The 57,671-nt window shown below is 65.2% G+C and carries 43 protein-coding genes, 3 other RNA genes and 1 riboswitch (1 of these 47 running past the window's edge); of the genes, 30 read left to right on the forward strand and 16 right to left on the reverse strand.

Annotated features, from left to right (window positions below):
• Positions 1-640: 640 nt before the first annotated feature.
• From ABQZ00_RS03430 to ABQZ00_RS03450, 5 genes are all read right to left on the reverse strand, one after another.
• Positions 641-3,079 carry a membrane-bound PQQ-dependent dehydrogenase, glucose/quinate/shikimate family gene (locus tag ABQZ00_RS03430; protein ID WP_323515654.1) on the reverse strand — a complete coding sequence of 813 codons (2,439 nt, stop codon included), beginning with the start codon at positions 3,077-3,079 and terminating at the stop codon, positions 641-643.
• A 975-nt stretch (positions 3,080-4,054) separates the two neighbouring features.
• Positions 4,055-5,422 (reverse strand): alpha,alpha-trehalose-phosphate synthase (UDP-forming), encoded by a 1,368-nt coding sequence (otsA, locus tag ABQZ00_RS03435; RefSeq protein WP_055848926.1) that lies wholly within the window; start codon positions 5,420-5,422, stop codon positions 4,055-4,057.
• Positions 5,419-7,197 (reverse strand): glycoside hydrolase family 15 protein, encoded by a 1,779-nt coding sequence (locus tag ABQZ00_RS03440; protein ID WP_323537593.1) that lies wholly within the window; start codon positions 7,195-7,197, stop codon positions 5,419-5,421. The genes otsA and ABQZ00_RS03440 overlap by 4 nt, the downstream gene beginning before the upstream one ends.
• A 40-nt stretch (positions 7,198-7,237) precedes the next feature.
• Positions 7,238-8,002 (reverse strand): trehalose-phosphatase, encoded by a 765-nt coding sequence (gene otsB / locus ABQZ00_RS03445; RefSeq protein ID WP_323537592.1) that lies wholly within the window; start codon positions 8,000-8,002, stop codon positions 7,238-7,240.
• Positions 8,003-8,561: 559 nt separating this feature from the next.
• Positions 8,562-10,997 (reverse strand): TonB-dependent receptor plug domain-containing protein, encoded by a 2,436-nt coding sequence (locus ABQZ00_RS03450; RefSeq protein WP_115554418.1) that lies wholly within the window; start codon positions 10,995-10,997, stop codon positions 8,562-8,564.
• Between the two features lie 317 nt (positions 10,998-11,314).
• On the opposite strand from ABQZ00_RS03450, the gene ABQZ00_RS03455 reads away from it, so the two are divergent.
• From ABQZ00_RS03455 to ABQZ00_RS03480, 6 genes are all read left to right on the forward strand, one after another.
• On the forward strand, positions 11,315-11,794 hold the full coding sequence (locus ABQZ00_RS03455; protein WP_323537591.1) for a DUF3574 domain-containing protein: 480 nt from the start codon (positions 11,315-11,317) through the stop codon (positions 11,792-11,794).
• Positions 11,761-12,702: an XAC2610-related protein gene (locus tag ABQZ00_RS03460; protein ID WP_503064235.1), complete on the forward strand. Its 942-nt coding sequence runs from the start codon at positions 11,761-11,763 to the stop codon at positions 12,700-12,702. The genes ABQZ00_RS03455 and ABQZ00_RS03460 overlap by 34 nt, the downstream gene beginning before the upstream one ends.
• 152 nt (positions 12,703-12,854) lie before the next feature.
• Positions 12,855-12,933: non-coding RNA, sX9 sRNA (locus tag ABQZ00_RS03465), on the forward strand.
• Between the two features lie 247 nt (positions 12,934-13,180).
• A complete protein-coding gene (locus ABQZ00_RS03470) occupies positions 13,181-14,782 on the forward strand; it encodes a SulP family inorganic anion transporter (RefSeq protein WP_323537589.1) in 1,602 nt (533 codons plus the stop codon).
• Positions 14,779-15,948 carry a lysozyme inhibitor LprI family protein gene (locus ABQZ00_RS03475; protein ID WP_323537588.1) on the forward strand — a complete coding sequence of 390 codons (1,170 nt, stop codon included), beginning with the start codon at positions 14,779-14,781 and terminating at the stop codon, positions 15,946-15,948. Before ABQZ00_RS03470 ends, ABQZ00_RS03475 begins: the two co-directional genes overlap by 4 nt.
• 256 nt (positions 15,949-16,204) lie before the next feature.
• Positions 16,205-17,020 carry a DUF3014 domain-containing protein gene (locus tag ABQZ00_RS03480; RefSeq protein ID WP_323537587.1) on the forward strand — a complete coding sequence of 272 codons (816 nt, stop codon included), beginning with the start codon at positions 16,205-16,207 and terminating at the stop codon, positions 17,018-17,020.
• Positions 17,021-17,229: 209 nt separating this feature from the next.
• Here the strand turns inward: ABQZ00_RS03480 and ABQZ00_RS03485 are convergent, their stop codons facing one another.
• Both ABQZ00_RS03485 and ABQZ00_RS03490 read right to left on the reverse strand, forming a co-directional pair.
• On the reverse strand, positions 17,230-17,937 hold the full coding sequence (locus ABQZ00_RS03485) for a glutathione S-transferase (RefSeq protein ID WP_323537586.1): 708 nt from the start codon (positions 17,935-17,937) through the stop codon (positions 17,230-17,232).
• A gap of 47 nt (positions 17,938-17,984) precedes the next feature.
• The gene (locus tag ABQZ00_RS03490) at positions 17,985-18,293 is read right to left on the reverse strand and encodes a GIY-YIG nuclease family protein (protein WP_323537906.1); all 309 of its coding nucleotides are present in this window, start codon (positions 18,291-18,293) and stop codon (positions 17,985-17,987) included.
• A 270-nt stretch (positions 18,294-18,563) separates the two neighbouring features.
• Here ABQZ00_RS03490 and ABQZ00_RS03495 point away from each other — a divergent pair, with 270 nt between their 5' ends.
• The 21 genes from ABQZ00_RS03495 (at position 18,564) to ABQZ00_RS03595 (ending at position 43,358) form a co-directional block, all read left to right on the forward strand.
• Positions 18,564-20,819, forward strand: coding sequence for a TonB-dependent receptor (locus ABQZ00_RS03495; protein ID WP_323537585.1), 2,256 nt, complete (start codon positions 18,564-18,566; stop codon positions 20,817-20,819).
• 67 nt (positions 20,820-20,886) lie between these two features.
• Positions 20,887-22,215 carry an LLM class flavin-dependent oxidoreductase gene (locus ABQZ00_RS03500; protein WP_323537584.1) on the forward strand — a complete coding sequence of 443 codons (1,329 nt, stop codon included), beginning with the start codon at positions 20,887-20,889 and terminating at the stop codon, positions 22,213-22,215.
• 16 nt (positions 22,216-22,231) lie between these two features.
• The gene (mgrA, locus tag ABQZ00_RS03505; RefSeq protein WP_323537583.1) at positions 22,232-23,272 is read left to right on the forward strand and encodes an L-glyceraldehyde 3-phosphate reductase; all 1,041 of its coding nucleotides are present in this window, start codon (positions 22,232-22,234) and stop codon (positions 23,270-23,272) included.
• Positions 23,273-23,283: 11 nt separating this feature from the next.
• Positions 23,284-24,252 (forward strand): aliphatic sulfonate ABC transporter substrate-binding protein, encoded by a 969-nt coding sequence (locus ABQZ00_RS03510; protein ID WP_503064236.1) that lies wholly within the window; start codon positions 23,284-23,286, stop codon positions 24,250-24,252.
• A gap of 46 nt (positions 24,253-24,298) precedes the next feature.
• Positions 24,299-25,093 carry an aliphatic sulfonate ABC transporter permease SsuC gene (gene ssuC / locus ABQZ00_RS03515; protein WP_323537582.1) on the forward strand — a complete coding sequence of 265 codons (795 nt, stop codon included), beginning with the start codon at positions 24,299-24,301 and terminating at the stop codon, positions 25,091-25,093.
• Positions 25,090-25,923 (forward strand): ATP-binding cassette domain-containing protein, encoded by an 834-nt coding sequence (locus ABQZ00_RS03520; RefSeq protein ID WP_323537581.1) that lies wholly within the window; start codon positions 25,090-25,092, stop codon positions 25,921-25,923. Before ssuC ends, ABQZ00_RS03520 begins: the two co-directional genes overlap by 4 nt.
• Before the next feature lie 201 nt (positions 25,924-26,124).
• Positions 26,125-28,710, forward strand: a complete 2,586-nt coding sequence (clpB, locus tag ABQZ00_RS03525) for an ATP-dependent chaperone ClpB (RefSeq protein WP_115528713.1) — start codon at positions 26,125-26,127, stop codon at positions 28,708-28,710.
• 823 nt (positions 28,711-29,533) lie between these two features.
• A complete protein-coding gene (locus ABQZ00_RS03530) occupies positions 29,534-30,820 on the forward strand; it encodes an O-acetylhomoserine aminocarboxypropyltransferase/cysteine synthase family protein (protein ID WP_323537580.1) in 1,287 nt (428 codons plus the stop codon).
• Positions 30,821-30,888: 68 nt separating this feature from the next.
• Positions 30,889-30,964: non-coding RNA, sX9 sRNA (locus tag ABQZ00_RS03535), on the forward strand.
• A 695-nt stretch (positions 30,965-31,659) separates the two neighbouring features.
• Positions 31,660-31,885, forward strand: a riboswitch (cobalamin riboswitch).
• Positions 31,886-32,000: 115 nt separating this feature from the next.
• Entirely contained in the window at positions 32,001-33,878 is a 1,878-nt protein-coding gene (gene btuB / locus ABQZ00_RS03540; RefSeq protein ID WP_323537579.1) for a TonB-dependent vitamin B12 receptor, read from the forward strand.
• Between the two features lie 247 nt (positions 33,879-34,125).
• Complete coding sequence (locus ABQZ00_RS03545) at positions 34,126-34,719, forward strand: hypothetical protein (protein ID WP_323537578.1); 594 nt, start codon at positions 34,126-34,128, stop codon at positions 34,717-34,719.
• The gene (locus tag ABQZ00_RS03550) at positions 34,716-35,327 is read left to right on the forward strand and encodes a hypothetical protein (protein WP_503064237.1); all 612 of its coding nucleotides are present in this window, start codon (positions 34,716-34,718) and stop codon (positions 35,325-35,327) included. Before ABQZ00_RS03545 ends, ABQZ00_RS03550 begins: the two co-directional genes overlap by 4 nt.
• A complete protein-coding gene (gene cobO / locus ABQZ00_RS03555; protein ID WP_055848972.1) occupies positions 35,324-35,935 on the forward strand; it encodes a cob(I)yrinic acid a,c-diamide adenosyltransferase in 612 nt (203 codons plus the stop codon). Before ABQZ00_RS03550 ends, cobO begins: the two co-directional genes overlap by 4 nt.
• A 72-nt stretch (positions 35,936-36,007) precedes the next feature.
• Positions 36,008-36,922 (forward strand): adenosylcobinamide-phosphate synthase CbiB, encoded by a 915-nt coding sequence (cbiB, locus tag ABQZ00_RS03560; protein ID WP_323537577.1) that lies wholly within the window; start codon positions 36,008-36,010, stop codon positions 36,920-36,922.
• An 84-nt stretch (positions 36,923-37,006) separates the two neighbouring features.
• On the forward strand, positions 37,007-37,990 hold the full coding sequence (gene cobD, locus ABQZ00_RS03565; protein WP_323537576.1) for a threonine-phosphate decarboxylase CobD: 984 nt from the start codon (positions 37,007-37,009) through the stop codon (positions 37,988-37,990).
• Positions 37,987-39,462 carry a cobyric acid synthase gene (locus ABQZ00_RS03570; protein ID WP_323537575.1) on the forward strand — a complete coding sequence of 492 codons (1,476 nt, stop codon included), beginning with the start codon at positions 37,987-37,989 and terminating at the stop codon, positions 39,460-39,462. Before cobD ends, ABQZ00_RS03570 begins: the two co-directional genes overlap by 4 nt.
• Complete coding sequence (cobU, locus tag ABQZ00_RS03575; protein ID WP_323537574.1) at positions 39,450-39,971, forward strand: bifunctional adenosylcobinamide kinase/adenosylcobinamide-phosphate guanylyltransferase; 522 nt, start codon at positions 39,450-39,452, stop codon at positions 39,969-39,971. Before ABQZ00_RS03570 ends, cobU begins: the two co-directional genes overlap by 13 nt.
• The gene (cobT, locus tag ABQZ00_RS03580) at positions 39,968-41,014 is read left to right on the forward strand and encodes a nicotinate-nucleotide--dimethylbenzimidazole phosphoribosyltransferase (protein ID WP_323537573.1); all 1,047 of its coding nucleotides are present in this window, start codon (positions 39,968-39,970) and stop codon (positions 41,012-41,014) included. Before cobU ends, cobT begins: the two co-directional genes overlap by 4 nt.
• Positions 41,011-41,625, forward strand: coding sequence for a histidine phosphatase family protein (locus tag ABQZ00_RS03585; RefSeq protein WP_323537572.1), 615 nt, complete (start codon positions 41,011-41,013; stop codon positions 41,623-41,625). Before cobT ends, ABQZ00_RS03585 begins: the two co-directional genes overlap by 4 nt.
• Positions 41,622-42,356 (forward strand): adenosylcobinamide-GDP ribazoletransferase, encoded by a 735-nt coding sequence (locus ABQZ00_RS03590; RefSeq protein WP_323537571.1) that lies wholly within the window; start codon positions 41,622-41,624, stop codon positions 42,354-42,356. The genes ABQZ00_RS03585 and ABQZ00_RS03590 overlap by 4 nt, the downstream gene beginning before the upstream one ends.
• Positions 42,357-42,455: 99 nt before the next feature.
• On the forward strand, positions 42,456-43,358 hold the full coding sequence (locus ABQZ00_RS03595) for an AraC family transcriptional regulator (RefSeq protein ID WP_323537570.1): 903 nt from the start codon (positions 42,456-42,458) through the stop codon (positions 43,356-43,358).
• A 119-nt stretch (positions 43,359-43,477) separates the two neighbouring features.
• On the opposite strand, the gene ABQZ00_RS03600 is transcribed toward ABQZ00_RS03595, so the two are convergent.
• The 8 genes from ABQZ00_RS03600 to ABQZ00_RS03635 all read right to left on the reverse strand — a co-directional run bounded on the left by ABQZ00_RS03600 (position 43,478) and on the right by ABQZ00_RS03635 (position 54,007).
• Positions 43,478-43,553: non-coding RNA, sX9 sRNA (locus tag ABQZ00_RS03600), on the reverse strand.
• A gap of 61 nt (positions 43,554-43,614) precedes the next feature.
• On the reverse strand, positions 43,615-44,811 hold the full coding sequence (locus ABQZ00_RS03605; RefSeq protein WP_323537569.1) for a type III PLP-dependent enzyme: 1,197 nt from the start codon (positions 44,809-44,811) through the stop codon (positions 43,615-43,617).
• Entirely contained in the window at positions 44,808-46,577 is a 1,770-nt protein-coding gene (locus ABQZ00_RS03610; RefSeq protein ID WP_323537568.1) for an IucA/IucC family protein, read from the reverse strand. Before ABQZ00_RS03610 ends, ABQZ00_RS03605 begins: the two co-directional genes overlap by 4 nt.
• Entirely contained in the window at positions 46,555-47,739 is a 1,185-nt protein-coding gene (locus tag ABQZ00_RS03615; protein WP_323537567.1) for an MFS transporter, read from the reverse strand. The genes ABQZ00_RS03610 and ABQZ00_RS03615 overlap by 23 nt, the downstream gene beginning before the upstream one ends.
• Complete coding sequence (locus tag ABQZ00_RS03620) at positions 47,736-49,538, reverse strand: IucA/IucC family protein (protein ID WP_323537566.1); 1,803 nt, start codon at positions 49,536-49,538, stop codon at positions 47,736-47,738. Before ABQZ00_RS03620 ends, ABQZ00_RS03615 begins: the two co-directional genes overlap by 4 nt.
• Positions 49,535-50,761, reverse strand: a complete 1,227-nt coding sequence (locus ABQZ00_RS03625; RefSeq protein WP_323537565.1) for an ATP-grasp domain-containing protein — start codon at positions 50,759-50,761, stop codon at positions 49,535-49,537. The genes ABQZ00_RS03620 and ABQZ00_RS03625 overlap by 4 nt, the downstream gene beginning before the upstream one ends.
• 342 nt (positions 50,762-51,103) lie before the next feature.
• Positions 51,104-53,245, reverse strand: coding sequence for a TonB-dependent receptor family protein (locus ABQZ00_RS03630; protein ID WP_323537564.1), 2,142 nt, complete (start codon positions 53,243-53,245; stop codon positions 51,104-51,106).
• A complete protein-coding gene (locus tag ABQZ00_RS03635) occupies positions 53,246-54,007 on the reverse strand; it encodes an HpcH/HpaI aldolase family protein (protein WP_323537563.1) in 762 nt (253 codons plus the stop codon). It abuts the gene before it with no gap.
• A 540-nt stretch (positions 54,008-54,547) separates the two neighbouring features.
• Here ABQZ00_RS03635 and ABQZ00_RS03640 point away from each other — a divergent pair.
• The 3 genes from ABQZ00_RS03640 to ABQZ00_RS03650 are packed head-to-tail and all read left to right on the forward strand — an operon-like array spanning position 54,548 to position 57,035.
• On the forward strand, positions 54,548-55,126 hold the full coding sequence (locus ABQZ00_RS03640) for a hypothetical protein (RefSeq protein WP_323515579.1): 579 nt from the start codon (positions 54,548-54,550) through the stop codon (positions 55,124-55,126).
• Positions 55,123-56,436 carry a DUF6792 domain-containing protein gene (locus ABQZ00_RS03645; protein ID WP_323537562.1) on the forward strand — a complete coding sequence of 438 codons (1,314 nt, stop codon included), beginning with the start codon at positions 55,123-55,125 and terminating at the stop codon, positions 56,434-56,436. Before ABQZ00_RS03640 ends, ABQZ00_RS03645 begins: the two co-directional genes overlap by 4 nt.
• A 29-nt stretch (positions 56,437-56,465) precedes the next feature.
• Positions 56,466-57,035 carry a relaxation protein gene (locus tag ABQZ00_RS03650; RefSeq protein ID WP_323537561.1) on the forward strand — a complete coding sequence of 190 codons (570 nt, stop codon included), beginning with the start codon at positions 56,466-56,468 and terminating at the stop codon, positions 57,033-57,035.
• Positions 57,036-57,283: 248 nt separating this feature from the next.
• Here ABQZ00_RS03650 and ybaL read toward each other — a convergent pair whose 3' ends face one another.
• Positions 57,284-57,671: the 3' end of a YbaL family putative K(+) efflux transporter gene (gene ybaL / locus ABQZ00_RS03655; RefSeq protein WP_055849022.1), read on the reverse strand. Its footprint extends 1,307 nt past the window's final position; only the last 388 of its 1,695 coding nucleotides appear in the window; the start codon falls outside the window, past its right edge; it ends in the stop codon at positions 57,284-57,286.

A 57,671-nucleotide genomic window follows, 5' to 3' on the forward strand; every position in this document is an offset into this window, starting at 1 on the left:
CGAATCATGATGGTGTGAAAGGACCGTTTGTCGGAATGCGTGCTGCGGACCACGTAAAAAGCTGATGTGGTTGATTTGGAAGCGTTTTCAGTTGCGGTGCGTATGTTTTTGAGCAGCTCGCAGCTGCCCCGAAGCGGTGTTCCTGATTGTAAATTTCACGTGAATTTGAGTTGTTGTGAGGTCGCGCAGTTCCGCGCTCCGATGGAATGCAGATGGGCGATTTGCTTCCCTCTGATCTGGCAGCGCGACTAGCGCGCGTTGCACTGTTGCCGGTGTCGGGTTTGCGCTGAAAGCGGAGCGGGCACAAACCACAGCCATGGCAGTGCACCGGTGTCGGGAAATCGCAGCAGGAGAACTTGAAAGGCAGCGACCCGAAGAACTTCGGAAAGACCTCCATCCGACACGGCTCGGTGCGATGCAGATGGCCCGTCGGTCAAACCGCAGTTTTGGCACACCTGTCATCGGCGGACGCAACACCGTGCAATTCAGGCGTGCTGCCGGAACCACATGTTCGGACCGCACACACATGCTCCGCCGCATCCGGACAACGACGATCCGCCCAATCGACAGGCCGCCCATAAAAAAACCGGCCGTCTCGCGACGGCCGGTCTGTTGTGTCACTGCCCAAAAGGGCTGGCGATTACTTCGCCGGCGCCGCTGGTGCAGCGTCCGGCAAGGCCCAGGCGATGACGCTGTCGCCGGACTTGGTTTCCATGCGGTCGTGTCCACCCACCGCGGCCACGATGTACTGCTTGCCGTCGATGGTGTAGCTCAACGGGGCAGCCTGCGGGCCGGCCGGCACGCGCGTCTCCCAGACCTGCTTGCCGGTGCGGGTGTCGAAGCCGCGCATGAAGTCGTCCAGGGTTGCGCCGATGAAAGTTACGCCACCGGCGGTAGCCAGTGAGCCGCTGTTGTTGGGCGTGCCGATCTCGAACTTGGTCTTGGACGGGATGCCCATCGGGCCCTGGTCGTAGCCGGTGCCGAGCGGACGGCGCCACAGCACCTGCTGCGTGCGCAGATCCACACCGGAGATGTAGCCCCACGGCGGGGCGACGCACGGGGTGTTGAGTGGCGACATCCACGGCTCCTTGCGGGCGCCATAGGCCAGGCCCTTCTGCGCCATGTAGCCGGGGGTCTTGCTCTTGCCGTCGAACACCGACACGACGCCGAGTTCGTTCATTTTCTCGCGGGTATAGACCTGCAAGGTGTAGGGCAGGCGATTGCTGTTCATCACCATGATGCCGCGCTGCAGATCGACCGAAACGCCGCCCCAGTTGATGCCGCCGTGGTTGCCGGTGAACGCCAGCGAGCCTTGCAGCGTCGGCGGGGTGAACATGCCTTCGTAACGTAGCTGCTTGAACTGGATACGGCAGGCCAGCTGATCGAACGGCGTCATGCCCCAGGCATCGGATTCGATGATGGTTTCGACTTCGCGGCTGGGCGCGCCCACGGTGTTGGGCATGCCCGGCGAGATCGGCTGGGTGGCAGCGGTCCAGTCGCCATGGTCGGTGCCCTGCGGCACGGCCATCTGCTTGACCGGCATCAAAGGCGCGCCGGTGGCACGATCCAGCACGAACACCTGGCCGGACTTGGTGGCCTGGATCACTGCAGGACGGGTGCCGCCGCCGGCGACCGGCCAATCGACCAGGTTCGGCTGCGGGCCGATGTCGTAATCCCACAGGTCGTGGTTGACGGTACGGAAATGCCAGCGCTCCTTGCCGGTGGCCGCGTCCACGGCGACCAACGAGGCGGTGTATTCCTCATCCTGCGGGGTACGGCCCTTGCCGAAGAAGTCGCCGGACGCATTGCCGGTGGGCAGATACACCAGGCCCAGCTCATCGTCGGCTGCCATCAGCGACCACACGTTCGGGGTCGAACGCGTGTAGGTCTGGCCAGCGGGCGGTTCGGCGGTGATCGCCGGGTTGCCCAGATCCCAGGCCCAGCGCAGCTGGCCGGTGAGGGCATCGAAGCCACGCACCACGCCCGACGGCGCATCGCCTTCCTGACCATCACGCACCTGGCCGGTCGGCTGGATCACCACGCCGCGCATCACCACCGGCGGCGAGGTCGGGCCGACGAAGCCCGGCTTGGTGTTGCCGGTGCCGGCATTGAGGTCCACATAGCCGTTGTTGCCGAAGCTGGTGCACAACTTGCCGGTCTGCGCGTCCAGCGCGCCGAGGCGACCATCGACCATCGGCCAGAAGATTCGCGTCGGGCAGTCGGCAGTGCCTTCCGGCGCCTGGTAGTACGACACGCCACGGCAGGTGGTGGCGGCCACACCGGCCATCGCCTTGGGGTTGGTCTGCGGGTCGAAGCGCCAGCGCTCCTTGCCGTTGGCCGCTTCCACCGCGATCACCTTCTGGGTCGGGGTGCAGATGTACAGCAGGTCGCCGATCTTGAGCGGGGTGTTCTGGAAGGCGTAGCCCAGCTTGGAGCCGGCCGGCTTCAGATCGCCGGTATGGAATTCCCAGGCCACCTTGAGGTTCTTCACGTTGTCCGGGGTGATCTGCGCGCCGGGGGTGTAGTGATTGGACAGGTTGGAACCGGCATACGCGGTCCAGTTGCTGGCGTCGTGATTGGCAGCGACATTGCCGTCCGGGCTGGGCACGCTGCCGCGACTGAAGGCGGTGGCGTTGTCCGCCGGCTGCTTGGATGCGTCGGCCAGTTCCACATTGCGCGGCATAAACAGTGGCCACAGGATCAGCGCTGCGCCCAGGATCGGCAGCACACCGGTCACCACGACATAGCCTGCGCCGGACAACGGCTGCATGCGCCGACGCGCCACGCCCCAGAACGGGAGCAGTACCAGGCCCAGCACCGACATCCAGGCCAGACGCGGGACCAGGCCCCAGCCATCCAGACCCACTTCCCACAGCGCCCACGCGATGGTGGCGGCCAGCGTGGCGCCAAACAGCCATAGGCCGGCACGCTTGCCCAGCGCCAGCAACACGCCGGCCAGCAGCAGCGCGATACCTGCGAGCAGGTAGTACCAGGAACCGCCGACGGCGACCAGGCGGCCGCCTTCGTAGGCGAGCACCGCACCGAGCACGGCGATCACCACTGCATAGGCCACCAGCAACCAGGTGCCTAGCCCACGTTTTGAGGATTGATCAGTCATTTTGAGATATCAGGAAGGACTTGGGCGGCATGCACCGGCGACAAGTCGTGGAGGGAGAGAGGTCACCCGTTGGCAAAGGCTGCCGACGACCTTGGATATGAACGCGCAGCCCCTCCCAGGGTCCTCAGCGCTAATCATGTGAATATTTTAGACCCCTGAGCGCCGCCTGTCCGTGACGGAATAGGAACCATTGTTCCAACCTGCAGCTCGGATGTACCGAATTTGCGTGGAATTTGAGCAGTGCAGCGAAGGACGCTGACAATTTCGGTTGATGCGCGGTGATACCTGACCAGTGATGCATGCGAGAGGCGCTGTCGCTTTCGAAAAAGCAAGCCGAGCACCGCAGTCATGCGTGGCCGAAAAAGCCACCCGCGCCTGAAGGGCGTGGAAGCCTTTGACTTCGCTGTGCCCTAGAGCGCTGTGGCTTAAAGCTGTGCTTGAAATTCCCGCATGGCTACAAGTGCACCTGCCGGAAATCCCTTGTAACCGTACCCTCATCCGCCCTTTGGGCACCTTCTCCCGGAGGGAGAAGGAAATGCATGCAGCGAGTTTGTGCGCCGCGCCGCGCATGGCGAAGAGCGCAGGGCACCGGTGCGGCCGTATCGCGCCGGATTGCGTCAGGCGACGGCGTTTGAAGCCAGGATTTTGCATTTGGGATTTGGGATTGGCAAAAAAAATGCGGGCACTTCAGCACCACGGTGAATCCAGAGCACAGTGCTCAATCCAGAGTACGTCGCTCGCTCCAAAGCGCGGCGCTCAAGCAGGGGCTGCGACAGTCCATCGAGCACAATGTCGGATTGCTCGCGTGACTGCCGTACCCTCATCCGCCCTTCGGGCACCTTCTCCCGGAGGGAGAAGGGAATGTATCCAGCCTCTCGCAGGGAGAAGGCAATGCACGCAGCGAGTCTGCGTACATTCCCCCGCACTGAGGAAAGCTTAGGCGTCTGCGAGCGCCTGCAGATACCGCTGGCGCCAGTGGTTGATGTTGTTCTTGCGCAGATGATCCATCATCGCCCGCCAGCGCTCGATGCGCGTTGCGAGCGGCATGCTGGCTGCCGTTGCAATTGCATCGGCCACACCGTCCAGATCGTGCGGATTGACCAGCAGCGCTTCCTTCATTTCGTCCGCCGCGCCGGCCAGCAACGACAGCACCAAGACACCGGGATTTTCAGGGTCCTGCGCGGCCACAAATTCTTTGGCGACCAGATTCATGCCATCGCGCAATGGCGTTACCAGGCCCACCGATGCGGCCCGATAGAAACCAGTCAATGTTGCATGGCTGAAGTTCTGGTTGACGTAGCGCAGCGGCGTCCAGTCCGGCCCCGCATGTCCGCCATTGATGTGGCCGGCGATCTGTTCCAGCTGCCCGCGTAATTGACGATATTCGGTGACATCGCCGCGCGATACCGGTGCGATCTGCAGATAGGTCAGACTGCCGGATTGATCCGGATAGCGCTCCAGGTAACGCTCGAAGCCCTGGAAGCGTTCCGGCAGACCTTTGGAGTAATCCAAGCGGTCCACACCGATGGCCAGCTGCCGCCCGCGCAGACTCTCGCGCAGATCGCGCACGGCTTGCTTGCTGACGGATGCTTTTGCCTGATTGGCAATCAGATCGGTGTCGATCCCGATCGGGAACGACGAGGCAGTGAAGCGCCGCCCACCCGGGCCTTCGACCAGATCGCCGTCCAGAATGCGGCCGCCACCGAACAGGCGTACATACGCCTTGAAGCGCTCGGCATCGCGTTGGGTCTGGAAGCCGACCAGATCGTAGGCATAAAAGGTACTGAACAAGCGCGCGTGATCGGGCATCGCCTGCATCAAATCGGCCGACGGCATCGGCACATGCAGGAAGAAGCCCATCTTGCAGCCCACCCCCAGCTCGCGCAGCATCGCGCCGAGCGGGATCATGTGGTAATCGTGAATCCACAAGGTGTCGCTGTCTTTCAGCAGCGGCGCCAGCTTTTCTGCGAATAGGCGATTGACGCGGAGATAGCCTTCGCGCTTGGCGCGGTCGTAATCGACCAGGTCCAGCCGGAAGTGCAGCAACGGCCACAACGTGCGATTGGCAAAGCCGTTGTAATACGAATCGATGTCGCGCTTGTTGAGGTCCATGGTGACGAAGGTGATGTCGCCTTCGGTCTGCTCGTGCATGCCGCCGCTGTCGCCGCGCGCGGTCTTGCCGCTCCAGCCGAACCACATGCCGCCGCGCTCCTTGAGCGCCGCCAACAACCCGACTGCAAGGCCGCCGGCACGGTTTTCGCCGGGCACTGCAACACGATTGGATACCACCACCAAACGACTCATGACGCCTCCTGCCAGCTCCGCGACAAGCGCATCGCTGCGATGATCAAACCGACATGCGAATAGGTCTGAGGGAAATTGCCCCAGGCTTCGCCGTCTTCGAACGATAGGTCTTCCGAAAGCAAGCCGAGGTGATTGCGGCGCGACAGAATGCGCTCGAACAATTCACGTGCCTCGTCCTTGCGGCCGATGGAGGCCAGCGCATCGATGTACCAGAACGTGCAGATGGTGAAGCTGGTTTCCGGCTCGCCGAAGTCGTCGGGCGCGATGTAGCGATACAGCGCATCGCCATGTTTGAGCACCCGGCCGACCGCTTCGACCGTGCGTACGAAGCGGCTGTCGTCGGCATCCACGATGCCGATGTCGGCCAGCAACAGCAGCGACGCATCCAGACGATGGCCACCGAACGTGTCGGTGAAATGGCCGCGTTCTTCGCTCCAGGCTTCGGCCAACACGCGCTCGCGAATGCTGTCGGCGCGCTGCTGCCAATACACGCTGCGCTCGGGCAAGGCCAGTCGGTCGGCGATCTTCGACAAGCGATCGCACGCGGCCCAGCACATCGCGGCGGTGTAGGTGTGCACTTCGGCGCGGCCGCGGAATTCCCACAGGCCGGCGTCGGGCACGTTGTGCAGCGCATAGGCGCGCTCGCCCAGCGGTTCGAGCCGGCGGAAGGTGTCGGCGTCGCCCTGATCCTTCAGACGCAGATCGAAGAACAATTGCGTCGAGGCCAACACCACGCTGCCATAGACATCGTGCTGTTGCTGGATCCACGCCAGGTTGCCGCGCCGCACCGGGCCCATGCCACGGTAGCCCTCCATCGTGTCGACTTCATGCTCTTCCAGCTGCGATTCGAAGCCAATGCCGTACAGCGGCTGCAGGGTGCCGTCGGCAGTGGCGATATTGAAGATGTAGCCGATGAACTGCTCCATCGTGCGCGTGGCGCCGAGCCGGTTGAGCGCACGCACCACGAACGCGGCGTCGCGCAGCCAGCAATACCGGTAATCCCAGTTGCGCGGGGTATTCGGCGCTTCCGGAATGGACGTGGTCATCGCGGCGATGATGGCGCCGCTATCTTCGTACTGGCACAGCTTGAGCGTGATCGCGCTGCGGATCACCGCCTCCTGCCAGTCCAGCGGAATGGACAGATAGCGTACCCATTCGCGCCAATATTCTTCGGTGCGTTCCTGCGCTTCCTGCACATAGCCGGTGAGCGAGCGGGTCAGCGATTCGTCCACGCCCAGCACCAGACTCACCGGGTGGCTGAGCACGAACGGCAAGCCGTCGCGCACGAAGCGCACCGGCACGTCGGTGGTCAGGCGCAAGGTGAATTCCGGCAACACCCAGCGGATATGGTTGCTGCCCCAGGTGGTATCGGGCGTACGGCCACCCCAGTCGGCGAGCGGGCGCGCACGCACGATGATGCGCGGGTTGCCAGCGAGCGGGCGAATCTGCCGAATGATGCTGACGGGCCGGTAAAAACGGCCGTTATTGCGCCAGCGCGGTGCGAAGTCGATGACTTCCACTTCGCCACCGTGGCTATCGCGCAAGACGGTGCGCAGCACGGCAGTGTTGGGTAGGTAGTGCTGCTCACTGCTGACGAAGTCTTCCAGCTCCACCGCAAAATCGCCGCCTTCGGTCTTGGGCGACAGCAAGCTGCAAAAGGCCGGGTCGCCGTCGAAGGCGGGCAGGCAGCTCCACACCACGCGTGCCTGCCGATCGACCAATGCGCCAAAGCTGCAATTGCCGATGACGCCCAGATCCAGATTTGGCTCGGTCATGAGGTGCAAACGATCCTGTAAGTAGCGAAAGGAAGCGCGCCTACGGTGATGCGTGGCGCGCGTTGTGTTGCAGCCACGCGTGCACAGCGGCAGTGCCGTCGACGCGAAAACGCGCGCTGGTCTGTGCACGATCGCCGACCAGAATGCTCCAGCCGCCTAAGCGATTGGCTGCATCGAAGCCGAATTCGTCGGTGAGGTCGTCGCCGACAAACACCGGCGTGCGGCCTGCAAATGCGGCGGTCTGCATCAGTTGTTCGACGGCCAGGCCCTTGTTGCTGCCTTCGGGCACGAATTCGACCACGTGGTCGCCCGGCTGCAGGCGATAGCCGGAGAGCTGGGCGATTTCGTCCTGCGCGAAGGCCAACACATCGGGGCCGGCGTCCGGTTGCGCGCGCCAATGCAGCGCAACGCTCACGCCTTTGTCCTCGACCAGCACGCCTGCGTGTTTATGCGTCAGCGCCGCAGCGCGTTGATGCAGGCCATGCAGGAATGCAGAAGTGTCCTGCGGCATGGCGGCACGTGCGGCAACATCGCTGCGCAACTCATGCCCATGCAGGCCGGCGGCCGGCAGCAGCAGTGGTGCGAACAAGGCATCGAGCTGTACGAGCGGACGTCCGCTGACCAAGGCGATGGCACCGTTGAGGCGCTCGCTCAGCTGGACAATTGCCTCGCGTACCTCGGGCAATAGCCGCACGGCCTCGGGGCTGTCGGCAAAGTCGATGAGGGTGCCGTCCACGTCCAGAAACAATGCGCAGGCATCGTCCAGCAATGGCGGCGACGGAAGGGGGGAATGCGCGTCTGCCATTGCGCTAGTGTGCGCAAACCGGTGTGAGATTCAGGTTATGGAACGGCAGTGGGTGTTGGTAGACACGTGCAACTGCCTATCCTTCTCCCGTCGGGAGAAAGGGGCGCGTAGCGCCGGCTGAGGCACGTGCGAAGCCTCGTGCAGTTGGAACGACACGGAGGCTTCGCTCCGTACCCTCGCCCCAACCCCTCTCCCGCAGGAGAGGGGCTAAAGCGGTAGCCGCAGTGTTCTTCCCTTCTCCCTCGGGAGAAGGTGGCGAGTAGCGCCGGCTGAGGCACGTGCGAAGCCTCGTGCAGTTGGAACGACACGGAGGCTTCGCTCCGTACCCTCACCTCAACCCCTCACCCGCAGGAGAGGGGCTAAAGCGGTAGCCGCGGTGTTCTTCCCTTCTCCCTCGGAGAAGGTGGCGCGTAGCGCCGGATGAGGGTACGGGCGAAGCCTCGTGCAGTTGGAAGGGCACAGGAGCTTCGCCCGTACCCTCACTCCAACCCCTCTCCCGCAGGAGAGGGGCTAGAGCACGCTCCTGAGGGGAAAGGGCGTTTGCAGCCTGCGCTGTTGCTCAGAAGGTATACCGCACCCGCCCATACCAGTACGCGCCATTGCTGCCGATCGGCGAGAGCACGTCGTAAGGCAGGTTGCCGAAATAGGCGATATCGTCGATGGAGCGGTCCGAGTAGTTGTCCAGGATGTTCTGCCCGCCGATGGCCAGCGTCCACTGTGTGCCCAGGTGATATTCGGCTTCCAGATCCAGTTGCCATTCGGCGCCATAGGTCTGGCGTGGCACGAAGCCGCCGCCGAAGTCGAACACGCGGGTGGCGCTGCCGTAGCGGTTCACGCGCGTCTGCAGGTTCCAGTGTTGGTTGCTCCAGTTGGCGGCCAGCGCGGCACGCGTGCGTGGTGCCGCATCGGTAAGCGTGTTGCTTTCTTCCACGCCAAACAGCACGTAGTCCGGGTTCAAGGCCAGCAATTGCGCGGGTGTTGCGATGATGTTTTCCAGCTCGGTTTTGGCATAGCTGTAGGTGCCGGTCAGCAGCAGGTCGCCGCCGAACGCGTATTGGCGCCAGTTGGCGACCAGCTCGGCGCCGCGTGTGCGGGTATCGGCGGCGTTGAGGAAATAGCTGGCGCTCTGCACGCCGGTGACGCCGAAGTTCTGCTGCACGAAGCTGGTCAGGGCGTCGCCGGTGATGTCTTCGGACAAGGCGATGCGGTCGTCGATATCGATCTGGAAAAAATCCAGCGACAGGTCGAAGTGATCGCCCAGCTTGCTGGTGAAGCCCAGGCTGTAGTTGACCGACTTTTCTGGCTTGAGATCGGTGGCGCCGAGCGCGCGGGCGATCGGGTTGTTGACCGACAGCAAGCGGCCCTGGGTCAGCCGGCCGGCGGCGTCGTAACCGGTGGAAGTGGCTTCGTAACCGATCTGGCTCAGCGATGGCGCGCGCACGTTGTTGGAGATGGCGCCACGCAGCGCGAATGCCGGGGCGAACGCATAGCGCGCGGCCAATTTACCGGTCCATTGACTGCCGAAGTCCTGGTAATGCTCGTAGCGACCGGCCAGGTCGGTGGAGAATTTTTCACCGAACTGGCTGGAGACGTTGGCATAGGCGCTGGCGACATTGCGCGACAGATCGGCTTCGTCCTGTGGGGTGAGCCCGCCGCCGGCCTGCGAGCCGGTGGGGCGGTCGGTGAACGGGCCGGCGGCGTAGCTGGCCGGGTCGCCGGCATGGGTGCGGTATTGCTCGCGGCGGAATTCGGCACCGGTGCCGAAGGTATGGGTGGCGCCGGCAATGTCGAACACGCGGGTCAGATCGAAATTTCCCACGGTCTGCGAAAACGCAAAATCACCGGTCTTGAACGCGGTGGTGCTGCCCGGGCCGAGCGAGGCATTGAGCGAGTTGCGCAGGCGGTAGGTGAAGTCGTTGCGGCCGTAGTTGACGCTGGCGTCGTAATCCCAGTTGCCCCACTGCCCACGTGCGCCGGCAACAAGTTGCAGATCGCGATTTTCGCCTTCGGAAATCGGCCGGTAGCCGTTGGGGTAGATCTCGCGCCAGTTGGCGCTGCTGTCGGGGTAACGGAAGTAATTGGCGCCTTCGGTGTCGCGCTGGTTGTACGTACCGAAGGCGTAGAACTCGCCACTGGCGCTGAAGGGAATCTTGGTATTGAGCCAAGCGTTCAGGCCCTTGGTGGCGCCGTCGCCGAGCACGTAATTGCGCCGGCCGGCCAGGGCCAGATTGGCCGGGGTCTGCTCTTCGAACGGCGGGATCTGATCGAAGCCGGCGCGGTTGGTGGCTTCGCGATTCTTCAATTCCAGGCCGACCTTGAAGAAGCCGCCGTCATCGCCCAGCAGCGAGCCGACCTTGGCGCTGGCGTAACTGGTCTGGCCGTCGGTGACGCGGCGATCGATCGGTGCCACATCGGTGTTGTAGGCGCCGAAGCTGGCTTCCAGTTCGCCGCGCTCGGGATTGTCGTCCAGGATCACGTTGATGACACCGGCAATGGCATCGGAGCCGTACTGCGCGCCGGCACCGTCGCGCAGCACTTCGATGCGCTTGATCGCGTTGATCGGGATGGAGTTGAAATCCACCGGCGTGGTGCCCTTGCCGATCTTGCTGTCGGTATTGACCAATGCCGAGGTGTGGCGGCGCTTGCCGTTGACCAGCACCAGCACCTGATCGGGCGAGAGCCCGCGCAACTGTGCGGCGCGGATGTGATCGGCACCGCCGGAATTGGATTGACGCGGGAAATTGAACGACGGCAGCAGCGCCTGCAGCGCGCTGCCCAGCTCGCCGTTGACCACGCCGGCCTTGCGAATATCTTCGGCAGTGAGCACGTCCACCGGAACCGTCGATTCCAGCACGGTGCGGTCGCTGGCGCGGGTGCCGGTGACGATTACCGTGTCCAGAGTGGTGGCGCCGGCATCGGCCTGCTGGGCCTGCGCGTTGGCGCTCAATGCAGCGGCCACAGCCAGGCCGATCATCGAAAGGGTGGGGCGGGTCATGCTCTCTCTCCTGCAACTGCAAACGCGCCGCAGGGCCGGCGTCCGGCCGGACTGGTGCGCAAGGGGGCGGACTGTTCCACATTCATCCGGATGGAGAGATATTATCGCGTTGTTCAGGCCTGCGCGAGATGGCACGGTGCGCGCCCCTGCATGTGCTGATAGCGCGGCCGCATGAGTGCTAGCGCCACTGGCGTAACGCCCGCAGCAGTGCCGCTCGTACACTTGCCGCATGACGCCCGCCACTGTGCGCGCCGACTGCGGCGTGCCACGTGTGTATTGCTGTTTTTTTAGTCCCCCTGAAACCGTTGGAGAACTCGATGAAGTTGCTGCCGTCCGTGTTGATCGCCGCCGTGCTGGCGTTGTCTGGTTGCGTCACCACGCCGGGCAAGACGCCCGCTGCGGCGACTACCACCGCCAGCATGCAGGGCGATGCGCAACGTCCCGGCGATGCGCGTGGCTGGATTCGCAGCGAGCTCTACTTTGGCGTGGGCGAAGAGACCGGCCCGGCCGATCGCCCGCAGACCCGCACCATCGACGAGACGCAGTGGCGCGCGTTTCTGGACAAGGAAGTGACCCCACGCTTCCCGGATGGGCTGACGGTGTTCGATGCCTACGGCCAGTGGCTGTTCCGCGGCGCCAAGGAGCCGAACCGGCTCGGCACCAAGGTGCTGGTGATCCTGCATGAAGACACCCCGCAGCGGCGCAACGACATCGAAGCGATTCGGCTGGCCTGGAAGCAGGCCACCGGGCATCAGTCGGTGTTGTGGTCGCGGCAGGCGGTGGATGTGTCGTTCTGAGCCGCTCGGTGCGCATGCGCGAGATGCAACGGCGCGACGGGCTGCGTCCCGATAGCGCGGCCATGCGCGTGGCATTGGGCGCAGCGCTCGGCCTGCTGGGGTTTACCGCGGCGGCAGCAGACGGCCAGATGCAGGTGGCGATCGATGCGACGACGCACGCAACCGCCAGCCTGGTGGGCGCGCGCCTGCACGTGGTGCTGTCGCCGGGCGGCAGCGAGCAATGGCTGGACGCCAATGTCGATGACGGCGAGGGCGGCGGTAGCGTCCGAAGCGACGACTACAACTTCGATGGGCACTGCGATCTTGCGGTCACCGCGATGCTGGGCCAGGTCAACGAGGCGACGTTGGTGTTCCTCTTCGACCCGGTGCAACGGCGCTTCCGGCCACTGGCTGCGCCCACGCGCCCGGCGGTGCAGTGCGACGGGTTGTGGAATCTGACCCCCGACGCCAAGGACCGGAGTCTGACCAGCGCCTGCCGCAGCGGGCCGATGTGGTACAGCGACCAGTATCGTTATGCCAGCGATGGCCGGCTGTATGTGTATCGCTCGCAGCAACCGATCGAATCGCCAGACATCCAGTCGCTGCTGGGGCGCGATGGCGACGACGCCTATCCGTTGTCGGTGTGGTCCACCTTCGACGCGCGTGGCGGTGTGGTCGCCACCGCCATCGGCGAAACGCTGGAGTCGCCGATGCCCGTGCAACTGCGGGTGCAGGTGGCACGGCTGCCGTTGTATGCCACGCCAACCGCGGCCAGCACGCGGCGGTATCTGGTGCAGGGCGATCGCGCCGATGCGCTGGATGTCAGCGCGGATGGCATGCGCATCAAGCTGCGTTACCGCAGCCCCACGGCGGACGAGGTAGTGGGCTGGGTGGCGGTGGATGCCGCTTCCGCTGGCAGCGGGCAATAACCGGCGCCGGTTGTCATGTGGGCGCTACCGGCATCTTGAATCGGTTTGTGGCATCCGTTCTGTGTCGCCGCCGGCATGCTGTGCGCGGTCGCCTGAGCGCTGCTAAGAGCGGCCAACAGTACTGTTGGGCAGCCACCTGCCGGGCGCGGCGAGTGCCCGGCACTCGTGCACTGCGGCTCCGAGTGCGCCGTGCACATCTGACTGACGACTGCTCGCTACGTTTTGTCAGCCGCCGCTAATGGCCGTTGTTGGTGAGGTCGGATCGCATTGCTTCGCGCGCGTCAAGCTGCCGCGCACGCGAGACGCGAGACGCGCGCTGCCGTGTCGCGTCTCGCCGTGCTGCATCGGCATGCGTAGGCGCTTGCCGATGGCCGTGTTCCCCCCATCCCATGCGCGCCAACACCCCGTCCCACCGGTCCGCTGTCACCGGTGCCGGGCAGCGGCTACCATCGCCTGTCCCCACGTCTTGCAGACCTCCATGTCCGCTCCCTCTTCGCGTCCTGCGGCCTCGCCGCGCTGGTTCGTCGCCGGCGACCTCAACGGCTTCTTCGGCCTGGTCGTCGACAACCTCTCCATTCTTGGCTTCATCTCGGCGGCGCTGATCGGGATATTTCAGTTCCCGGCTGAGGTGGTGTTCGGGCGCATGTTTCCCGGCACTGCATTCGGTGTGTTGGTGGGCAACCTGCTCTACACCTTGATGGCGCGGCGGCTGGCCGCACGCACCGGGCGCGACGACGTCACCGCGATGCCGCTGGGCCTGGATGCGCCCACCAGCATCGGCATGGCGTTGCTGGTGCTGGGCCCGGCGTTTGCCGGCTTCAAGGCGCAAGGGCTGGATCCGCAGGCGGCGGCAATCGCCACCTGGAAACTGGGCATGGCCGCACTGGTGGTGATGGGCCTGCTCAAGCTGGTGCTGTCGTTTGTTGGCGAGGCGGTGACGCGTGCGCTGCCGCGCGCAGCCTTGCTCGGGTCGATCGCCGGCATCGCGCTGGTGCTGATGGGCCTGTTGCCGTTGCTGGAGACGCTGCGTTCGCCGGTGGCCGGCTTCGTCACCCTGGGGCTGCTGCTGTACGTGTTGCTGGCCAAGGGCCGCCTGCCGACCAAACTGCCGGGCGTGCTGGTGGCGTTCGTGATCGGCACGGCGCTGTATTACGGGCTGGGACTGGCGGGCCTGGGTGCGCCGGGCTTTGCGGTGCCTGCGTGGACCGCGCCGCAGATCGTGCTGCCGCTGCCGAATCTGGGCTTTATCGAAGGGCTGCCGGCGACGGTGACCTACCTGCCGTTGCTGCTGCCGTTTGGCCTGTTGATGGTGGTGGGCGGCATCAATGTCAGCGAAAGCGCGCGCGCGGCCGGCGACGACTACCGCACCCGCGACATCCTGCTGGTGGAGGCGCTGGCCACATTGGTGGCCGGCGTGTGCGGCGGCGTGGCACAGACCACGCCGTACATCGGCCAGCCTGCGTATAAAAACATGGGCGCGCGCATCGGCTATACCTTGCTCACCGGCCTGTTTGTCGGCATCGGCGGAATGCTCGGGGTGATCAGCGGGCTGGTGCAATGGCTGCCGCTGGCGGTACTGGCACCGATCATCGTGTACGTGTCCATCGACATCACCACACAGGCGTTTCAGGCCACGCCCAGGCACCACGCCGGCGCGATGGTGCTGGGGTTTCTACCGTCAGTGGCGTACCTGCTGACCATCAAGGCACCGGGCTGGATCGCGCCGGAGCAACTGGTGGCGTTGACCACGAAGGTGGATGGCCACGGCCTGCCGGAGCTGGCGGTAATCTTCGCGCTGGGCAATGGGTTCATCATCACTGCGATGCTGTGGATCGCCACGGTGGCGGCGATGATCGATGGACGGCTGCGCCGCGCTGCGGTGTTTCTGCTGGTCGCTGCGGGCTTGACGCTGTTCGGACTGATCCATTCGGTGGACCCACGTGGCGGCATCTATCTGCCCTGGTCGCTGCAGGGCCTGGCCCGGGCGATCAGCTGGCAATTTGTCGGCGCCTACGTCGCGCTGTCGGTGACTTTGCTGTTGCTGTCGCTGCTGCCGGCACGCAAGGAGGCAGTGCAATGAAGCATCACGCGCGTGTCGGTCGACTGCTGCTTGGCGGCGCGCTGGTGCTCAGCGCCAGCACTACGTGGGCGGCCTCGTTCGACTGCAAACAGGCCAGTACGCCGGTAGAAAAACGTATCTGCGCGGTGCCTGCACTCAGTCTGCTCGACGATCAACTGGACGAGAGCTACCAGGCGCTGATGCAAACGACGCCGCGCGCTGCGGTGGCCGGTGTGCGCGAGCAACAGCGCGCCTGGCTGCGGCAGCGCAACGCCTGCGCGCAGGACGCCAAGCCGGACGGCTGCCTGCAGCGTAGCCTCAGCGCCAGAGCCGATGTGCTGGCCAAAGCGCTCACCGCGCAGCAACAGGCGCTGGACCGCATCATCGCCAGCATCCCCGGCAATCCTGCCGAGGCCGCGCGGCAGTTGCAGGCCTACGATGCGCCGTTGGCTTCGGCATGGCTGGCATATCTGCATCAGTTCGTCCCCGCCGCCGGTGTGGACGCCGCGTTGGCGAACGCGCGCTTTGAGAGTGCGCGCAAGGCCCTGCGCAAGATCGATGATTTTGCGGCGTCGTTGCTGGATGACGCTGCCGGCACGCCGGCAACGCCACAGCCCGAACGCGTGCTCACGCTGCTGCGCATGTGGATCGAGCAAGACGGCAGCGGAAATCGGCCCTATGTGCACTGCTTCATTTTCGCGGCGGTGGGTGAGCCTGCGTACGAGGCATTCGGGCCGCTGTATGGCTCCACGCGCGACTCGTTTGCCCCGGTGTGCGAGCCGCCGGGTGGTTTGTTTGCGCTGGCCAGCTGGAAGCAACTGGACGACGGGTTTGATTCCTTGATCGAAGCCTTGAGCAAGGACGCCGGCACCATCCGCTATGCCAGTTACGCCGAGTGGGGCGTGATTGCGCTGCGCGCATCGGTGTCGCCGCTGTTGTACCTGCAACCGGCCTTGCGCAAGCGCTATGGCGATGATCCGGACCAAGCCATTGCTGCCTGGGACGGCAATGACAGCGAGTGGCCGGCCGCAGACCGCAAGGCGGTGCGGGCGTTGTTGCCCAAGGTGCGCGCGGATACCGCGGCGTGGCTGGTGCGCGAAAAAAAGCTGCCTGCAAAACAGGCCGATCAGGCTGCCGCCGCGATCGTGGCGGCCTGGGTGAATGCGCGCTTGGACTTCGCCAACTGAGCGCGGTTTGGCGTACGTAGCGCTTCGTTTTTTGCGTCAGCGCTGCGTCGTGTGTGGTTTGAGCCGGATCTGCGGCGGGCGCGTGGTTGCCTGATGCCCGCGCGCCGATCAGGCGCTTGCTGCCTCGCGTGCGTGACGCTGTCTTGCCTCGGCATGTGCCCGCGCGGTCGATGAATGCGCTGCGGCCCCACATCGATGGAACCACCGCACCATCTCATGGTCACACCCTGATGTTGTCGATGTCAGGAGTTCCATGATGCAAACCAAGTCCTCGCGCTGGCCGTGGCTGTTGGCGGTGCCGCTCATTGCCGGCGCCGCCTGGTGGCTGTTCCGCGGGCCGTCCGATCCATCTGGTGCGATGCCCGCGCCCATCAGCCAGACCGCGAGCGCGGTGGCTGCCGCCGTCGCACCGTCGCCGCCTGCACCCGCCGCGCCGCGCCACCCGGTGCAGACGCCATCGGCCGATGCCGCAGATGCGGCGATTCCGGCATTGGCGCAGAGCGACGCTGCCGCATGGCAAGCGCTGTTGGACCTGGTGCAGCAGGACGACGCGCTGTCGATCGTGCTGCGCGGGCATCTGATCGAACGCGTGGTGGTGATGGTCGACAACCTCACCCAGCCCAGCATCAGCCGTCGCGCCTCGGTGCTGCAGCCGGTGCCGGGCGAACTGCAGATCGCCAGCGCAGCCGATCGCAGCGTGATCGACCAGGCCAACGCAGCACGCTATGCGCCCTATGTTGCCGCGTTTACCAGCGTGGATGCGCAGGCGCTGGTGCGGAGTTATGTGCGCTTCTATCCATTGTTTCAGCAGGCCTATGCCAACCTGGGCGCGCCGGACCGTTACTTCAACGACCGCGTGATCGATGTGATCGATCATCTGCTGCGCACGCCGGAGCCGCGCCAGCCAATTGCGGTCGTGCGCGATGCGCGTGGCCGCTATCTCTTTGCGGATCCCGCGCTGGAATCTGCGTCGGTCGGGCAGAAGGCACTGCTGCGGCTGGGGCCAACCCAGGCTGCCGCAGTGAAGGTGCAGTTGCAGGCCATTCGCACAGTGTTGTTGCAGGGACGTTGAGGTTGGCGGTTCGGCTGCGTCGAAATCAAAAGCCGCATCTGTGCGGCCTTGCATCGGCGATATCTGGGGCGCGTGCCGGTGCCCAATGACGCGGGCAAGTCGCGGTAGCACCTAACGCGCAGCAGAAGCGACTTGCGCGCGTCAGCCATGCATTGACCGAAATTGAAGCTGACCGGCACACGCGCGCTGTGTGATGCCGGGGGCATCGCCTATGCCGCGTCCAGTTCCGGATAGTGGCGGAAGATGCCGTTGGTGTTGAACGCCACGCGGCGCTCGGATGCGAGATACGCGGCAATGCGCGGGCGCTCGGCCACGCACTGCTGCAGGGCCTTCAGCCCCGGCAACGTCTTCGACAACGTCGCCATGCGCTTGGGGAACATGTACTCCAGGCCGCTGACCAGCTGAAACAGCGATAGATCCACGTACGAATGGGTGCCAAGCACATGCGTGCCGCCTGCCTGTTGCAGCACTTGCTCGAAGTAGCCGAGGAACTTGGGTAGCCGGTTGTCGCGTAGATCCTTGGCACGTTTTTCCGCTTCGGCTTGTTGATCTTCGTAGTACAGCCCGACGCCGATGGGGTGATGGGTGTCGTGCACTTCGGCCACCAAGTCGGCAATCGTCATCTGTAACTGCAATGCCTGCAGGCGCCGCGCCTCTGACTCTGGGACCAGCTGCAATTGCGGGCCGATGGCATGCAGGATGGCTGCCACCTGCGAAACCACCACCTCGCCCGCACGCAGAAACGGCGGTGCGAATGGGTATGCACCAGCGTGCTTGCCTTCCAGGAAGTCGGTCATGACCTCGTCGCCGTCGATGCGTGCTACGTCGGTGTAGCTGGCGCCGGCATCTTCCAATGCCAGGCGGACGAATTCGCCGCGGCCTTGCAGGCCGGTCCAGTAATAGAGCTGATAGTGCATGCGCTGCTCCGGTATCGGATTGGCGCTGCAGCGTAGTGAGCGGACGGCTAGGCGGGCGTGATCGGGGTGTCAGCGGGGTGTGACCCTGCGCTGCATGGCGGCTGCGCCAGCAGCCAGGCCAGCTTGCGCGCGCGCGGTTGGCGTTTGATTGCGCACTCCGCACGCGAGGCACTGGCGCGGTCGGGGTAGGGGTGGCTGGCGAGGATCTGCAGTGGTGGATTGGCCCGCGTGTAGCGCGCACCGGTGCCACGCACATGCGCCTGGAAGCGCCGCTGCAGATCGTTGGTGATCCCGGCGTAATAGCTGCCGTTGCGACATTGCAGCAAGTAGAGAAACCAGGGTTTGGGCGCGTCCATCTGCGCATTATCGCCGTGGATGCCGCACTTGTGCAGCGCGCTGTCGCAAGGTCGCATCGCCGGCCCGTGCAGGCGAGACCGCGCATGAGTGAATAACCACCTAAACATTGGTTATTTGACGCTCATGGCGCTGGCAAACAGCATGCCGTATCGCCATTGGCGGTCGAGGCGGCTTCGTGGCCAACGCGCGGTTGCACAGCGTGCAACCCACCCGAATCGCCGCGACACCACCCTCCACATCGATCGCTCCAGTCCACACGAAGGACCTCCATGCCTGTGCAACACCGGATCCCTGCGGGGATCGCTCCTGCTTCGAGGTTGTTGGGAACACCGCAGTTGCTGGCGTGGAGTCTTGCAGTGGCATGCGCACCGACGCTGGCCAACGCGTCGAGCGAAGCCACACCAGCGCCGGAGAGCGCGGCACAGACGTTGGGCGCGGTGACGGTGACCGCCACCCGCCGCGAAACGACCTTGCAGCAGGTGCCGGTGGCGGTGTCGGTGGTGCAGGGCCAGACCCTGGAGCGCGAGAACCGCAACAGCGTGGCCGACCTGCCGGCGCTGGTGCCCAGCCTGACCTTTCGCACCGGCGCATCCAACAAGGACACCTCGTTGTTCCTGCGTGGCGTGGGCACCATTTCCACCTCGCCGGGCGTGGAGCCCAGCGTGGCTACGGTAATCGATGGCGTGGTGCTGGGCCGCCCGGGACAGGCCACATTGGACCTGCTCGATGTCGAACGCATCGAAGTGCTGCGTGGGCCGCAGGGCACCTTGTTCGGCAAGAACGCCTCGGCCGGCGTGCTCAATATCGTCAGCAAGCCGGCGCCGGAGGTGTTTGGCGGCTATGTAGATTACTCCCACTTCGGTGGCGGCGACGAAGACCGCGTGCGTGCCAGCATCGGCGGTGCGCTGGTGCCGGAGGTGCTCAAGGCCAGCGTGTCGGCGGTGTGGGCCGAGTACGGCGGCAACGTGCGCAATGTGGCCGACGGGCAGACCGTCAATGGCTACCGGCGCGCCGGCGCACGCGTGCGGCTGGACCTCACGCCAAGCCCGGACTTCAGCGCGACCTTGCTTGCCGATTACCTGAAATCGCATAGCGATGCGCCCAGCGGTGTTGTCGTTGCCAGCACACGCGCCGACTTTGCCGCTGCGCTTGCGCCGGTGCGTGGCAGTACCGAAAACCGCCAGATCAACAGCGATTACCCCACCTTTCTGGACGACATCAACAAGGGCGCGTCGCTGCAACTGGACCGGCATATCGGCGAGGTGGTGCTGACCTCGATCAGCGCATGGCGGCAATGGGATAACACGCAGTTCCAGGACGGCGACCGCACTGCACAGCGCAGTGCGGCGTTTCCGGCATCGCACGATCGCGGCGAGCTGGGTTACACGCAGTATTCGCAGGAATTGCGCGTGCAGACCCCGCGCGACCGTGCAGTGGAAGCGGTGGCCGGGCTGTACTACCTGCACGCCCGTAGCGACGAAACCTACCGCCGCAGCATGACCACACCCACCGCCAGCAATGTGGGTGTGGCCGATTACGATACCCGCGCGCAGACCTATGCGTTGTTCGGCGAGGCTACCTGGCATTGGCGCCCGGACCTGCGCGCCTTGCTGGGCGCGCGCGTGACCCGCGACACGCTCGAGTATCAGCATCAGCGCGTGTCCAGCGCGGCAACAGCGGTCACCGGGATTCAGCCGTCCACGGCCAGCGCCGGCAGCACCTCCGAAAATGGCGTGTCCGGGCGCGCCGGCCTGCAGTACGACATTAACGAGCAGACCACTGGCTACCTCACCTATTCGCGTGGCTACAAGGGCCCGGCCTACAACGTGTTCTTCAACATGCAGCCGCGCGACACGCCGGCGCTGAAGCCGGAGACGTCCAACGCCTGGGAGTTGGGGTTGAAGACGCGCGCGCTGGACGACCGGCTCAGTGCAAATGTGGCGTTGTTCCACACCGACTATGCCGATTATCAGGCCAACTTCTTCGACACCGTGGCCGGGCAGGTGGTCACGCGGTTGATCAATGCCGGGCAGGTGCGCACGCAAGGCCTGGAGCTGGATCTGGACTACCGGCCTACCGAGCGGCTCAGCCTGGCCGCATCGCTGGCGTATACGCAGGCGCGCATCCAGCGCTTTGCGTGCCCGGCGGCAGCGGCGGCCAACTGCAATGTCGACGGCAAACCGCTGCCGTTTTCGCCGGACTGGAAGGGCAATCTGCGTGCCGGCTACCGCGTGCCGCTGCGTGGCAGCCTGGCCGTGGAGTTCAACGGCGATGTGAGCTGGCAGGACAGCGTGCAGTACGACCTCAGCCAGACCGCGCAAACCCTGCAGGGCCCGTATGCGATCTGGAACGCCAGCATTGCGCTGGCTGACGACGCGCATGGCTGGCGGGTGGCGGTGCTGGGCCGCAACCTGGGCGATCGCACGTATGCGCCGCTGTTGGCCAATGCCACCGGCAATGTCTACCGGCTGGTCCCGCGCGACGATCGGCGCTACGTCGGCGTGCAAGTGCACAAGGATTTTTGAGGATGCAATCGATGGGTTTACACAGTGAGATCAAGCACGCGCAGTGCGTCCTGCTGGGTGGTCGGCGATGAGCGCGCCACGGCAGCTGTCGCTGGGTGCCTTCCTGATGGCGACCGGCCACCACGTCGCGGCCTGGCGGCACCCGCAGGCGAGCGCAGAGACGCTGGATTTTGCGCAGTACCGCGAGATGGTGCGCATCGCCGAGGCCGCCAAGTTCGATGCGGTGTTCGTGGCCGACAGCCTGGCCGCAGCCGGCGGGCCGATCGCACCGCGGATGGCGCGTTCCAGCCTATTTGAGCCGCTCACGCTGCTCAGCGCATTGGCCACGGTAAGCGAGCGCATCGGCCTGATCGCCACCATGACCACCAGTTATAACGAGCCCTATCACGTGGCGCGCAAGTTCGCTTCGCTGGACCATCTGTCAGGCGGACGCGCCGGGTGGAATCTGGTTACCTCCGACGCTGCCGATGAGGCGCTCAACTTCAATCGCGATGCGCATTACGTGCATGCGGAGCGCTATGCGCGGGCGCGCGAATTTCAGCAGGTGGTCGCCGGCCTGTGGGACAGCTGGGACGATGACGCGTTCATTGCCGACAAGGCGGCCGGCCTGCATCACGACCCGACGCGTGCGCATGTGCTCGATCATCGTGGCACGCACTTTCAGGTGCGCGGGCCGCTCAACATCGCGCGCGCGCCGCAAGGGCATCCGGTGCTGGTGCAGGCCGGTTCGTCCGAGCCCGGGCGCGCGCTGGCGGCAGAAACCGCCGAGGTGGTGTTCACCGCGCAATCGTCGCTGGCCAAGGCACAGGCGTTCTATGCGGATATCAAAGGGCGGCTGGAACAGTTTGGCCGCACGCGCGATGCATTGAAGGTGCTGCCGGGCGTGTTCATCGTGGTGGGGCAGAGCCAGGCCGAAGCACAGGAAAAATTCCAGCAATTCCAGGAGCTGGTGGAGCCTGAGGTGGGCATCGCGCTGCTGTCGCGCATGCTGGGCAACTTCGATCTGTCCGGCTATCCGCCGGACGGCCCGTTGCCGGAATTGCCGCTCACCGAAACCGGCCAGCGCAGCCGCCAGCAGTTGTTCACCGAACTGGCCGGGCAGGAGCAGTTGAGCATTGCCCAGCTCGGTCGGCGTATCGCCGGTGGGCGCGGGCATTACAGCCTGATCGGCACGCCAACGCAGATTGCCGACGAGTTGCAGGCGTGGTTCGAGCAAGGCGCAGCCGATGGCTTCAACGTATTGGTGCCGCACCTGCCCGGTGGCCTGGCCGATGTGGCCACGCACGTGGTACCGGAGCTGCAACGACGTGGGTTGTTCCGGCGTGAATATGCAGGGCGCACCTTGCGCGATCATCTGGGGCTGACACGCCCCGTCAATCGCTTCAGCGCCCGCTGATCTACCGGACACACCCATGACCTATCTCGCACATCCCGATCGTTACGACCGCATCGCCTACCGCCGTGTCGGCCGCAGCGGCCTTGTCTTGCCCGCATTGTCGCTGGGGCTGTGGCACAACTTCGGCGACAGCACGCCGATCGACACCCAGCGGCAGCTACTGCGCACCGCCTTCGATCTGGGCATCACCCATTTCGATCTGGCCAACAACTATGGCCCGCCGTATGGCAGCGCGGAGCGCAACTTCGGCCGTTTGCTGCGCGAAGACTTCAAGCCGTACCGTGATGAATTGATCCTCTCCACCAAGGCCGGCTGGGACATGTGGCCCGGCCCCTACGGGCAGGGCGGCAGTTCGCGCAAGTATCTGCTGTCCAGCCTGGATCAGAGCCTGCAACGGCTGGGCGTGGACTATGTGGACATCTTCTATTCGCACCGTTTCGATGCGGACACGCCGCTGGAAGAAACCGCCGGCGCACTGGCCAGCGCGGTGCAACAAGGCAAGGCGCTGTACGTGGGCGTGTCGTCGTATTCGGCGGCGCGCACGCGCGAGATCGCCGTATTGCTGCGCGAGTGGAAGGTGCCGTTGCTGATCCATCAACCGGCCTACAACCTGTTCAACCGGTGGCTTGAGCACGAGCTGCTGGATGCCACCGCAGACATCGGTGCCGGGGTGATTGCATTCACGCCGCTGGCGCAAGGTCTGCTCACCGGTAAGTACCTCGATGGCGTGCCGGCCGATGCGCGCGTCAATCGCCCCGGTGGGCAATCGCTGCGGCCGGAGCATCTGTCCGACGACAACCTGCAACGCGCACGTGGATTGAATGCCATTGCGCAAAAGCGCGGACAAAGCCTTGCGCAGCTGGCACTGGCCTGGGTGCTGCGCGATGCGCGCGTGAGTTCGGCATTGTTGGGTGCCAGCCGGCCGGAGCAATTGATCGAAAACGTCGCGGCATTGCAGAACCTGAACTTCAGCGCGGAAGAGTTGGCCGAGATCGATCGCTTTGCGGTCGAGGGCGGCATCAACCTGTGGGAAAAACCGTCAACCGATTGGCAATGAGGAGAGCGTCGATGCGCATGCGTGTGGCCTGGGCCGTGATGTTGTTGATAAGTGCCGCGTGGTTGCCGTGCGCGTCTGCGGCCGACCCTGCACAGCTGCGTATCGGCTATCAAAAAGCGGTGTCGAGCCTGGTACTGGCCAAACAGCACCGTCTGCTGGAGCAGCGCTTCCCGCGCACCAACATTACCTGGGTGGAATTTCCAGCGGGGCCGCAATTGCTGGAAGCCTTGAACGTGGGCAGCGTCGATCTGGGCGGGGCCGGCGATATTCCGCCGTTGTTCGCGCAAGCAGCCGGTGCCGATCTGTTGTACGTGGGCTGGGTGCCGCCGACGCCGAAGGCCGAAACCATTCTGGTGCCGGCCAAGAGCACGCTGCGGCGCATGGCCGATCTCAAGGGCAAGCGGGTTGCGTTTCAAAAAGGATCCAGCGCGCATAACCTGCTGCTGCGGTTGTTGGCCAAGTCCGGCTTGAGCCTGCGCGATATCACTCCGCTGTATCTGTCGCCGGCCAATGCGCGTGCCGCGTTTGCGGCCGGGCAGGTGGATGCCTGGGCGATCTGGGACCCGTGGTATTCGGCGTTGACGCTGGATGGCAGTGCGCGCCTGCTCGCCAATGGCGAAGGGTTGGGGTTGACCGGCGGGTTCTTTCTGTCGTCGCGCCGCTATGCCACGGCATGGGGCCCGTTCGTGCAGCAGGTGATGGGCACGCTCAATCAGGCCGATGGCCTGCTGGAACGCGACCGCGCCGGCAGTATCAAGGTGCTGGCGCAGGTGAGTGGGCTGTCGCCTGCGGTGGTGGAGCGCACCTTGGCGCACCGCCCGCCGGCCAGCGTGCAACCGCTCAGCGCCGAGGTCATCAAGGCGCAGCAGGCCACCGCCGACCTGTTCTATGCGCAGCGGCTATTGCCCAAGCGCGTGCTGGTGGCACCGGCGGTGTGGCGCGCGCCGGCCACGGTTGCCGCGCAAGCGGCAGGCAAGTGATGCGCACGGCTGCATCGCTGCACACCGGCAACGCGAAGGCGATGCAATGAGCGCTCGCGCATGGCGCTGGGGCAACCGGCTGCTGCCGTGGGTGTTGCCATTGACGGTGCTGGCGGCATGGCAGGGCGCCGCATCGGTTGGCTGGCTGCCGCAGCGCATCCTGCCGGCGCCGGACGCAGTGCTGCGTGCGGCGGCCACGCTCGTGCAAAGCGGCGAGCTGTGGCAGCACCTGGCAATCAGCAGTTGGCGCGCCGCCGTGGGCCTGGCCATCGGCGGCAGCCTTGGCCTTGCGCTGGGCTTGTTGACCGGTGTGTCGCGCGTGGCCGAGCGCCTGCTCGACAGCAGCCTGCAGATGCTGCGCAACGTGCCGCATCTGGCGCTGATTCCGCTGGTGATCCTGTGGTTTGGCATCGATGAGGGCGCCAAGTTGTTTCTGGTGGCGCTGGGTACCTTCTTCCCGATCTATCTCAATACCTATCACGGCATCCGCAGCGTGGACCCGGCGTTGATCGAGATGGCACGCAACTACGGCTTGCGCGGGCCGCAATTGTTTATCGATGTGCTGCTGCCCGGCGCGCTGCCGTCGATTCTGGTGGGACTGCGCTTTGCATTGGGGCTGATGTGGCTGACCTTGATCGTGGCCGAAACCATCTCCGCCAGCTCCGGCATTGGCTACCTGGCAACCAATGCGCGCGAGTTCCTGCAGACCGACATCGTGGTGGTGGCGATCGTGCTGTATGCGCTGCTTGGCAAGCTGGCCGATCTGGCCGCACGCGGGCTCGAGGCCTGGTGGCTGGGCTGGCACCAGGCGCAACAACGGCGCGCGCAGGTGGCGCGATGACGGCGGCAGGCAATGGCTTGCCGCTGAGCCTGCGCGGCATCGGCAAGCGCTATGGCAGCAGCGATGTGTTGCGCGGCATCGATCTGGAGATTGCAGCGGGCAGTTGTGTGGCGGTGGTCGGCCGTAGTGGTTGCGGCAAGAGCACGCTGCTGCGCGTGATCGCCGGTCTGGAGCGCGCCGATGCCGGTCGCGTGGACAGTGGTGATGCACCTTTGGCGCGTCGGCGCGATGCGGTGCGGTTGATGTTTCAGGATGCGCGGCTGCTGCCCTGGAAGCGGGTGATCGATAACGTGGCGCTCGGCCTGGGTCGCGCGGGGCGCGCACAGGCACAGGCGGCACTGGATGCGGTGGGGCTGGGCACGCGCGGCGGCGACTGGCCGGCGGCGTTGTCCGGTGGGCAGCGGCAACGCGTGGCGCTGGCGCGCGCATTGGTGCATCGGCCGCGGTTGTTGCTGCTGGACGAGCCGCTGGGCGCGCTGGATGCGTTGACGCGGATCGAGATGCAGCAGCTGATCGTGCAGCTGTGGCGGCAGTACGGCTTCACCGTGGTGCTGGTGACTCATGACGTGGCCGAAGCCAGCGCGCTGGCCGACCGCATCGTGGTGATCGAGCAGGGCCAGGTCGGCCTGGATGTGGCCGTGCCGGTGGCACACCCGCGCGCGCCTGGCTTGCCCGCACTTGCCGCGATCCAGGCGCAGGTGCTGTCGCGTCTGCTGGGTGCCGCGCAGGCAGGTGCGGCGGCAACTCCCGCGCAGGGCGATGCGGGGCAGGGCATCGCTGGCGGTGGCAGCGCTTTGCATGCGGCAGTGCCGTTGCGACGGATCGTCTAGCAATCGTCCGTTGGTCGGCCCCGTGGCCGATGCCAGACCGCGCTGCCCGCAGCGTGCAACGACACTCTGGAGCCGGATAAGGCGGTCTCGGGGGCCTTGGTCTCGGTTCGTTCCGTGCCGGTCAAACCTTGAAACCCCGCTCGGCAGCCGCATCTGCACGGTATCGCCGGCGTTGCCGGCCACCCGTTCAGAGGATTTCCCATGCGGATGGACAAGCTCACCTCGCGGTTCCAGCAGGCACTGGCCGACGCACAGTCGCTGGCCGTGGGCCGCGACCACAACATCATCGAGCCGGTGCACGTGCTGGCCGCGCTGCTCGACCAGAGCGGTGGCAGCACGCGCCCGCTGCTGTCACAGGCCGGGGTCAACGTGCCGTCGCTGCGCGAGCGTCTTGGCGAGGCGCTGGATACCTTGCCCAAGGTCTCCGGGCAGGAAGGCAACCTGTCGATCGGTAACGATCTCAATCGCCTGCTCAACCAGACCGACAAGCTCGCTCAGCAACATGCCGATGCCTTCATCGCCAGCGAGTGGTTTGTGCTGGCCGCCGCCGACGACGCCAGCCCGCTGGGCGTAGCACTGCGCGCGGCCGGCGGCGACAAGAAGAAGATCGAAGCGGCTATCGACAAGCTGCGCGGCGGCGAAACCGTGCAATCGGAAAATGCCGAAGAGCAGCGCCAGGCGCTGGAGAAATACACCATCGATCTCACCGCGCGTGCGGAGAGCGGCAAGCTGGATCCGGTGATCGGCCGCGACGAAGAAATCCGCCGCACCATCCAGGTGTTGCAGCGGCGCACCAAGAACAACCCGGTGCTGATCGGCGAACCCGGCGTGGGCAAGACTGCGATTGTCGAAGGCCTGGCCCAGCGCATCATCAACGGCGAAGTGCCCGAAGGCCTGCGCGGCAAGCGGGTGCTGTCGCTGGACATGGGCGCGCTGATTGCCGGTGCCAAGTTCCGTGGCGAGTTCGAAGAGCGCTTGAAGGCGGTGCTCAGCGACCTGTCGAAGAACGAAGGCCAGATCATCCTGTTTATCGATGAGTTGCACACCATGGTGGGCGCGGGCAAGGCCGATGGCGCGATGGACGCCGGCAACATGCTCAAGCCGGCGCTGGCGCGCGGCGAGCTGCATTGCATCGGCGCCACCACGCTGGACGAATACCGCAAGTACATCGAAAAAGATGCGGCATTGGAGCGTCGCTTCCAGAAAGTGTTTGTGGGCGAGCCGACGGTGGAAGACACCATCGCCATCCTGCGTGGCTTGAAGGAACGCTACGCCGTGCACCACGGTGTAGAGATCACCGACCCGGCCATCGTGGCGGCGGCCACCTTGTCCAACCGCTACATCACCGACCGCCAGTTGCCGGATAAAGCCATCGACCTGATGGACGAGGCCGCATCGCGCATCCGCATGGAGATCGACTCCAAGCCGGAAGAACTCGACCGCCTGGAGCGCCGTCTGATCCAGCTCAAGATCCAGCGCGAGATGTTGAAGAAGGAAAAAGACGACGCCTCGCGTCAGCGCCTGGCCGACCTGGAAACCGATATCGACAAGCTCGAACGCGAGTTCTACGACCTCAACGAGCTGTGGAAGTCGGAGAAGGCTGCGCTGCAGGGCACCACCAAGGTCAAGGAGCAGATCGAGCACGCCAAGCTGGAGCTGGAAGCGGCGCAGCGTCGCCAGGACTACGCAAAGATGAGCGAGATCCAGTACGGCGTGTTGCCGCAGCTGGAAAAGCAGATGCTGCTGGCCAACGAAGTGGAGCATCATGACTTCAAGCTAGTGCAGGACCGCGTGACCGCCGAAGAAATTGCCGAAGTGGTGTCGCGTTGGACCGGCATTCCGGTCAACAAGATGCTCGAAGGCGAGCGCGATAAATTGCTGCGCATGGAAGACGAACTGCATCACCGCGTGGTCGGCCAGAACGAGGCGATCAAGGTGGTGTCCGATGCGGTGCGTCGCTCGCGTGCCGGCTTGTCCGACCCCAATCGTCCGAGTGGTTCGTTCCTGTTCCTGGGCCCGACCGGCGTGGGCAAGACCGAGTTGTGCAAGGCGTTGGCGGACTTCCTGTTCGACAGCACCGAAGCGATGATCCGCATCGACATGAGCGAGTTCATGGAGAAGCATTCGGTGTCGCGCCTGATCGGTGCGCCTCCGGGCTACGTGGGCTATGAGGAAGGCGGCTATCTCACCGAAGCGGTGCGCCGTCGCCCGTATTCGCTGATCCTGCTCGACGAGGTCGAAAAAGCGCATGCCGATGTCTTCAACATCCTGTTGCAGGTGCTCGACGATGGCCGTCTGACCGATGGTCAGGGCCGCACCGTGGACTTCCGCAACACGGTGATCGTGATGACCTCCAACCTGGGTTCGCATCAGATCCAGGAGCTCTCCGGCGACGACAGTGCCGAGGCCTACACGCAGATGAAGGCCGCGGTGATGGGCGTGGTGCAGGCGCATTTCCGCCCGGAGTTCATCAACCGGCTGGACGACATCGTGGTGTTCCATCCGCTGGACAAGGCGCAGATCAAGTCGATCGCGCGCATCCAGTTGCAGGGCCTGGAAAAGCGCTTGGCCGAACGCGGACTCAAGCTGGATCTGGACGATGCCGCGCTGGATTTGCTCGGCAACGTCGGTTTCGACCCGGTGTATGGCGCGCGACCGCTCAAGCGCGCGATCCAGTCGCAGGTGGAAAACCCGCTGGCCCAGCAGATCCTGTCCGGGCATTACATCAGCGGCGACACCGTGCGCGTGCGTGTCGAGGGTGGGCGTCTGGCGTTTACGAAGGGCTGATGAGGTTGGGCGATGGGGGCGTGTCGCAACGCCAATGGCATCGGAGCCATACACTGACGAAGCATCGTCTGTGGGCATCTCCACGCACCGGCGCCAACGGTTGACGCAATAGCGGGCACTGCGCAGGCAGTGCCCGGTATTGCGTTAGTGGGTTATCCCCGAGCCTCAGCTGCGGACATGCCGTGTCTTTCTACAAACCACCAGGCAGTAAGACTGCCAGCGCATCCAGGCTGCAGCAGGTCGCGCCGGCAGCTTTCGCAGGCCTGCGGCTGCAACGATGGAGCGCTACGGTCAAAGAGCGCCATCTTCGACCCAAGGTCTGAAAGCTGGGCAAGGCGTAGCGCGCATCGGCTTACTCCATGGCGTTGCAAGCAATGCGTCAGCTCAGGCCACGGTGCAACAAATGATCGGCAAATCAGCCATCGCTGGTGTCTCAGCCACCGACCACAACCGCCGATACGCGTGCAAGCGCCCTCAGTGACCGAAGCGTTCGCACGAAACCTGCAGGCGTTGCACGTGTTGGGTTGGTCGGTGCGCGGTGTCGCATCCGGCGTCGGGACACGCCGTGAATCCGTCCATGGAGGCTCGGTGGCGGCATCCATGCCGCCACACGGTCCCGCCGCCGGATACGCCACCACGCTTCCGCTGTTCGCCGTCGCCGATCGGCAAGCAGGGCCGGGCTCATCAGGTTGCATTAGGTGGATGGCGCAGGCGGTGCACGGCTGTGCTTACAACCGGGCGGCATGAGTTCATCACTGCGCGTTTGCAAACAAACGTGCGGTCCCGGCTATGGTCGGCATTCTTTCCGATAGCGAGCCGCACCATGACCGACCCGCAGTGGAAGCCCGAAACCATCGCCGTGCATGGCGGGTATTGCCCCGATCCGACCACGCGCGCGGTGGCGGTGCCGATCTACCAGACCGTTGCCTACGCCTTCGACAATACCCAGCACGGCGCGGATCTATTCGATCTGAAGGTGCAGGGCAATATCTATAGCCGCATCATGAACCCGACCAACGATGTGCTGGAACAGCGCGTCGCCGCACTTGAAGGCGGCATCGGAGCACTGGCGCTGGCGTCGGGGCAGGCGGCGGTGACCTACGCCATCCAGACCATCGCGGAGGTGGGCGACAACATCGTGTCGTCCAGTGCGTTGTATGGCGGTACCTACAACTTGTTCGCACATACGCTGCCGCAGTTCGGCATCAGCACGCGGTTTGCCGACTATCGCGATCCGCAGGCGTTTGCCGGCCTGATCGACGACCGTACCAAGGCGGTGTTCGTCGAGTCGATCGGCAATCCGCGCGGCAACATCACCGATATCGAAGCGGTGGCGGCCGTGGCGCATGCGCACGGCGTACCGCTGATCGTGGACAACACCGTGGCCACCCCGTCGTTGCTGCGGCCGATCGACTTCGGCGCAGACATCGTGGTGCATTCGCTGACCAAGTATCTCGGCGGGCATGGCAACAGTATCGGTGGTGCGATCGTGGACAGCGGGCGCTTTCCGTGGGCGGAGCACAAGGCACGGTTTCCGCGGCTCAACGAGCCGGACGTGAGCTACCACGGCGTGGTGTATACCGACGCGCTGGGCGAGGCCGCCTACATCGGCCGCGCACGGGTGGTGCCGCTGCGCAATACCGGGGCGGCGTTGTCGCCGTTCAATGCATTTTTGATCCTGCAAGGCATCGAAACCCTGCCGCTGCGCATGGAGCGCATCAATGCCAACACGTTGGCGATTGCGATATATCTGCAGCAACACGCGCGGGTGGCCTGGGTCAATTACGCCGCGTTGCCGGATCATCCCGAGCATGCGCTGGCGCAGAAGTATCTGGGCGGGCACGGCTCGGGTGTGCTGACCTTCGGCCTGCCCGGTGGACGTGCGGCGGGTGCGCGGTTTCTGGATGCGCTGCAGTTGTTCACGCGACTGGTCAACATCGGCGATGCCAAATCGCTGGCGACGCATCCTGCATCCACCACGCACCGGCAACTTGATCCTGCCGAACTGGAACATGCCGGCGTCAGCGAAGACACCGTGCGCCTGTCGATCGGCATCGAACATATCGACGATCTGCTGGCGGATCTGGAGCAGGCGCTACAGGGAGCGTGAGGTTTTAGCGCAGCCAACACTTCGACTGTGCTCACCGCCAGGCGAGCGCGGCCGGTACTCGGTGCGGCAGGTACCACGCGTCCACTCCGGTTCCTCCGCGCCGTCCACACCCACCTGACGACTGCTCGCTACGTTTTGTTGGCCACTCTTGGAACAGCGCTCCCGTCGGATACCGAGGCACGGTGCGCGCGCCACCGGCGCGCGTGTCTTGGTGCGCTCGTACTGCTAGCGCGGAGCGGGGTTGGGCTGGGTATGGCAAAGCACGGTGCCCGCCGGTACTGGCTTCGGTAAGGGCGGCAGCGCGGCTGGGGATCGGCTCTTCGGCTCGGTCAGACATCCTGTCTGACTCGCCGCCGCGGCACATCCTTGTGCCGCTCTCCGCCAATCCCCAGCCGCGCTGCCGCCTCGTGACGTCGCTTCCATGACCCGGACATCTTGAACACGCCAATGACGCTTGGCTTGAGCCCCTCTCCCGCCCGGAGCGGCTAGGCCCTCTCTCTTCGGGGCGAGTAGGTACAGCTGCCCGCCATGCGCGGGTGCCTTGGAGCGCACGCGCCGCAAGCGCGGGTCGGGGCGCGGAGCGGGGGGATGGATCGCCGGCTCAATTACGGGGGCGAAGCCCACGCATATGTGCGAGATAAAGCTCGATGGCGGACATGCAAGCAACCCCAGCATGCTGCTTGCATCCATGGCATTAGGTTGCGCTGCGTCCCCTCATCCAGCGCTGCGCGCCACCTTCTCCCGATGGGACAAGCAATCAGCTGTCACCACCCCGGCGCGTGGCGACGCGCTGCGCTTGGTCGGTCGCACCAGGCCACTGAGGCGCCAGCCAATCCTGCTACCATGCGCGCCCCTGAGGTGACTGCCGGCTGGCCGGTGGTTTAAACGGGAATCCGGTGCGCGCATCGCCTTGGGCGAGTCGCAATTCCGGAGCTGCCCCCGCAACGGTGGGCGAGACAAGGGTCTGCACGTCACGCCACTGTGCTTTGCATGGGAAGGCGCAGACCCGGGAAGCATCCGCTTCCGCTCGCAAGCCCGGAGACCGGCCTGAGGGATTGACCCGGCACGCGGTGGGCGTGGCCTTGCGCGTCCGATGCTGCTGCGTCGGGCGGCTGGCCCGTTGCTGCGTGTCGCCCCATTGCCCCCGCGCGGGTCGGCGCGGTTTCAGGAGCAGCAGTAGATGTCCCTTTCTTCCGTTTTGCCGCGTCGCGCCGTGTTGGCCGCGGGGTTGTCGCTGTGCGTGATCAATCTGGCCCAGGCCGAAGCCGCCATCGATCTGGACGAAGTGGTGGTCACCGCTTCGCGGACCGCGCAGACCCAGGACCAGACGCTGGCGCCGGTCACGGTGATCGACCGTGCGCAGATCGAGCGCCGCCAGATCAATTCGCTGCAGGACCTGCTGCGTGGCGAAGCCGGGGTGTCGCTGGCCAATAACGGTGGTCCGGGCAAGGCGACCTCGTTGTTCCTGCGCGGCACCGAATCGGATCATCTGGTGGTGCTGATCGACGGCGTGCGCATCGGCTCGGCCACCGCCGGCGGTGCGGCGTTACAGGACCTGCCGATCGAGCAGATCGAGCGCATCGAGATCGTGCGCGGGCCGTTTTCCAGCCTGTATGGCTCCGAAGCGCTGGGCGGCGTGATCCAGATCTTTACCCGTCGCCCGCAAGGCAGCTTCGTGCCGACGCTGAGCGTGGCGGCCGGCAGCGACAATGCGCGCCGTTATGGCGCCGGTGTCGCCGGACGCAGCCAGGGCGATCTGAGCGAAGCCGGCGGCTGGTATTCGGTCAACGCCGTGCATGACGAAACCGATGGCATCAATGCGTATCTGGACACCAGCTCCAGTGCCTACGATCCGGATCGCGACGGCTATCGCAACGATTCGCTGAGCGCGCAGGGCGGCTGGCGCTTCAATCGGCAGTGGGATGCGGACGTGCACGCTCTGCGCGCGCAGAGCCGCAACGAATACGACGGCTCGGCTTTCGGCGGCAATCTGTCCAAGGGCGTGCAGCAGGCCGTGGGCGGGCGCGTGCGCTATGCGCCCAGCGATGCGCTGACGTTCACCGCCAGCCTGGGCAGCAGCGCCGATTTCAGCGACGCGTATTACGAGGGTGCGTACCTGTCGACCTACGACACACGCCGCAAGCAGGGCTCGCTGCAGGCCGATGTCAACACCGGGCCGGGCCTGCTCACGGTCGGTTTCGACTGGCAGCGCGACGCCATCGCCAGCAGCGACACCTACGACGCCGATAGCCGCATCGACCGCGCTGCGTTTGCGCAGTGGCAGCAGAGCTTCGGCAGCCAGTCGTTGCAAGCCAGCCTGCGTCGCAACGACAACAGCCAGTTTGGTGGCAAGACCACCGGCAGCCTGTTGTGGGGCTGGGACTTCGCCGAGCATTTGCGCGTGACCGCCAGCTACGGCACTGCGTTCAAGGCGCCCACCTTCAACGAGTTGTACTACCCGGATTACGGCAATCCGTTGCTGGGGCCGGAGACCTCCAAGAGCGCCGAGCTGGGGCTGCGCGGCAGCTACGACTGGGGCACCTGGACGCTCAATGCCTTCCAGACCCGCATCGACGATCTGATCGCCTACGACGCCTCGCTGGTGGATGCCACCCATCCGTTCGGGCAGCCGAACAACATCGACCAGGCGCGCATTCGCGGTGTGGAAGCCGGCTACGACACCCAGCTGGCCGGCTGGACCGTGCGCAGCGCGCTGACCTGGCTGCAGCCGCAGGCCGATGGCGAGGTCAATCACGGCAACTGGTTGCCGCGGCGTGCGCGGCAGAGCGGGCGCATTGATGCCGACCGCAGCTTCGGTGCCTTCAGCGTCGGCGCTAGCCTGTTCGGTTCCGGCAAGCGTTACGACGATCTGGCCAACACCGAGCGGCTGGCCGGCTACGGCCTGCTGGATCTGCGCGTGAGCTATGCGATCGACGCGGACTGGAAGGTACAGTTCACCGCAAACAATGTCTTCGACCGCCAGTACGAGACCGCACGCTGGTATGCGCAGCCGGGGCGCAATTATCTGCTCACCTTCCGCTACCAGGCGGCGCAGTAACGCGCGGCAGCCGATGGCATGTGCGATGGCGGGATGCATGCGGCCGATAGCGACCGGCCGCAGCATCGCGCAACTCCTCGCACTGGCGGCAGTGCGTCGCTCCAACGCACCACTGAGCAATCGGCTGCCGCGGGACCGCCAGTGACCCGGCAGCATCAGCAGCAATGTGCCACTCGTACACTGCAGCATCTCCCGTTTGCCTGTCTCCACTGCTAGCGCATCTGCGTCTGTACTCGAAGGAACACCGATGACCCCGCTCTCCCGTCCCGCCGAACGTGCTGTCTTCATCAGCTTGATGCTGGTGATGACTGCCACCCGCTTCCATCACGTCAGCGACTGGCTGCATCTGCCGGATGCGTCGATGGCGGTGTTCTTTCTGGGCGGTCTGGCACTGCGACGGCATGCGTTTTTTGTCGCCCTGCTGGTGTTGTCGGTGGTGATCGATTGGGCCGCGGTCACGGTGGCCGGTGTCAGCGACTTCTGCATCACCGCCGCCTACGCGGCGCTACCGTTGGCGTACGGGGTGCTGTGGTATGCCGGCCGGGCCTATCACGCGCGCCTTCGCCCGGATGCGAGGTCAATGTGGATTGCGTGGGGGCTGGGCACCTTGGCCGCAGTGGTGTCGTTCCTGATTTCCAACGGCGCGTTCTACTGGTGGGGCGGGCGCTATGCCGAGCCGCATTGGGCGCAGTATCTGCAGCGCGCAGCGCAGTGGGGCCCGTTGTTCGTGCGTACCACCGCGCTGTATCTGGCGGTTGCGCTTGCCGGTGCGTGGTGTGTGTTGCGCTGGCGTGCCGCGCGCATTGCGGCGCCGTTATCGGCCCCGCTGGAGCGGTCATGACGATTGCGCGGCAAACGCGCACGCCGGCACGCGCGCCACTGCAAGGCACCGCCGCATGGATGTGCGGTAGCGCGTTGGTGCTGTTGATGGTGTGCACGCGCGGCGAGCATTTCGCCAGCGTGGATGCATTGCCCAGCGCATCCTGGGCAGTGTTTTTTCTGGCTGGTGCCTTGTTGCGCCCGCGGTGGATGCTGCCGTTGCTGTTCGGGGTGGCGTCTGCGCTGGATCTGATCGGCCTGGTCTCCGGCAGCATCAGCGATTGGTGTCTGTCGCCGGCCTATTGGGCACTGGCGTTGGCGTATGCAGCATTGTGGTTGGGTGGGCGCGTGTATGCCTCGCAGCTGCACCGCGACGTGTGGCGCGATGCGGCCCGCCTGCTGTGCGCAGTGCTGCTCAGCGGCAGCCTGGCGTATCTGCTCTCCAAGGGCGGCTTCTACTTCTTATCCGGCCGTTATCCGCAGGCCACGCTGGGCGGTTTTGTCGCGCGCGTGCCTGACTATTATCCGCACGCACTCGGCACACTGGCAGGCTATGTCGGCGTCGCTTTCGCGCTGCTGGCTGCACTACGTGGCATCGTCGCACGTCACCCGATTGGAGCAAGCGCATGAGCACACCCGAACACGACGACGCGCATTACCGCGAACGCGCGCAGCGCAAGAAGGAGCTGGTGGACAGACGTATCGCACGCGCGGTCATCGACCGTGGCGTGTTGCTGGTCAATACCGGCAACGGCAAGGGCAAGAGTTCGTCCGGCTTCGGCATGCTGGCGCGTTCGCTCGGGCATGGCCTGTACTGCGGGGTGGTGCAATTCATCAAAGGCACGTTTTCCACCGGCGAAGAAGCGTTTTTCCGCCGCTTTCCGGATCTGCTCGACTACCACGTGATGGGCGAAGGCTTTACCTGGGAAACCCAGGACCGTGCACTCGATATCGCCGCTGCGCAGGCCGCCTGGCAACTGGCGCGCGGCATGCTGGCCGACCCGCGCTACGACTTCGTGCTGCTGGACGAACTCAATATCGCCTTGGTCAAGGACTACATCGCGCTGGACGAGGTGCTCGCAGCCGTGGCTGCGCGTCCGCCGGGGCAGCATGTGGTGATCACCGGGCGCGGTGCGCCGGCCGGGTTGATCGAGGTCGCCGACACCGTCACCGAGATGCGCCTGATCAAGCATGCCTTCAACGCCGGCATCAAGGCGCAGCTCGGCATCGAGTTGTAGGCATGACCACGCGCGTGCAATTGCCTGCAGCTGCATCGGCGTGTGTCCTGTCATGACGCAGAGCGGCCCACCATGGCGCTGGTGATTGCCACGGCCGCCGTGCTGCTGGATCTGCTGCTGGGCGAACCGCGGCGCGCGCATCCGCTGGTGCTGTTCGGCCACTGGGCACAGCGCGTGGAAGCACGCCTGTACCGCGATCGTCGCGGTGCAGGCGTGCTGGCCTGGTGCACGACGGTGGTGCCATGGACGCTCCTGGCAGCCGCGTTGCAAGCGCTGCTGTGGTGGTGGTCGGCGTGGGCGGCAACTGTCTTTGCCGCCGTCATGCTGTACCTGGCGCTGGGATTGCGCAGCCTGGGCGAACATGCGCAGCCGGTGATCGACGCATTGCAGGCCGACGACCTGGCAGCGGCGCGTCTGGCCGTGGGCCGCATCGTCAGCCGTGACACCGCCGCGCTCGATGCCACGCAGGTTGCCGCCGCAGCGACCGAGTCGGTGTTGGAAAACGGCAGCGATGCGGTATTTGCCGCGCTGTTTTGGGGTGTGCTGCTCGGCGCGCCGGGTGCAGTGCTGTATCGGCTGTCCAATACGCTGGATGCGATGTGGGGCTATCGCACGCCGCGCTACACCAACTTCGGCTGCGCTGCGGCGCGTATCGACGATGTGCTCAATTGGGTGCCCGCGCGGCTCACCGCCGTGACGTACGCGCTGCTCGGCCGCAGCCGTACCGGCATGCGCTGCGCCTGGCAGCAGGGGCGCGGCTGGAAGAGCCCCAATGCCGGTCCGGTGATGGCGGCAGGTGCCGGCGCGCTGCAGGTGCAACTGGGTGGGCCAGCGCCGTACCACGGCCACTGGCAGACACGGCCGCAGCTGGGCGAGGGCATGCCGGCCAGCGCCGGCAGTGTGCGCCGTGCGCTTCTGCTGGTGCGTGCCGGGGTGCTGCTGTGGTTGTTGCTCGGTGCACTGGCGTTGGCGCTGGTGACGCCATGACCGGCCACAACTCCCTCACGCGCAGGCGCTGCGTGGACCATCGGCAATCTCTGTGCAGTCACGCACCATCTCGTGGAGTCGCTCATGCTTGAACACGGAGGCCGGTTGCGCCGCGCCGCGCAGACCTACGGGATTGCGTTGTCGCACTGGCTGGATCTGTCCACCGGGGTGAGCCCGTTCGCCTGGCCCGTGCCTGCCATCCCGGAGCAGGTGTGGCAGCGTTTGCCGGAAGACGACGATGGTCTGGTCGGCAGCGCCGCGGCCTATTACGGGGCGCCGCACGTATTGCCGGTGGCCGGTTCGCAGGCGGCGATTCAGGCCTTGCCGCTGTTGCGCAGCCGCAGCCGGGTGGGCGTGCTGGCACCGGGGTATGCCGAACATACACACGCGTGGCGACGCGCCGGCCACACCGTCGTGCCGCTGCCGGCGGGGCCGTTGCTGCAGACGGCGGAGACCTTCGATGTGGTGGTGCTGATCCATCCCAATAACCCAGGTGCAGAGACCTTCGATCGCGAAGTGCTGTTGCAGCTGCATGCACGTCTGGCAGCACGCGGTGGTTGGTTGGTGATCGACGAAGCCTTCATGGATGCCACGCCGCACGACAGCGTGTGCGCGCAGACCCCGCAGCCTGGCTTGATCGTGCTGCGCTCGGTCGGCAAGTTCTTCGGCATGGCCGGCGCGCGGGCCGGGTTTGTGTGCGCGCAGCCGCAGCTACTGGATGCACTGCGCGAGCAGTTGGGGCCATGGACGGTGAGCGGCCCCACCCGCTGGGCGTTGCAGCAGGCGTTGGCAGATATCCACTGGCACGCGCAGGCCCGCGAACGCCTGCACGCGGCATCGCAGCGGCTTGCGCAGCTGTTGCGCAGCCACGCGATCGCACCCACCGCAGGCACTGCGTTTTTCCAATGGTGTCGGCGCGACGATGCGGCGGTGTTGCATGCGGCGCTGGCGCAACGCGGCATCCTGACCCGCCTGTTCGATACCCCGGCCAGCCTGCGCTTCGGCCTGCCGCCCGATGCAGCCGCCGAAGCACGCCTGGATGCGGCACTGGGCGAGGTGTTGGCGTGAACGCACGCGTGTTGATGGTGCAGGGCTGCACCTCCGATGCCGGCAAGAGCACGCTGGTGGCCGCGCTATGCCGCTGGCTGCATCGCCAGGGCGTGGCGGTGGCGCCGTTCAAGCCGCAGAACATGGCGCTGAACTCGGCAGTCACCGTCGATGGTGGCGAGATCGGCCGCGCGCAAGCGGTGCAGGCGCAAGCCTGCGGACTAGAGCCGCACACCGACTTCAACCCGGTATTGCTCAAACCCAATAGCGACACCGGCGCGCAGGTGATCGTGCATGGGCACCCGGTCGCCACGCTGGATGCGGTGGGCTACCACGCTTACAAGGCCACCGCGCTTGCCGCGGTGTTGGCCTCGCACGCACGGCTGGTCGAGCGTTTCGAGGTGGTGCTGGTGGAAGGCGCCGGCAGCCCGGCGGAGATCAATCTGCGCGCCAACGATATCGCCAACATGGGCTATGCCGAGGCGGTGGATTGCGCAGTGATCCTGATTGCCGACATCGACCGTGGCGGCGTGTTCGCGCATCTGGTCGGCACCTTGGCCTTGCTGTCCCAGAGCGAACGCGCACGCGTTGCCGGGTTTGTCATCAACCGGTTTCGTGGCGATCTGGCGCTGTTGCAACCGGGCCTGGACTGGCTGGAACGCGAAACCGGCAAGCCGGTGCTCGGCGTGTTGCCGTATCTGCACGGTCTGCAGCTGGAGGCCGAAGATGCGCTGCCACGGCAGGCGCTGCACAAGCCGCACGCGCAGCTGCGCGTGGTGGTGCCGGTGCTGCCGCGGATCAGCAACCACACCGATTTCGATGCCTTGCTGGCGCATCCGCAGGTGGAGGTGCAACTGGTCGGCCCGGGCCAGACGCCACCGCCCTGCGATCTGATCGTGCTGCCCGGCAGCAAGGCGACGCGCCAGGATCTGCAGTGGCTGCGCGCGCACGGCTGGGACACCGCCATCGCACGCCACCTGCGGTATGGCGGCAAGCTGCTCGGGATCTGCGGCGGTCTGCAGATGCTGGGCGAGCAGATCCACGACCCCGATGGCATCGAAGGCCCGGCCGGCAGCAGTGCCGGGTTGGGCTGGCTGGCACTGGACACGCAGTTGCACGCGCACAAGCAATTGCACCGCGTACACGGGCGCCTGGCGTTCGGCGATGCAGCTGCCAGCGGCTATGAAATCCACTGCGGAATCAGCACCGGTGCTGCGTTGGCGCGGCCGCTGGTGCAGCTGGACGATGGCCGCAGCGATGGCGCCATTTCCGACGACGGCCAGGTGCTGGGCACCTATCTGCACGGCATCTTCGATCACCCGCAGGCACTGGCCGCGTTACTCGCATGGGCCGGCCTGGCGCAGGCAACGCCGCTGGATCTGGCGGCGTTGCGCGAGGCCACGCTCGACCGTCTTGCCGATGCGGTGCACACGCATTTAGACACCGCCGCGCTGACGCGGCTCACCAGCAAGGAACCGGCATGCGGCAGTTGATTCTGGGTGGCGCGCGCTCGGGCAAGAGTGCACTGGCCGAACGCTTCGCCGCCAGCGCGGCCGAGCACGTGTGCTATGTGGCCACCGCACAGGCGTTCGATGACGAAATGCAGCAACGCATCGCCCATCACCGCAGCCAGCGCCCGCCGCATTGGCAGTGTGTGGAAGAACCCATCGCATTGGCCGCGACGCTGCAGGCGCTGGCCGCGCCCGATCGCTGCGTACTGGTCGATTGCCTGACGCTGTGGCTGAGCAACTTGCTGGGCCACCCGGATGCGGGCGCATTTGCGCGCGAACGCGACGCACTGCTCGCAACGCTGCCCCAGTTGCCTGGGCAGATCGTACTGGTCAGCAACGAAGTGGGGCAGGGCATCGTGCCACTGGGCGAACTCACGCGTCGTTTCGTCGACGAAGCCGGCCGGCTGCATCAGGCATTGGCGCTACAGTGCGAGCGTGTGGTGTTTGTCGTGGCGGGTTTGCCGATGGTGTTGAAGGGAGAACAGCTGTGAGTAGCGACTGGATCTTTGCCGCATGCGCAGTGCCGGATGCGCGCGTGCGCGCGGCTGCGCTGGAACGGCAGGAACAACTGACCAAACCGCCCGGCGCGTTGGGCCGGCTGGAGCAACTGGCCGTGCAATTGGCGGCCTGGCAACGCAACGCGCAGCCGACCGTGCAGCGCGTGTGGATTGCGGTGTACGCGGCCGACCATGGCGTTGCCGCCGAAGGCGTGTCGGCGTTTCCGCAGGCGGTCACCGGTGAGATGGTGCGCAATTTCGCACGCGGCGGTGCGGCTATCGCAGTGCTGGCGCGCGAACTCGGTGCGCGGCTGGAAGTGGTGAATCTGGGTGTGGTCAACGACCCCGGCGAGTTGCCGCGCGTACGTCGCGCCTGGATCGCACCCTCCAGCGCCAATATCTGCGAGCAACCGGCGATGACGCCCAGCCAGTTGCGCGACGCGCTGGACGCCGGTGCGGAGAGCATCGCGCAGGCCAAAAGTTGCGACACGCAGTTGTTTGTCGGCGGCGAAATGGGCATCGGCAACACCACCGCCGCTGCCGCGTTGGGCTGCGCGCTGTTGTCGCAGTTTCCGCAGGCGATGGCCGGCGCCGGCACCGGCCTGGACGCCGAAGGCATCGCGCACAAGGCAACGGTGATCAGCCGCGCATTGGCCTTGCACGCCGACGCCACCACGCCGCTGGAACGGTTGCGCCGGCTCGGCGGGTTCGAGATCGCCGCCCTGGTCGGCGCGTATATCGCCGCCGCGCAGGCCGGCATTCCGGTGCTGGTAGATGGCTTCATCACCACCGCTGCGGCGCTGGTAGCCACTCGTCTGAATCCCGGTGTGCGCGAATGGCTGTTGTTCGGACATCGCTCAAAGGAGCGCGGCCACGCCGCGTTGCTACGCGCCCTGGATGCCGAGCCGTTGCTGCAACTGGACCTGCGCCTGGGCGAAGCCAGCGGCGCAGCGGTGGCGATTCCATTACTACGCAGCGCCTGCGCCTTGCACAACGGCATGGCCACCTTTGCCGAAGCCGGAGTGTCCGACGCATGAGCACGCAGATCACCTTGCTGCGGCACGGCGACACCGGGCAGCGCAGCTATCGCGGCCATCTCGACGACCCGCTCACCGAGCTGGGTTGGCAGCAATTGCGCGCGGCCACCGCCGAGGGCGAATGGGAGGTGGTGGTGTCGTCCACCTTGCAGCGCTGCGCAGCCTTCGCTACCGAACTGGCCGACGCGCGCGGCTTGCCGCTGCAGCTGGACGCACGGCTGCGCGAATATCACTTTGGCCGCTGGCAAGGCGTGCCGGTGGCCGAGATTGATCGCGACGAAGGCGAAGCGCTTGGCCTTTTCTGGGCCGACCCGCTGCGCTACCCGCCGCCGCAGGCAGAACCCTTCGAGGCGTTCTGTGCGCGGCTCGCCGCGGCGCTGGATGCGGTGGTCGCCACCTACCCGGCGCGTCGCGTGCTGGTTGTCACCCATGGCGGTGCCATCCGTGCAGTGCACTGCATGGTGGCCGGCAACGGATTCGGCCGCATGACCGAGCTGGCGGTGCCGCACGCCTCGCTGCATCCGCTGGCCTGGCCACCGGCCAACGGCGTTGCCGCAGCGCTGCCATCGGTGCCGGCAGCAGCGCCGAAGTCTGCACACGACGCCGGATGATCGATGGGCTGCTCGCGGCGATCGGCTTCCTGACCCGCATTCCGGTACCCAGCGCGGTGTTCGCCCGGCCGGGCGTGCAGGCGCGTTCGTTGCCGTGGTATCCGGCGGTCGGCCTGCTGCTCGGTGCGCTGCTGTGTGGCCTGGCGTGGTGCCTGCGCGATGTCGCGCCATTACTGGGCGCGGCATTGCTGTTGAGCGCATGGACCTGGCTGACCGGCGCCCTGCACCTGGACGGGCTGGCCGACATGACCGACGCCTGGGTCGGCGGCATGGGCGACCGCGCACGCACGCTCGCGATCATGAAAGACCCCACCAGCGGACCGATGGCAGTCACCGCCGTGGTGCTGGTCTTGCTGCTCAAATGCGCCGCATTGGCCACATTGCTGCCGCACGCACCGGGTGCGCTGTGGCTGGCGCCATTGCTGGCACGTGCCGCGGTGGTGGCGGCATTTTTGACCACGCCATATGTGCGCGCTGGCGGCCTGGGCAGCGCGCTGGTCGCCGCACCACGCACAAGCTTGTGGCTGGCGTTGATACTGGCGACCGTGGTCTGCATCGCTGCCGGTATGGCGGGCGCGGCTCTGTGCCTCGGTAGTGCTGCACTGGTCTTCGTTCTATGGCGCCGCGCCTGCATGCAGCGCCTGGATGGCATGACGGGCGATACCTGCGGCGCGCTGGTGGAACTGACCGAAACCGCGGTGCTGGTGATGCTGGCGGTGTGGCTGGGTTGAGCCGCACGCTGTCCAATGGGGTGCAACATTCCGCAAGATCGGGACCGCGCTGGCACGCGATGCAGACGATGCTGATGCCGTTACCAGGGAGCCAACACCATGCATGCAGCAGACTCAGCGGTTAGCAGTTGGCAACGCGGCGTGGAGCGCGTCATCGCGCATCTGCAGGCCAGCATTCGCAGCGGCGCCGCATTGCCGGATTTGGCCGAATTGGCAGGCATCGCGCACCAGTCGCCGTATCACTTCCATCGGGTCTATCGCGCCCTGACCGGTGAGACCGTGGGCCACACGGTGGCACGCTTGCGGTTGAGTCAAGCCCTGCATTTGTTGGGCAGCGACGATGCGTCGGTGACCGAGGTCGCGCTCGCAGTCGGTTACCAGACGCCACAAGCACTGGCGCGTGCCTGCCGCGGCGCACTGCAGGCCAGTCCCACCGTCTTGCGCTCGACACCCGCATTGCGGGCCAGCAAATTGCAGCAGTTATCGACGCCGGCAACGTTGGCAAACAGCCCGTCAGCACTGCTGCAGGTTAGCGTGCAGACGCTGGAGCCATTCGAATTGGTGGTGCTACGCAAGCGCGGCGCGTTCGACGACCTGGATCGCGGCTTCGGCCGGATTGTGGCCTGGGCGGCGCGCGCCGGCATCGTCGACAGCCTGCAGTGTCTGGTGGGATTGCCGCTGAGCGATCATCGCGACGTTCCGGCCCACGCGCATCTGTTCGAATGCGGTGTGGGGTTCGACGCAGTGGCCATGCCAGCAGCGCCCTTGCAGTTGCGCCGTCTGGACGGCGGACCGCACGCCGTCCTGCGCCACGTGGGTTCGTATGCCGCGCTGGAAGATGCGCTGGACCAACTATTGGCTGCCTGGCTGCCCGGCAGCGGCTACCTGCTGCGCGATGCACCGCTGCATTACCTGTATCTGGACGATCCGGAAGAAACACCCGAAGCGATTCTGCGCGCCGATATTCGGGTGCCGGTGGCGGCGATCCAAAAGCGTGGTTGAGGTGACGGACGCAGTGCCGCACGCGTAGCTGAGTTGCAGAGCGATTGTGCAAGCTGTTGCCTTCGCGCGAAACATCTGCATGCGCAGGGCCGACATGCTCGCTGAGTTGCTTTCAGAGCGGCCAACAAAACGTAGCGAGCAGTCGTCAGATTGGTATGGACGGTGCGGAGGAACCGGAGTGTAAGCGTGGTCCATGCTGCACCGAGCATCGGCCGCGCCCGCCTGGCGGTGAGCACAGTCCTTTTGTTAGCTGCTCTCAGTCGATCGCCGGCAAAAACACCTTCTGCGGCGGCGGATGCATCAAAAATTGCTGGTGCGAGATATTCCACGCATAAGCGCCTGCCAGCGGAAACGCGAGGCAGTCGCCCGGCGCGAGTGCGGCGACGGGTTGGTTGCGTGCCAGGACGTCCTTGGGCGTGCAAAGCTGGCCGACCAAGGTCACCGGGGTGTCGCTGATGACCGGCGCGTGCGTCCCGCGCAGCACGCGGAATGGGTGGTCGTGCGCTTGCGCGGCCGGTGTGCGGAAGTGATGGGTGCCGCCGCGTGCGATTGCGAACCAATGGCCGTGGCTGCGCTTGAGGTCCAGGACCTCCATCAGGTACCAACCGCAGCTGGCGCTGACGTAACGGCCCGGTTCCAGGCGCAGACGCAGCGCGCTGCCGTGTTCGTGCAGCAACGCGGGCAGCCCGGCGCAGAAACCGGCCCAGTCGAACGAGGACTCCGGCGCCAGATAATCCACGCCGAAGCCGCCGCCCGCGTTGACCCGCAACGGCCCGAGCGCATAGGTCTGCCGCCATTGCTGCACGGTGCGCAAGTACGCAGCAACCAGATGCAGTTGCGCGCCGGCATCGCGTTGATGCGACATCAGATGGAAATGAAAGCCCTCCAGTCGCAGCGACGGGCTGACACTTAGTAGCTGCATGGCAGCGTCCAGATCCTGCGGGTCCAGGCCGAATGGCGAGGGCTGCCCGCCCATCATCAACCGCGTGCTCTGTGCGCCGGGCACGGCGATGTTCATGCGCAGAAACACCGGGACGCAGCGGCCAGCGTGTGCCGCAATCGCTGCCAGCCGTTGCAGCTCGCCGATACTTTCCACGTGCACGGTGCAGTCGGGCAGGGCAGCGGCCTGGGCCAGCTCGCTGTCGAGTTTTCCTGGCCCGCCGAACAGCAGCGCTGCCTGCGGTTGCTGCGCATGCAGCCAGGCCAGTTCGCCACCGGACGCGGCTTCGAAGCCATCCACATGCGGCGCCAGCGTCTGCAGGATCTGCGGCTCTGCATTGGCTTTTGCCGCATAGAACAGCTCGCACTGCGCTGGCAGCTGCGCGCGCATCCAGGCCGCATGCGCGTGCAGCGCGGCCAGATCGTACAGATACGCGCAGAGCGGGCCGTCGCTGCTCGCCCGTAGCCGCGGCAGCGCGTGGATCACTGCGGCGGTGTCGATGCGCAGGCTCATGCGGCCACCTGCCGTGCGGTGGTGATGTGTGCAATCGGGTTGGGTAATGGGGTGTAGTCGGACTGACGATCGGCCCGTTGCAGCAGGCGCGTGCCGAGATTGTTCTTGCCCGGCAGCGGGGCGCCGTCGATCAGGCCTTGCAGCGCCGGCTGCGCGCCATGGCGTTGTTGCCAGCGTGCGGCGAGCTCGCCCACGCACTGCCACAGCCGCACCTCCAGCACGCCATCGCCTTCGGTCAGATGGAAGATGGCCTCCGCCAGATTGTTCACCAGCGCGCAGTAGGCAACGCGGTTCCAGCCTTGCTCCGGCGTGTAATACAGCGATTGCCGCGCACGTTCGCCCACACCCTGCAAGCGGCTTTCCGGCCAATGGTGAGCCAGCAGCTTGGTGCCTTCCAGATCGCGAATCCACACGCGCGTCGGCCAGCCGTCGGCAAAGCCGATCACGGTGTTCTGCAGATGCGGTTCCAGCGCGATGCCATGCTGGAACAGCGCGCTCCACACGCCATCCAGCAACAGGGCTGCATAGGCGCGGAACCACAGCAGCGTGGCGGTGTGGCGGTCCATCTGTGCGCTGCTCAGCGCCTGCAAGCGCTGGGCACACACGCTGTTGCCCTGCGTATCACAAGTAAACAGCGCGGCGGCCACCTGCGGCTGCCAACGTGCGCGTTGCGCAGCAGGAATGGTCTTGCGATACAGGATGCCGAAACTTTCGGACAACGCACGTGCGGCTTGCGGGTCGGCATCGTGCAGGTCGCGGTCGATCTGCGCGACATCCAGCGATGTGGCGGCAGGCTCCAGCATCACGTCGAAGCCCGGGACCTGCGCCGCCAGTGCCTGCCAGCTGGGCGCCAGCAGGTCGGTCAGCGCGACCGCACTTTCCAGCTCGTACCACGCATTCTTGCGGACGCAATTGGTCAGCCGCACATGCACCGAGCACTTGAGAAAGTAATCCAGCTGCGGGTGATACAGCGTCCTCACCGATGACGTTGGCCGTAGTACGTCGCCGCGCAGGCCGACCGGCGTGATCCAACCGCGCGCTTGCAAGGTGCGCAGTAACGGGTCGTCGAGCAGGCGTTGCGCCTCCCACGGATGGCAGGGGTAGAGGTCGTCGCTGCCGGACAGCTGCCTCAGGCTGGCGCGCACGTCCTTGCCTTGCACGCGCAGCAGGCGTGAGTCGATACGGAACCAGAACAACTGAAATGCCGCACGCGCTTCCGGTGCACAGGCGAGCACGTGGTCGAGTGCCACGCCTTCGCGGCTTTTTGGTGTGGGGTGCAGTGCGTGGCCCCACAGCATCGATTGCTCAGCATCGATCATCGCATCGCCGGTAGGTGCGGTGCGGTGTGCCTGGCGCAACATCGCCGCGGTGATCGCCACGCTGTTGGCGCTTTGCGCAAGCAGCTCAGGATTGACCGCCTGCGTGCTGCCCAGCGATTGCAGCAGGCAGCGCGCCAACGCATGCGCGTCGAGCGCGTGCCAGGGTTGGCCGGCACTTTTGAGAAACGGTGTGGACGCGAAGCGGCAGCGGCCCAAACGGTCTGCGTAGGCAATGCGCACGCACACCGCGCCGGTATCGCCCAGGTCGATGCGCAGCCAACGTTGCTCGGCCATGCGCGGCCCGGGGCGATCCAGCCCGCGGTAATCGAAATCGGCTGCGCGTTGCGGGATGGCAAACTCGCGCAGGTAGCAGTTCAACCAGCAACTGCAGGCCTGTGCATCGGCCATGCTGTCGTACCAGGGGTCATGCATCGTGTGCAGCGACATCGGCAGTTCTCCTCGAAGGAAAGCGCACCGCAACGGTGAGCGCAGCGCCAGCCGCAGCTACGGCGGCGGCCAGGAAAGGAAGTGCGGGGCCGGCGGCCTGGGCCAGCGCACCGGCTGCGGCGCCAGCGGCCACGCCGGCCCACTTGCCGCAGGCATCGAAACGGCCGAACAGGCGGCCAGCGCCCTGGCCGCTGGCGACCAGCGCCAGGCTGCGATTGAGCCCGCGCAGGCCGAACAACATGCCGACGCCGAACAGCAGCCGAGCCACCGCCAGCGCGACGGCGTCATGCAACAGCGCCTGCCACAGGCAGGCCAGCGCAAACAGCATCAGCCCCGGGATCAGCCATGCCTCGCCATCGCCGCGCCGCCACCACGGCAACACCACCAGATAGACCAGATGCGGCAGGCTGTAGAGCAGGCCGGCAAGCGCGTCGTGACCGGCGCCGCGAGCAAGCGCGTAGGGAATGAAATACGGAAACGTCACCACCATCGCGAAGCAGAACAGAAATTGCGCGAGCAACAAGGCCGGCCACAACGATGCTGTGGCGGCCAACGGGCGTGTTGCAGGTTCGGTAGCTGACGACGACGTCGCTGCAGCGCGTGGACGCGCGTTGGACTGATCCGCCGGCAATCGCCAGGTCAATGCAAATGCAAGCAATGGCAGCAACGCGAGCGCGCGGTAGAGCGACTGCGCCGGACCCAAGGCGAGGGCCAGCCCCAGCAACGCCGGTGCGCTGACCATCGCCAGTCGCGCCGAATACTGCGTCCAGTCCAGTGCGCGCGCCAAGGGGCCGGCCTGCGGTTGGCTGGCCAGATACGCGTTGGCCGCCGCCAGCGAGCCGCCGCAGGTGCCTTGCACGATCAGGCCGATCACCAGCCAGGTCAGCGAGGGTGCGAAGCCGGCAATCGCAAAGCCCAATGCCAGCCCCAGTTGCGCGCGCAGCAACGAACGTTTGCGTCCGTAGCGGTCGGCCAGCCGCCCCCAGGTGCTCGCCGTCAACGCAGTGCACAAGGTGGGCAACACATACAGCACGCCGCTCCAGCCCACCGCCGCGGTGGGCGCCAGTTCGGCCAAAACCTGCGGCAGAAACAGTGGCATGCCCAGGGCGGTGAAGGCCGCCAGATAGTGGGCCGCCAGCACCGGGGCGAGGATGCGTTTCATCGCTGACCACCGGCATGGCGACGCGGTTGCGGCTGTGTGTGCGCAAACGCGTTGCCGAACGGATTGGGTGCGCTGTCGCCGTAGAACTTGTTGATATCGGTCGCACCGGTGAGCTGCTTGCTGAGCAGGCTGCCGGCGCTGAGCAGGTACTTCACCGGCAGCCGTGGTGCGGCCAGCAGGCGCCGCGCGGGCGCGGTGTCGATGCCATCGGCATCCAGCGTTGCCAGCGTCTGCGCAACCTGGTCCTGCAGTTGCGCAGCCAGCGGCGCGCGCAAGGCCGGCTGCCAGTCGGCTAGACCCTCGAGGACCGCCTGCAGATCCAGTTGCAGCACGATGGTGCAGAACATCTGCGCCAGCGCGTGTGTCTCGTCCACCGCGATCCGTGCGTCCTGCAGCGCGCCCAGGGTGTCGATGTCCGGCAGTTGCGCGCGCAATTGCGGCATCGCGATCCGCGCGGCGTCGTTGTCCTTCATCAACAGGCGCGTGGGCTGGCCGTGCGCATAAACCAGCACGCTGTTCTGTTGATTGGCTTCCAGCGCTATGCCGTAGCGCAGCCACAGCCGCAGATGCACCGCAAGCAACAGTTCGGTGTACTCGCGCCACCAGGCCTGCACATCGCCATGCGCAAACCGGTCGGCCAGATGCAGCGCCAGCGGCCGGCCGTCGGGCATCGGTGCGCATAGCGCGGCCACCGGGACCAGCGTGGTGGCGTCCAGCGGCGGATAACGCCGCACCAGATAGGCCAGATGCCGGGTGTCGCCGACATGCCCGCCATGCGACTCGTCGACGAACACGCAACGTCCCTGCAATGCGGGGTCGTGCGCATCGATACGGCGTAGCGCGCGCTCCAGCCAGTACCCGTCGTACAGCGTGGAAGGTTTGATCAGGCGCAGATTCAATGCGCCCAGCGTGCGCATCGGGATCGGTAGCTTGAGATGCAGATGCGGATGCTGCAGCGGCACCAGCGTGCGCACCGACAGGGTGGGACGCACCTCCAGCCAGGCCTGCGGTGCGCGCAACGCCCCGGGTGGAAGCGCGAAGCCCGGCTGTTCCAGACGCTCCCAGACCAGCGGATGCACCGGCCAGGCGATGTGCGTCGCGGCGAGCGCGGGCGGCAGGCCCAGGGTAGCGAAGTCCGGCCATAACGCCTCTGGCGGCGCGCTGGTGCAACTGGCCAGTGCACGCGGAATCGCCAGCCAGCGCAGCGCGAAGGTGGGCGCAAATTCCGGTGCATAGTGGCGCAGTTCGTCTGCGTCCAGGCCGGCCTTGGCGCGTGCGGTGGGGTAGAACGGATGATCGCGGTAGCTGGCCAGCTGGTCGCAGCGGTACGCGCGTTCGGCGGCATCGTCATGCTGCAGCGCCTTGGCCAATGCAGGCGCCTGCGCGGCATAGGCCTGTTGCGCAAGACCACGGTGCGCGGCGGCGCACTCGGCTTCGTCGGCATAGGCACGATGCAGCTCCTGAGTCTGCACATCCAGCTCGGCGCTCATGCGTTGCAGCCACGCACGCGCGCCCTGTTCGACATACGCAGCGTCGGAACCCTGCACGATCCAGCGATCGCCGCAGGCGCTGGTGTCCTGCAGCACGCCGTGGCGATGGATCGGCAACCACAGCGTGCCGTTGGGCAGATGCTCGATGCGCCACCAGCCGTCCACCGGGCTGGGGTCGGTCCACGCAGCCAATACGCTCGCGTCGGGCGTGGCTGGCGTGCCACGGCTGATGATCGCGCGCAGGTCCTCGCGCAGGCAGGCATCGATGATGCGGGTGGCGATGTAGCGTTGGTCGGCGGTGCTGCTCATGCGCGCACCTGCGCGTTGTCGATGCGCCAGTGCAGGCCCGCTTCGGCATGCACCACGGCCTGTTGCAGCGCCTGTGCATCGCTGGCTACGGCGCTCAACACGCCCAGGTAATCCTTGTTGGAATGGCTCAGCTGGATGCGCTCGCCCGGTGCACGCATGCGCCGGTACTGCACGTCGCTGCGCGCATCGTGATGACGGCGGTCTTCGCTGGCGGTGACCAGCTCGCCGTCGCGCTCGGCCACGTAATAGCGCAGCAAGGCATGCGCGCGGTCACTGCGCAGCTGCGGCAATGGCTGGCCCAGATGCGGCGCCAGTGCCGCGGAAAACCATTGCCCGCCAAACATGCCGTCGAGCAGAAATTCGCGGCGGTCGCCGATGCTGCGGTAGTTGATTTCCACCAGCACCGGACCATCGTCGGTGAGGATGAACTCGCTATGGCATAGACCGAATCCGACGCCGAAGGCGCGCAGCTGCTGCAGTGCCTGCGCAATCACCGGCGTCTGTACATGCGCATCCCACTGCGCTTCGCATTCGACAAAATGCGGCGGTGGCGACAGCCGCACCTTGAAACCGCCGATGGCGTGCAGCGTGTGCCCATCGCCCAGCGTTTCCAGGGTGAACAACGGTCCGTGCAACATGCCTTCCAGCAACACGGTGCGCTGTGGATGGCGCTGCCACAGGTCGTCCAGATAGCTTTGCAATTGCGCAGCATCGGCGCAGTGGCGTACATCCAGGCTGGCCACGCCTTCGCGCGGCTTGGCCACTACCGGCCAAGGGATATCCGTTGGCACTGCGGCGCCCGACGTCAGCGTGCAGAACCACGGGCAGGGCAGGCCGCGTGCACGCAGGCGTTGCCGCATCGCCGCCTTGTTCTTGGCGGCGTAACACACCTGCCAGTCTTTGCCCGGCAGCCCAAAGCCGGCAGCCACCAGTGCGGTGCTGGTCTGCAGATGATCGCTGTTGCTGAAGACCGCGCGCGGCGCAATGCCGGCGTCGTGCAAAACATCCAGCACGCCCAGCGGATTAAAGACATCGCATTCGATCACCCGCTGCGGCGCCTGCGCAGGGTGGTCGCGGAAATGGGCCAGGTGATCGAGGCGATGGTCGGTCAGCAACCACACCGGAACGCCTTGCGCGTGCGCGGCCGGCAAAAAGCCGTCGGTGATGGCCGGGTGGCAGACATGGGTGAGGATCACCAACGGTGCAGCGGATGTCGCAGTCATGGCAGTTCTCGTTCGACAGGGCGGTGGGAAAACCGGTACTGAAACGGGCTGCCTGGCGCCATGATCGGCGTTGGGTGGCCTGCGATGCATCGATCGCAATGCCGCGTGCTGCGGCGCTGATGCGTGCTTCGTGCACGCTGTGTTTCTGGCGGCGGCCACAGCGGGATCGCCGTTGCCGTCGTAGGTGACCGATGCCCCTGTACATCGGTCGTATGGTGCTGCTGCTCCGTGCAGCGTGACGCTGATAAAACGTTGCAACCCTCGATCAGGTGCGCGTGGCGGCGACGAACAACTGCGCGAGTAGCACTTGCTTTTTGCTACCGCCTGCCGTGCGCACCGCGGTTAGAACGTGTACTCCAGACCTGCAGTGAACGTGCGTGCGGGTGCGGCCTGACGGCCCCATGGGCTGGTGTCCACGCCGCGGAACCAGTACTGCCGGTCGAACAGATTGTTGATCGCCAGCGACGCGCTGAATTTTTGTCCATCGCGTTCGAACAAGGTATGGCTCACCTGCGTGTTCCAGACCATGTAGGCGGGCAACTGGCCCACCGAGGCGATGGCGTTTTCCTGCACGGTGTTGGCCGCATCGCTGAAGGCCTTGCTGAAGTAGTAGCCGGAGAGCGCGACAGTGGTATGACCGAACGCGTAGTTACCGCCCAGGGTGATCTGATTGCGCGAGGTGTAGGGCACGCGGAAACCGCGGAACGCCCCCGATTCCTGGCTGGCATCCAGATACGCGTAGCCTGCGTTGAGGGTGAGCGCACGCAATTGTTCCGGGCTCCATTGCAGCTCCACCTCGCCACCTTGATGGCGGGTCTTGCCCAGATTGCGGAACACGCGGGTGGTGTTGTCCAGCTGGATCTGTTGATCGAAGTCGATCAGGTAGCCACCGACCTGGATGCGGGTACGGTCATTGGGTTGATAGCGTGTGCCGGCTTCGTAATTCCACGCCAGCTCGGCATCCAGATTGTTGCCGAAGATGATCTGGGTGACCTGCGGCGCGCGCATCGAGCGCTGCCCGTCCGCATAGAAGAACCATTGCGCGTTGGCCTGGAAGCCGACCGTCAGGCCGGGCAGCACGTCGCGGGTCTGGTTGAGCGTGCTCACCCCGGTGGTGCGGTTGAAATAGCGCGAATCCAGGCGCTCGTAGCGCAATCCGGGGGTGATGGTGATGCGCTCGTCCGGCAGCGTGATCGCATTGCTCACATAGGCGGCCAACGCACGGTCTTCGAACTGCCAATCGCGCACGCTGGTGAACAGGCCATCGCGCAAGCGCAGGTTGCCAACCAGAAAATCGATGTCCTCGCGTACCGCGCGCACGCCGGCGGTCCACTGCTGACGCACGCCGCCGGCCTCGCCCATGCTCCAGTTCAGCCGTGGTTCGCTGCCCACCACGCGGAAGTCGCGCGGCGCGGTCTGGCGCAGTTGCGGCGGCAGGTCCGAGCGCCAGGTTTCGGTGGCGGCCTGACGCATGCCGACGATGAAATTGCGGCTGCTGCGCGCGCTGAAATTGGTCCAGGACAACCGAACATCCTTCATCGGCCCCCAATCGCCCAAGAGTTGCTCATAGCTCAACGATGCACGCGTGGTGCGCCCGTTGAAGCTATCCAGCGGGCGCGTGGACTGGCGCGGGTCGCGCCGATAATCGTCCGGGCTGAGCGCACCGGCCAGATCCATGTCCACCAGATACCGCTGCACGCTGGCCTTGATCAACTTGGTGTCGTCCAGCCACCACTCCGCACGCACGCGCAGATTGCTGATGTCGGTATCGCTATGTGCGCGCCAATATTCGCCCCAGGTGCGATTGGCATCGACCTGCACGCCGAAATTGTCGGTGAGATAGCCGCCGCTGCTCAGCGCGCTGTCCTGCAGAAACTGGCCCTGGCCACCGGCAGTGACCTTGTGCGCCAGCGTGGTGCTCCACTCGCTGGGAATCTCCTTGCTGACCAGATTGATCACCCCGCCCACATTGTTCGGCCCGTACTGCACGGCCGCGCCGCCGCGCACGATGTCGATGCGATCGATCTGATTCAGACCCACCGGAAACAACGACAAGCTGGTCTGCCCATACGGCGCCAGCGCCAGCGGGATGCCGTCTTCGAGTACCTGCACGCGGCCGCTGCGGCTTTCGTACAGGCCGCGCAACATAATCTGCGGCAGTGCGCCGGTGCCGGTTTCGTCGAAGATCTTGATGCCCGGCACACGTTGCAGTGCATCGTCGAGCGAACGATTGCCGCCAGTGCGCAGCTGCTCGCGGTCGATCACCTGGCGGCTGCCCGCGTAACGTTGCACGTCATCCGGTTTGGAACGGCCAAGCAGGCTGCCCTGCACCTGGATCGCATCCAGTGCGCGGATCGGTGTCTGACCATCGACGACAGTGGCTTCGTTGGCAGCCGGCGCATCAGTGGCAAGCGCCAGCTGCGGCAGACCGCAGCAGGCCGCGGCGATGGCGAGGGTCAGGGTGTGCAAACGGATCGGCGACATCTACGGCGTGCTCCTGCAAGCGGGTAGGGAGGCGGGCGCGTCGAAGGTGGCCAGATGGCCGCGCAGCGCGCGTTGAATCAGGGCGCGATCTTCACCGGCGAGCAGCCAGCGCAGATCCGGTTGTTGCAGCCAGTGCGCGCGTTGCGCATCGGTGCGTGGATTGGGGCAAAACGGCACATCGGCGTCGCGGCAGTGCGCGTGCAGCTGCAGCAGCAAGTCCCACACCTGCGCATGCGTGGGCTGCGGGCCCAGGCCCAGGTCCAGTGCAAGATCGAGCGCGCCTTCCATCACCAGGGCCACGCCGGGCACGGCGAGAATTTCCGGGAGCGCGGCAACGCCGGCGGCGCTTTCGATCATCGGCACGATGCGGATATCGCGGTTGGCCTGGGCGATATACGTGGGCAAATCGACGTTGCCGAAGCCGGTGACGCGGCCGCCGGTGATCCCGCGCCGGCCCAGCGGCGGGAACCGCGCCGCGGCGACGGCGCGCGCCATCTGCTGCGCCGATTCGGCACGCGGCACCACGATGCCGCGCGCGCCGGCATCGAGCACCCGGCCGATCAGTTTTTCGTCCACCTCCGGCACCCGCACCCACGCCTCGCAGCCGGACAGCTCACAGGCGCGGATCGCGTGTTCCAGCTCGTCCGGCGCGCGCAACACGTGCTCCAGGTCCAGCACCACAAACCCATAGCCAATGCGGCCCAGCAGCTCGCACAGCTGCACGCTGGGCAATGCATTCAGAACGCCAACCGCGTACGCCATGGAAGAGGCTGCCAAGGAAACGGGCGCTCATCCTGCTCTTGATGGGAATGATTATCAAGTGTGTTGGGTGGTTACTTTTCGTGACTAGGACACTTGCGCTCGTTGCCATTGTCCCTGGGCTCCACGATGCAGGGAGGCTGAAGATCAGCGTTTCTAGCAGCGGTTGAACCCAAACAGATGCGCTCTATGCGTTGGATAGTGTTGCATCGCCATACGCGAGTGGCAGCATGATTTAAATGCAGCAATTGGTTTGAGTGTTGCGAGCTCTAAGCCTATCGCCATAGATTTTGCGTTTTCCAGCCAAACGTCACGTGGATGAATGCATTCCGGGTGTTGGAGGTATAACACATGTGTAATTGATGCCGAAAAGACCTAAGGAAAGACGTAATAGTTAGTGAATCTTGCACGCTTCATGGAAGCGGCGTAGGCTCCTGCGAAAGGATGCTGATTGGCGAAAACACCATGTGTCGCAACTACGCCCTATTGCTTTGCGTATCCCTCGCCATGACATTGGGCGCTTGCGGTTTAAAGGAGACGAGCATGCAGTCACAGGATAAGCAGGTGAGTGACGCTGACGGCGATCCTGTTTATCGGAAGAACCCGCATCCCAAGCAGGCTTATCGGATTACGATGACTATCGATGATGCGCCGGGGTCGTTTGAGCAGGTGTTAGGTAAAGCGTTCTACGATATGACGAACCGCGATCAGTGCGCGCCTTTCGATGCGTCGTTAGGTATGTCTACAAAGCCAAAAGAGCATGCAATACCCATTGTTTTTCAGAAAATCAATAGCACGGCCTACGCTGCGATGGTTTATGCGGATGGCATGGTTGATGCTGACTACTACGGCAAGGGTGTCTGCCATTGGGAATTTGGAGGTCTCGGCGTTTCCCTAAAAGCAACAGGGAGTAAGGTGGAAACGGTCTTTTCGCCTAGTCTGGAAAAAGAGTATCTTTATAAAGATAAGTCTAAAAAGATATTTTTTTGGTCAGGCGGATATCCCAGCAGTAAGCTGGGAGGTTACGTCGACTTTGGTGAAGAGTTTGCTGAAAAATATGCAGAGCCAAATAGAAGTAACTTGTTTCTCATAACTCTCAACGCAGAGAGGGTTGCCCCGTGAGCCTCACTAGTCAGCAGTATGCCGCGCTGACGCGCGATGCATATGACAAGCCTGAAGATACTGGAGAGCGAAGCGCTGTTGTAGATATTGGCGGTTTGCCTGTCCGACGTCTGCAATACGTGGACAAGCCGTCAGGCTACCAAGGCTTGATCTACGAGAGGGTCGATACCGGTGAAATGGTAGTTGTCCACCGAGGAAGCGAGTTCGATCGCCAGCCCATCCTGGACGGCGCACTCGCCGACGGTGGAATGGTCGCGACTCGTCACAATGCGCAGATAGCAGATGCCATCGCTTTTACTCAGGGCGCCTTGAACCGTGCAGAACAAAAGCATGTCAGTACCGGCCAACCAGCGCCCGATGTGACGGTTGCAGGCCACTCGCTCGGCGGCAATTTGGCGCAGGTTACTGCACATCACTTCGGCCTCAAGGGCCAGACCTTCGACGCCTACGGTGCGGTCAGTCTGGATCGGCGGATTCCGGAAGGTGGCAACGATGTTATCAATCACGTCATGGCCGGCGATGCGGTCAGCGCTGCCAGCCGGCACTACGGGCGGGTCGAGATCTATGCCACGCCGAATGAAATCGCTACGCTGAAAAAGTCCGATTACGCCAACGACAACAGTGTGCTGGACGCGCGCGATCCCTTGTCTGCTGCAGTCAGGTTGGGCGAGTCGCACCGCATGCACAACTTCCTTCCGATCGATGGCGCTGGCAAACCAGATCGCTCCGTGCTGGAAGACCCGACAACACAACAGCTGGCACGGCAATACGCGCCGATGATCGCAAAGTATCGCGATGACGTAGAAGCGCTGCGCTCAGGGGTGACGTTGTATTCGCGAGGCGTGCCGGGGCTTGCCCGCGATGGAGTTGACCACCTGCGTGGTCCGGTGGAGCCGGGTGTTGGGCGCCTGGAAATGGAAGCGCCGAGCTGGCAGCAGCAGATGCAGCAGCTCCAGCAGGACCGCGATCGGAGCCATGCACCGCAGGCATGGCAGGTTCCGCTGAGGGAAGACATGCAAGTTGATCGAGCGCTAGCACCGCAGAGGAGCGGATCTCCATCGGTGCGGGAAGATCCAGGCGCGTTCCTGGACCGCATGTTGGCCGCTGCGCAAAGTGGTGATCGCGACCAGTTCCGGCAGATGACCCAGGTATTGGCCAGCGAGCCGCCCGGCCGTGCGCTACGCGCCGAAGCCGTCGATGCGGTGAACCAGCACGAACAGCAGGCCGCGCAGCAAGCGATGCAGGCGCAGCGGCAGCAGGCAGAGACACAACAGCAGGAAACGATGCGCGTCGGCGCGCGCAGCCTGTAGTCGTCATCAAGACAAAGGCAGGACGCACGATGAACGCACAAGATCCGCTTGCGCTGGTTAGCAAGGCAGCCTCTCTCATGGAGCAGTTCGAGCGCCGATGCATCGAATTGGAACAGCAGCAGAACCGCCTCGCGCAACAGCTGGAGCAAGTTGCACAGTCGCTGCCTGGCGTGATGACCCGTTCGACGGAACAGACGCTGCAGCGTGTGCCCGATACATTGATTCGGAGCATGCAGCAAGGAATGGAGCAACCCGTCGCCGGTTTCGAGAAGCGGCTGCAGCAGGCTGGTAACTTGATCGGTGAAGGCGCGCACTCCTTGTCCGATCAACTTAAGCGTATCGAGCGCGGGCAGCGCGTGTTGTTGTGGAAGGGTGCGGCCGTCGTTATCGGGAGTCTGCTGCTCTTACTTGCTGGTGGCGGATGGTTGCTGACCCAGTATCGCGATGAGATTCGTGACAATCAGTTGCGTGCCGAATTACTGCGCGCCTACAACGCAGCCGATGTCACCCTATGCGACGGCAGGCTCTGCGCCAATGTAGAGACAAAGGGCGCAACCTATGGCGACCGACGACAATATCGGCCAGTGAGGCCGCGCTGATGTTCTGCGTCACTCACCAGTTCACCGGCCGCACCGCTCATCCAGCAAATTCGGCGGACGCAGCGAGCGCAGGTCTGTCAGACATCCACTCCTGCAGTGGGCCGGCGCAGCGGCTGGAGTTTCGGCCGGGCTAGTTGCCGCAGGAATCTGCGCCTGGTGCGTATCGCACCTGTGGTGCTGCGGCGCGATGTCTACGTTTGCCCAATGGCTTTATCTGCAGTGTCGTCGGCTTCGCCGCCAGGCGGCGATTACGACGCCGGCACGTTCAACGCACGGTACGGCGGCGTGGACATCACCATTTCGGCCAGCGAGTAGGCCAGTTCGCGTTCGGCCAGCACTGCGCCGTCGGCGCCGTGTTCGAGCAGATGCTTGACCTCGGCATCGCTATGCGCGCGCGCCAGCAAGGTCAGCGACGGGTTGATCGCGCGCAGCTTGGCCAGCGCTTCGCCGGCTTCCAGCGGTTGCGGGATCGCCAGAATCGCGATTTTCGCGTTCTCCGGGCGAGCTTCGGCCAGGACCCGGTCTGCCGCTGCGCTGCCGCGGATGCCGGGGATACCGGCTGCATGCGCCTTGGCCACGTGGTCGCCGTTGTCGTCGATCACCAGCACCGGCACGCCACGGCTGCGCAGCAGCTGC

Origin of the sequence: Xanthomonas sp. WHRI 10204, assembly GCF_040202875.1 — a bacterium.
GTDB lineage: Bacteria > Pseudomonadota > Gammaproteobacteria > Xanthomonadales > Xanthomonadaceae > Xanthomonas.

What these genes read in the sequence shown, in the direction of transcription:
- otsA (WP_055848926.1), bottom strand. Translation starts at nt 5,422, where the DNA reads ATGAGTCGTTTGGTGGTGGTATCCAATCGTGTTGCAGTGCCCGGCGAA.
- ABQZ00_RS03440 (WP_323537593.1), bottom strand. Translation starts at nt 7,197, where the DNA reads ATGACCGAGCCAAATCTGGATCTGGGCGTCATCGGCAATTGCAGCTTT.
- otsB (WP_323537592.1), bottom strand. Translation starts at nt 8,002, where the DNA reads ATGGCAGACGCGCATTCCCCCCTTCCGTCGCCGCCATTGCTGGACGAT.
- ABQZ00_RS03450 (WP_115554418.1), bottom strand. Translation starts at nt 10,997, where the DNA reads ATGACCCGCCCCACCCTTTCGATGATCGGCCTGGCTGTGGCCGCTGCA.
- ABQZ00_RS03455 (WP_323537591.1), top strand. Translation starts at nt 11,315, where the DNA reads ATGAAGTTGCTGCCGTCCGTGTTGATCGCCGCCGTGCTGGCGTTGTCT.
- ABQZ00_RS03470 (WP_323537589.1), top strand. Translation starts at nt 13,181, where the DNA reads ATGTCCGCTCCCTCTTCGCGTCCTGCGGCCTCGCCGCGCTGGTTCGTC.
- ABQZ00_RS03475 (WP_323537588.1), top strand. Translation starts at nt 14,779, where the DNA reads ATGAAGCATCACGCGCGTGTCGGTCGACTGCTGCTTGGCGGCGCGCTG.
- ABQZ00_RS03480 (WP_323537587.1), top strand. Translation starts at nt 16,205, where the DNA reads ATGCAAACCAAGTCCTCGCGCTGGCCGTGGCTGTTGGCGGTGCCGCTC.
- ABQZ00_RS03485 (WP_323537586.1), bottom strand. Translation starts at nt 17,937, where the DNA reads ATGCACTATCAGCTCTATTACTGGACCGGCCTGCAAGGCCGCGGCGAA.
- ABQZ00_RS03490 (WP_323537906.1), bottom strand. Translation starts at nt 18,293, where the DNA reads ATGGACGCGCCCAAACCCTGGTTTCTCTACTTGCTGCAATGTCGCAAC.
- ABQZ00_RS03495 (WP_323537585.1), top strand. Translation starts at nt 18,564, where the DNA reads ATGCCTGTGCAACACCGGATCCCTGCGGGGATCGCTCCTGCTTCGAGG.
- ABQZ00_RS03500 (WP_323537584.1), top strand. Translation starts at nt 20,887, where the DNA reads ATGAGCGCGCCACGGCAGCTGTCGCTGGGTGCCTTCCTGATGGCGACC.
- mgrA (WP_323537583.1), top strand. Translation starts at nt 22,232, where the DNA reads ATGACCTATCTCGCACATCCCGATCGTTACGACCGCATCGCCTACCGC.
- ABQZ00_RS03510 (WP_503064236.1), top strand. Translation starts at nt 23,284, where the DNA reads ATGCGCATGCGTGTGGCCTGGGCCGTGATGTTGTTGATAAGTGCCGCG.
- ssuC (WP_323537582.1), top strand. Translation starts at nt 24,299, where the DNA reads ATGAGCGCTCGCGCATGGCGCTGGGGCAACCGGCTGCTGCCGTGGGTG.
- ABQZ00_RS03520 (WP_323537581.1), top strand. Translation starts at nt 25,090, where the DNA reads ATGACGGCGGCAGGCAATGGCTTGCCGCTGAGCCTGCGCGGCATCGGC.
- clpB (WP_115528713.1), top strand. Translation starts at nt 26,125, where the DNA reads ATGCGGATGGACAAGCTCACCTCGCGGTTCCAGCAGGCACTGGCCGAC.
- ABQZ00_RS03530 (WP_323537580.1), top strand. Translation starts at nt 29,534, where the DNA reads ATGACCGACCCGCAGTGGAAGCCCGAAACCATCGCCGTGCATGGCGGG.
- btuB (WP_323537579.1), top strand. Translation starts at nt 32,001, where the DNA reads ATGTCCCTTTCTTCCGTTTTGCCGCGTCGCGCCGTGTTGGCCGCGGGG.
- ABQZ00_RS03545 (WP_323537578.1), top strand. Translation starts at nt 34,126, where the DNA reads ATGACCCCGCTCTCCCGTCCCGCCGAACGTGCTGTCTTCATCAGCTTG.
- ABQZ00_RS03550 (WP_503064237.1), top strand. Translation starts at nt 34,716, where the DNA reads ATGACGATTGCGCGGCAAACGCGCACGCCGGCACGCGCGCCACTGCAA.
- cobO (WP_055848972.1), top strand. Translation starts at nt 35,324, where the DNA reads ATGAGCACACCCGAACACGACGACGCGCATTACCGCGAACGCGCGCAG.
- cbiB (WP_323537577.1), top strand. Translation starts at nt 36,008, where the DNA reads ATGGCGCTGGTGATTGCCACGGCCGCCGTGCTGCTGGATCTGCTGCTG.
- cobD (WP_323537576.1), top strand. Translation starts at nt 37,007, where the DNA reads ATGCTTGAACACGGAGGCCGGTTGCGCCGCGCCGCGCAGACCTACGGG.
- cobU (WP_323537574.1), top strand. Translation starts at nt 39,450, where the DNA reads ATGCGGCAGTTGATTCTGGGTGGCGCGCGCTCGGGCAAGAGTGCACTG.
- ABQZ00_RS03585 (WP_323537572.1), top strand. Translation starts at nt 41,011, where the DNA reads ATGAGCACGCAGATCACCTTGCTGCGGCACGGCGACACCGGGCAGCGC.
- ABQZ00_RS03590 (WP_323537571.1), top strand. Translation starts at nt 41,622, where the DNA reads ATGATCGATGGGCTGCTCGCGGCGATCGGCTTCCTGACCCGCATTCCG.
- ABQZ00_RS03595 (WP_323537570.1), top strand. Translation starts at nt 42,456, where the DNA reads ATGCATGCAGCAGACTCAGCGGTTAGCAGTTGGCAACGCGGCGTGGAG.
- ABQZ00_RS03605 (WP_323537569.1), bottom strand. Translation starts at nt 44,811, where the DNA reads ATGAGCCTGCGCATCGACACCGCCGCAGTGATCCACGCGCTGCCGCGG.
- ABQZ00_RS03610 (WP_323537568.1), bottom strand. Translation starts at nt 46,577, where the DNA reads ATGTCGCTGCACACGATGCATGACCCCTGGTACGACAGCATGGCCGAT.
- ABQZ00_RS03615 (WP_323537567.1), bottom strand. Translation starts at nt 47,739, where the DNA reads ATGAAACGCATCCTCGCCCCGGTGCTGGCGGCCCACTATCTGGCGGCC.
- ABQZ00_RS03620 (WP_323537566.1), bottom strand. Translation starts at nt 49,538, where the DNA reads ATGAGCAGCACCGCCGACCAACGCTACATCGCCACCCGCATCATCGAT.
- ABQZ00_RS03625 (WP_323537565.1), bottom strand. Translation starts at nt 50,761, where the DNA reads ATGACTGCGACATCCGCTGCACCGTTGGTGATCCTCACCCATGTCTGC.
- ABQZ00_RS03630 (WP_323537564.1), bottom strand. Translation starts at nt 53,245, where the DNA reads ATGTCGCCGATCCGTTTGCACACCCTGACCCTCGCCATCGCCGCGGCC.
- ABQZ00_RS03635 (WP_323537563.1), bottom strand. Translation starts at nt 54,007, where the DNA reads ATGGCGTACGCGGTTGGCGTTCTGAATGCATTGCCCAGCGTGCAGCTG.
- ABQZ00_RS03640 (WP_323515579.1), top strand. Translation starts at nt 54,548, where the DNA reads ATGCAGTCACAGGATAAGCAGGTGAGTGACGCTGACGGCGATCCTGTT.
- ABQZ00_RS03650 (WP_323537561.1), top strand. Translation starts at nt 56,466, where the DNA reads ATGAACGCACAAGATCCGCTTGCGCTGGTTAGCAAGGCAGCCTCTCTC.